Raw genomic sequence first — 56,619 nt, forward strand, 5'->3', positions numbered from 1 at the left:
TGGTGGGGGTGTTTGTGGCGCAGACGGACAGCGGTGTGCGCGTAGCCATCACCGGCGCCGCGACCAGCGTGTTCCGCCACGCGGGGCTGGAGGCGGCGCTGAGCCAGAGCTTCACGGCTGCAGCGGCAGCGGGGGTGACGATCGACGCCAGCGACCTGAACAGCGACATCCACGCCAGTGCGGCCTACCGCGCCAACCTGATCAGCGTGCAGACGCAGAGGGCCGTGCAGAAGATGCTCGGTTGAGCAGGGCGCGCAGCACCGCAGGTCGGGTGGGCCCGTCAGGGCGTCACCCGACCTATGGCCTGTGGCGCGGGTCGTGGCAACCGTCCGGACAGCACTTGCCAGAGCCCGGGCGCATTGCCGACAAGATCAATTGATAGCCAAATAGGCCTCCTGCGCGCGTCCATCAAGCGCTAGTAGCTATATAAAGAGTAGCAATGAGTTTGCCAACCACCGTCGATGCCCTGGTGCAGGCGCTGCAAAGCGTGGGTTATTTTGCCGACCGGCGCCTGGCCACGGCGGTGTTTTTGGCGCTCAAGCTGCAGCGCCCGCTGCTGCTGGAGGGCGAGCCCGGTGTGGGCAAGACGGCGCTGGCCAAGGCGCTGTCTGAGGTGCTGGCGCGCAGCCTGATCCGCCTGCAGTGCTACGACGGCCTGGAGCAGCGCGAGGCGCTGTATGAGTGGAATTACGCCGCCCAGTTGCTGCATATGCGCGCTGCGGAGGGCCAAGGAAGTGCCGACATGGCGCAGGTGGAGCGCGAGGTGTACCAGGACCGCTACCTCATCCGCCGCCCCCTGCTGCAGGCGCTGCAGGCCCCCGCGCCCGGCGCGGTGCTGCTCATCGACGAAGTGGACCGTGCCGACGAGCCCTTCGAGGCCTTCCTGCTCGAATACCTGGGCGAGTACCAGGTCAGCATCCCCGAGATCGGCACCGTGCGTGCCACGGCCACGCCCGTCACCCTGCTCACCAGCAACCGCACGCGGGATTTGCACGACGCCGTCAAACGCCGCTGCCTGTACCACTGGCTGGACTACCCGGAGCGCGAGCGCGAGCTGGCCATTGTGCGGGCCCAGGTGCCTGGTGCCAGCGCCGCGCTGGCGCAGCAGGTGGCCGAGTTTGTGGGCCGCCTGCGCAGCCAGCCGTTTGCCAACGCCTTCCAGCGTGCGCCGGGCATTGCGGAGAGCGTGGAATGGGCCAAGGCGCTGGTCGCGCTCGACACCATCGTGGTGGACCCGGAGGTGGTGTCCGACACGGCGGGCATCTTGTTCAAGCAGCGCGAAGATGTGGCGGCGCTCACGCGCGACATGGCGGTGCAGCTGCTGCAGCCCGCCGACGCTGATGCCTGATACCGATGTGCATCCAAAAATATGGAGCCGTTCACGCTGAGCTTGTCGAAGCGCCGCGTGAGGCTTCGACAAGCTCAGCCCGAACGGTTCTGATTGATCGAACGCGAATCCGTATGAAGGGGTGGCCATGGTAGAGGGCGCGATGGTCTCCCAGCTCGGCGATGCCCGCACTGGCAAGCTCGCCGACAACCTGAGCGGCTTTGGCCGCACCCTGCGCCGCGCCGGTGTGCGCGTGGACTCCGCCCGCATGGCGCTGGCCCAGCAAGCGGTGATGCTGGTGGGCCTGCAGCGCGAGGATTTTTGCGCCGCGCTGGAGGCCGTGCTGATCAGCCGCGAGCAGGACCGGCTGGTGTTCCGCGAGCTGTTCGACGCCTACTTCCGCAACCCCAACGTGGCCCAGAAGCTGCTGGCACAGATGCTGCCCAGCGCCGAATCGAAGGCCGAACCCGCCAAGCGCCGCCCGCGCGTGAGCGAGGCGCTGGCCCCGGTGCGTGCTGCCCGCAATGCACCGCCGCCGCGCGAAGAAGACAAGGTGGACTTCGACGCTGCGATGACGGCCAGCGACCTGCAGCGCCTGCGGCAGGCCGACTTCAACCAGCTCTCGGCCAGCGAGTACCTGCTGGTGGAACGCCTCGCGCGCGAGATTCCCTTGCCCCTGCCGCACTACGCCGCCCGCCGCACGCGCCCCGGGGTGCGGGGTAGCCGCCCGCACTGGCCGGGCGCCATGCACCTGGCCGCGCGCAGCGGTGGCGAGGTGCTGCGTGTGCCCCTGCTGCAGCGGCGCCAGCAACCCCTGCCGCTCTTGGTGCTGGTGGACGTGTCGGGCTCCATGGAGCGCTATGCGCGGCTGTTGCTGGCTTTTCTGCACGCCGCCACCGCGCCGCGCCATGTGGGCACCAGCGTGCGCCGCGACGTGTTTGCGTTTGGCACGGGGCTCACCGATCTCACGCCCGCCTTCCGCCTGGCCGACACCGACGCCATGCTGCAGGCGGCCACCCAGGCCATCACCGACTTTGCCGGTGGCACGCGCATGGGCAGCAGCCTGGCCCAGCTGCGCCTGCACCATGCGCGGCGCCTGGTGGGGCGGCGCACGCTGGTGCTGCTGATCAGCGATGGACTCGACACCGGCGCCCCCGAGGTGCTGGAGCACGAACTGGCCTGGCTGCGCCGCCACTGTGGCCGCCTGCTGTGGCTCAACCCCTTGCTGCGCTTTGAAGGCTATGCGCCCACGGCACGGGGGGCGGCGGCCTTGCACCGCCAGGCCCACGGCATGGTGGCCGTGCACAACCTCAGCCGCTTGCAAGACCTGGCTGCCAGCCTGGCCAGCGTGCTGCGGCAATGACCGATTTCGACAAGAACCGAACCCCACAACAAGGAACCCACCATGGAAATGCAAGCCAGCCGCACCCTTGCCGTGAGCCAGCAGCAGGCCTGGGAAGCGCTCAACGACCCCGAGGTCCTCAAGCTGTGCATCCCCGGCTGCGACAAGGTCGAGCCAACGGGGGACAACCAGTACGCCGTGGCCATGGCGCTCAAGATTGGCCCCGTGTCGGCCAAATTCGCGGGCAAGATCACACTGTCCGACATCGTGCCGCCCGAGAGCTACAACATCGCCTTTGATGGCTCGGGCGGCGTGGCGGGCTTTGGCAAGGGCAATGCCCAGGTCAAGCTGGTGCCCTTGGCGGTGGATGGGGTGGGGCAGGCCAGCTGCGAGTTGCACTACACAGTGCATGCCACCGTGGGCGGCAAGATCGCCCAGCTGGGCCAGCGGCTGATCGATGGCGCGGCCAAGACCATGGCGGAGGATTTTTTCAAGCGCTTTGACAACGAGATGCAGCGCCGCTTTCCGCGCGCTGAGTTGCCGCAGGCCGGTGCGTCGGATGCCGTGCAGGCCGAGGCCATCACACCGCCGGGTGGGGGCGGCGGCGCCATCCAGGGCGGGGGTATCCCTGCATGGGCGTGGGGTGTTGGCGCGGGGGCCCTGGTGTTGCTGGCTTGGTGGTTCAATCGCGGCTGAGTGATCCGGGTACCCAGAGGAAGCGAGTCATGGAAAATTTGGACGTTGTGGTGCTGCGCACCCTGCAGGGCTGGAGGGCAGCAGGGCGCCGCGCGCTGCTGGCCACGGTGGTGCGCACCTGGGGCTCGTCGCCCCGGCCGGTGGGTTCCATCATGGCGCTGTGTGAGGATGGCGCGGTGGTGGGCTCGGTGTCGGGCGGGTGCATCGAGGACGACCTGATCGACCGCCACACCCGCGCCTATGCGCAGGCCGCTGCGGCAACGTCCGGCGGCGCCCACAGCATCCCCAGCGGGCCCCCGTCGTTTGTCAAATACGGCATCAGCGCCGACGAAGCACACCGCTTTGGCCTGCCCTGTGGCGGCACGCTGGAGCTGCTGCTGGAGTACGACCCCGATCCCACCTTGCTGGCCGCGTTGATTGCCCAGCTGGCCGCCGGGCGCCTCATGCAGCGCACGGTGCGCCTGGCCGATGGCGCCGTGACCCTGGCGCCCACCCAGGCGCCCGAGGACCTGGCGGTGGATGCGGTGCAGCTCACCAACACCTTCGGGCCCGAGTACCGCATGCTGCTCATCGGTGCAGGGCAGCTCACCGAGTACCTGGCCACCATGGCCTTGTTCAATGGTTTTGCGGTGACGGTGTGCGACCCGCGCGAGGAATACCGGGGCAGCTGGAGCGTGGCGGGCGCCACGGTGGTGGGCGACATGCCCGACGACGTGGTGCTGGCCTTCAAGCCCGACCGCCGCAGCTGCGTGGTGGCGCTCACGCACGACCCCAAGCTCGACGACCTGGCGCTGCTGGAGGCGCTGAACACCGAGGCGTTCTATGTGGGCGGCATTGGCTCGCGCCGCAACAACGAAGCCCGCCGCGCGCGCATGATCGAGCACTTCGACCAGACCGAGGCCAGCCTGGCGCGCCTGCGCGGCCCGATTGGCATCTACATCGGCAGCAAGACACCGCCTGAGATCGCGGTGAGCGTGATGGCCGAGATCCTGGCCGTGAAGAACGGCGTGACCCTGCCGCGCGACATGGAGGTGGCCCAGGCCAAGAACGAGCGCGAACTGGCGCACAATGACCCGGGTGCGCGGGTGTGCGGCGTGGGTTGAAGCGGCGCGGCACGGCGCGAATCACGCCGCGTGGGTGGTGGGGGCCTCCTGCAGAATCACCCGGTTGCGGCCGGCCTTCTTGGCTTCGTACAGCGCCTTGTCTGCGGTTTCGATCAAATGCTGCGGCGTCATGGCCTCGCCCTGGTGGATGGCGGCGACACCGGCGCTGATGCTCACATGCGGGCCGGTGGAGCACTGGCTGTGCGGGATGGACAGCCGCGCCACCGCGCCTTGTGTGGCCGTGGCGATGTGCAGCGCACCGTGGCTGTCCGTCTCCGGCAGTACCAGCGCGAACTCCTCGCCGCCGTAGCGGGCCGCCAGGTCTGAGGGGCGTTTGCCGCTGGCCCGCAGCACCTTGGCAATGGTCTGCAGGCACTCGTCGCCCAGCTGGTGCCCATAGGTGTCGTTGTAGGCCTTGAAGTGGTCCACGTCCATCAGTACCAGCGCCAGCGGGCGGTGGTGCCGCGTGGCCAGGGCCAGTTGCTCTGCCAGGTGCAGATCGAAGGCGCGGCGGTTGGCCAGCTCGGTCAGGCCGTCCTGCATCGAAAGGCGCCACAGGCTGGCGTTGGCTGCCTCCAGCGCTGCGGTCACCTGCCGCAACTGCGCCTGGTGCCGGGCGCTTTCGCTGAGCAGCACGATGAGCAAAAAGCCCGCCGCCAGCAGGCCGTAGATGCGCCCCATGTACCAGCCCAGGTCATAACGCCCCGTGTTGAGCAAGGCGGCCATGGCAATGTCCAGCAGCCAGACACACATCACCACCTGCAGCCAGACATCAAGCAGCGCATGGGGCTTGCGGCGCCACAGCAGCACCAGCGCGGCCAGGCTGAGCAGCCAGATACTGGCCAGCACCAGCTTGCCCGTGGCCGTGGTGCGGTTGCCATCCAGAAACACCGGCAGGTGCGCGTGCCCGGCGGTGGCGAATCCGGTCCACAGAGCCACCACCAGCAGCACCACGCCCACCGTGGCCACGATGCCCCGGTGGGCGTGGCCGCGCTTCACCCATTGCGGGCCGCGTGGCTTCTGGTGTTTGATCAGGGCGTAGGCCATCACGGCCAGTGGAAAGCCCGCATGCCACAGCATGTACAGCGCGGACGAGGTCTGCGGCCGTGAGCCCAGCAGCCCCGTGGGCGCGAACAGGCCCGGAAAAATCAGCGCATAGGCCGCCGTGGCCGTGGCCGTGAACAGGTAGGCGCCCCCCAGCACCAGCAGCCCCACGGCGCCCAGGGCGCGGTACTGCCCGAACAGCAGCACGGCCGTGATCAGGTCGAAGATCACCAGGGCGGTGACGTAGATGGGGATGAAGGCCGGGAAGGGGGCAAGTGCCACGGTGGCGTAGGGCACAGCCAGCATGAACAGCACCACCGACACCAGGATGGTGGCCCCGGCGGCAAAACGTTCCCGGTGCCCTGCCGGTTCATTGGCAAGGTGGGCCTGGGCCGGCCGCTGGATCGGGTTGCTGGGCATGGTGCATCCCCCCAAAGGGTTGGGGTGGATACAAAATTTTATGCTTTTGTTACGTAAACATCTATTTGCTTACATATCTTCCGAGCCCGCCGCCCATCACCCGGCGAGGGTGGGCATGGGGCCCAGATCGTCAAAAGGCCTTCAGGCGCCCATCACCACCGGCCCACCCTTGGCAATGCCGCGCTGGTACGCCGGGCGGGCTTCCATGCGCTGCTTGTAGGCCTGCAGGTGCGGGCTGCCACTGGCGTCATTGGCGCGCGACAGCAGGGCTTCCACCGCAAAACTCATCTGGAAGTCGGCCATGGTGAGGTGTTCGCCCGTAAACCAGCGGTGGGTGGCCAGATGCGCCTCGATGAAAGCCAGCGCGCTGTCCACGTTGGGGTCGATGAGCTTCTTTTGCACCGTGCCGCACAACTGGCGCGCAATGGGCTTCACGAAGAAAGGCATGGGCTGGGTGGGGATGGTCATGAACACCAGCTTCATCACCAGCCAGTTCATGAGCGAGCCCTCGGCGTAGTGCATCCAGAAGCGGCACTGGCGGTGCTCGGGTGTGCGCAGCGCGGGCTGCAGGTGGGCCAGGTCGCCGCTGGCCTGGGGCCCGTAGGTTTCGACCAGGTATTCGATGATCGCGCCGGATTCGGCAATCACTTCGCCGCCATCGGTGATCACGGGCGATTTGCCGAGCGGGTGAATCTTCTTGAGTTCAGGCGGCGCCAGCTTGGTGGCCTTGTCGCGCTGGTAGATCTTGAGTTCGTAGGGCACTCCCAGTTCTTCCAGGAGCCAGAGAATGCGCTGCGAGCGCGAGGTTTCGAGGTGGCGGACGGTGATCATGGTGCGGTCCTGTACAGGTTGTCAGAGCTGGGTCATGAAGGCGCGTAGCTTGCCCCAGTGGTCCAGGCATTGGTTGGCGGCGAGTTCGGCGGCGGCCTTCTCCAGCTGGCGCGCTCGCACACTTTGTGTGGGGTGCCCCAGCGTCAGCAGCACGGTGGCCAGGCTGTGTGCCAGGCGGCGCAGGGCGGGCCAGTCCTGTGCGGCGCAGGCGGCATCGCCCTGCTGCACATCGGCCGGGAACTGCTGCAGGCAACTGGCGCGGTAGGCCTTGAACAGAAACTCGTCGCCCGCGAAGTGGGTGGCAATCGCTTCGGCCTCGGCCTGGGCGGCGGTGGAAAGTGCTTGAGCGGCGGGTGCCGGTGCCGGGGAGGTCGGCGCATTGGGTGCTGTGGCCATGGGCAGAGCTAGGGCGTCGCGCACACAGTTTTCCAGCTCCATCACCGAGGCGGGTTTGGACAGCATGCGCCACACCTTCATGGCGCCCAGTTGGTCGCGCACGGCAGGGGTCAAACCGGCACTGAAGACGGCCACAGGGATCGGATGGCCCGGGCCCGGCTCGTGCAGTAACCGCTGCATCAGGTCGATGCCGGACTCGCCGGGCAGCATGAGGTCGGTGATGATGAGTCGTGTGTGGCCGGCCTGCAGCACCTGCTGGGCGTCACCCACATTGGTGCATGTGATCAGCTCGATGGGCAGCTCTTCCAGCGCAAGCTCTACGAAGCGAGCGATGGAGGCATCGTCTTCGACCAGCAGAACCCGGGGCAGGGTCATGACGTCACCGGGCCCGTTGGCAGGCAGGCCGCTAGGACTGCAGGCAGCTCTGCCACCAGCCGGGGCTTGTGGATCACCTCCACTCCCTGCAGGGCAAAGGCATAGGGCTCGCGCTGCGCTTCGTCCAGCGAGGTTACGACGATGAGGTAGCTGCGCGCAAACTGCGGATGTGAGCGCAGTGTGGTGATCAGGGTGGCGCCGTCGATACCGGGCAGCAGGATGTCAACGATCAGCACCTCGGGCTGGATCTGGCCATACAGGGCCAGCCCTGTGATCCCGTCGTTGGCCACTTGCAGCGCCGCCTCTGGAAAGTGCTGTTTCACGATCAGCCCCACCAGGTTCTGGAAATGGACCGAGTCTTCAATCAGCAGGATCTGCGGCGTGCGCACCGAGGCCGGTGTGGCGGACGGGGCGCGAGACACCGGGGGGCGGGTGGCGGGAGCCAGAGGCGGCGCAGACGAGGACGGGGCGCTGTCGGCGCCCGCCAGGCCATGGGCGCTGGCCCAGCGTTCTACCGAGGTTCGCGAGATTCGCCGGTGCCCGCCGGGGGTCTTCCAGGCCTCCAGCTCGTTGCGGTCCACCATGAGTTGGACGGAGCGCACGGCCATGCCAAGGATCTTGGCCACTTCGAGCGTGGTGTAGTGGTCCGGTGCCTGGCGCTCCGTTGGGAATTTGTCAGATTGCATAGATCGCGCATTTTGGACGATTTTTTTATGTTGGAGATCTTGTATTTGATAAAAATGATTGATATGATTCAATCAATCGAAAAAAAATCACCTGGCTTGGTGGTTTTCTGCTCCTAATTGATTCATGTCCTGGAAAGGGGCTTGCCGTGAAAAAGATCTTGATCGTTGAAGACCACATGGATATCCGCAAACTGCTGAAGATGACGCTGGAGTTCGATGACTTCGAGATCCATGAAGCCGCCACCGGGGACGCGGGCTGGGCGCTGGCCCGCGAGCTGCAGCCAGACATCGTGCTGCTGGATGTGATGATGCCGGGCACCTTGAACGGCCTGGACGTGTGCCGTCGCATCAAATCCGATCCGGGGATGCGGCACACCAAGGTTGTCATGCTTACGGCGCGGGTGCAGTCCGATGACAGGGCAGCGGGGTTTGTTGCCGGTGCGGACGACTACCTGATGAAGCCTTTCAGCACCTTGCAGGTCCTGGAGACGATCTACCGCATGGAGGCGGCGTCGTGATGCTGGCCGCCCTTGCTGATGCTGAGCCGGCGCCTCAGGCTGAAGGGGGCGCGCGCTGCTTCGACGAAGCCGCCGCAGCGCAGATGGAGCGTTTTGTGGACGACTTCGGCCGCATGTATCGCGAGCGCAACGAAGCCCTGCGCGAAGTCACCCGCGCTCACCACGAAGCCTTGTTGCACCTCTCAGCGGCAGCCGATCTCAAGGACGATGACACCGGCATACACATCGTGCGCATCGGCTACCTCGCAGAAGCGCTGGCTTTGGCACTGGGGCAAACAGTGGGCTTTGCCCGCATGCTGCGCAAGGCCGCACCTATGCACGATGTCGGCAAGATCGGCACGCCCGACAGCGTGCTCAAGAAACCCGGCAAGCTGACCCCTGAGGAGCGGGAGATCATGAACGGCCATGCCGCCATGGGGGCAGAGATTCTGGGTCGCTCCCGCATTCCGGTGTTCCGCATGGCCGCAGAGGTGGCGTTGACCCACCATGAACGCTATGACGGCGCAGGGTATCCGGCAGGGCTCGCCGGGGATGCCATTCCGCTGTCAGGTCGCATCACTGCCGTGGTCGATTTTTTTGATGCGCTGACCATGGACCGCGTCTACCGCCCCGCCTTCAGCGTGGAGGAGGCGCTGGAGATGCTGAAGGCAGAGCGGGGCCGTGCCTTCGATCCGGTGGTGGTGGATGCCTTCCTGGCGCATGCCGAGGCCATCAATGCCCTGCGCTGCAGGATCACGCAGGAGTGCCCGTCGTTCGATTCGCTGATTGACTCGCCCTAGTGCAAAAACATGTGTAGAAAACCCGGAATTCAAGGAGTCCAGATGCTGATGTCTTGTGTCAATCGATGGAGTGTGGCCGCAGGGCTGTGTATGGCTGTAAGCGTCACCGGTGCCGCTGCGGGCCCGGTGCTGGATCGTGTGCAGGGCCAGGCCGTGGTCAAGGTCTGCATCTGGCCGGACTACTATGGCGTGACTTATCGCCACCCGCGCACGCAGGAGCTGGCGGGCATCGACATTGAGCTGTCGGCCGAGCTGGGGCGTGACCTCAAGGTCAAAGTTGAGTACGTAGAGTCCTCATTCGCAACGCTGATCGAAGACTTGCGTCAAGACCGCTGCGATGTTGCGATGTTTGCCGTTGGCATGCTGCCGCAGCGCATGGAAAAACTCGCTTTCACGCAGCCCTACATGCAAAGCGACATCTATGCTGTCACGACCAAAAGCAACGTGGTGGTCAAACAATGGGCCGATATCGACAAGCCTGGCGTGATGGTGGCCGTTCAGGCGGGCACCTTCATGGAGCCCATCATGGCGCAGCGCCTCAGGAGTGCAACCTTGGTGAAGATCAGCCCCCCCGCAACCCGGGAGCGTGAACTGGTCGCCGGGCGCGTGGATGTGTTCATGACCGACTACCCTTACAGCAGACGCTTGCTGGACAACGCGGACTGGGCCCGGCTGATCGAACCTGCCGAGCCTTTCTCCGTGCTCCCTTACGCTTACGCGGTGAAGCAAGGGGATGCCGCCTGGCTCGCTGCTGTGGATGCCTTTGTCTCTCGCATAAAGGCAGACGGTCGGCTGCTACGCGCAGCGGGCCACCATGGCCTCAAATCCATCGTGGTGCGCTGATGGGCCTCATGCGCCATCTGGAGCAGTTGTCTCTGAGGTCTGTTTCGTGGATCTCGCACGCAAGTACCATGGTCCTGGTGGTGGGGGCGCTCGCTGCGCTGGCGAGTCTGCTTGCGGTGGGGGCGGTGGCTGTGAACGACTTTCGAGGAGCCCGGGCCAATGACCTGTCGCATGCCACGATGCTGGCCCGCATCCTGGAGGACCAGGCCACCCGAACCTTCGAGACCGCTGAGTTGGCGCTGGAGGCGCTGGCCATCGCACCCGCGCTGGGTTCGGTGGTGGCAGACCCCCGGCGGATGGAGGAAGCTCTGACCCAGGCTTTGACGGGCTTGTCGTTTCTGCGGAGCCTGGCGGTGGTGGACACCGGTGGCCGCATTGTGGCCAGTACGCAAAAGGGGGATGCAGAAACGTTCGTGGACATGTCCCGGCTTGGAGGCAAGCCCACCCTCGGGCGCAGCGTTTTGGGAACATTAACCCCTGGGCGCGGCTTGCAGGCAATCCGTCTTCATGGAGCTGCTGCACAGGCACCGGCTGGCGTGGCGTTCGTACCGATGCTGTACAGCTACAAGAACGAAGCCGGGCACGAGTTGACATTGATCGCTTTGGTCAACCCGGATTCGCTCTCAAATTTTCAGCATCTGACGCTGGAGACAGACAGCTTCGATTCAGTGGTGACCTCTTACGGGGGGCAGGTACTTGCAACTTCCGGGCCCGCAGCCGGATACGTCGGGACCTGGGTCAACCAGCGTGTTCCCGTGTTCACGCATTACCTGCCCGGTCAAGAGCACGCGGCCTATATTGGCGCGGGCGTGTTGGGCGAGAACCAGATCGTCGGCTTTCGCGTTTCGGGTACCAAGCCACTGTTGGTGATTGTTGAAGAGTCCTCGCGCAGTGCTGTGCAGCGCTGGTTGCGGGAGGCACGTGCCTTGCTGGGCATTGGCATAGCGCTGGTTTTGCTGGTAGTCGGGTTGACCTTTGTGGTGTGGCGAAGTGTGAGAACCCGCGAGTTCGCGCGCCGTGCAGTGGATGCAGCGCATGCCCGCGTAGCCCGCAATGAGCGGGAGCTTTCAGTCCTGATGCGCAGTGTGCAGGAGTTGATCTTTCGCACCGATGCCGATGGTGTCATCACCTATGTCAATGCCCATTGGACGGCTTTTACAGGAGATGCAGCAACGCGGGCGAAGGGGCAGAATCTGCGGGACGTTGTGGCCCCATTGAGCCGAGCGGAGCTTGCCAGGGTGCTGAATCCCACTTCTGCCGATGGGGTGCGTACATGCCAGGTCGTGCTGAACGTAGGCGAGGGCAAAGAGATGATGTTGCAGCTCGCGGTGGTTCCGTTGCTTTCCGAAGGGCGTGTGACAGGCTTTGCTGGCAGCGCAGTGGATGTGACGGAGCGTTGGGTTGCGCAGCAACAGTTGCATTCTCAGTTGGCGTTCCAGGATTTGCTGCTGGAGACCAACCCGCTTCCGATCTCGGTCACCGATGAGCAGGGGCGATTCATGTTGGTCAACAAGGCCTGGGAGCAATACAAAGGGCGGCAGCGCGCAGCCGTGCTGGGTCGGGAATTCGTATCCGTCCTTCCACCCGATGAGGCCAAGGTGCACCAGTCCTCCAACGTCCAGTTGCTGCGCTGGGGTGGGCGGGCCTTGTTGGACACCAAGGTTCGCCACGGGGACGGATCGCGGCGTGAAACGCGGATCGCCAAGGCGGCGATTGAAGACGAGCATGGTCGTGTGACTGGTGTGCTCAGCATCCTGATGGACGTGAGCGAGTTCCGCGAGGCCGAGCGCGCGACCCAGGAGGCGCGTGATGCCGCCGAAGAGGCGTCGCGGGCCAAGTCGGAGTTTGTGGCCAACATGAGCCATGAACTGCGTACCCCCTTGCAGTCCGTCCTGGGTTTTGCCGAACTGGGCATGTTGCGCGGGCGTGCGCAGCCCAAGCTAGCGGGAATGTTTGAAGACATTCATCTTGCGGGCAAGCGCATGCTGACGCTGGTCAACGACCTGTTGGAGGTTTCGAAGCTGGAGAGCACGGTGGGGACCTTCCACCTGGAGCGCATCGACCTGCGTGGCGTGGTGCGCCCGGTCATCCGTGAATTGGAACCACTTCTGGAACGCAGCCATTTGATGATGGACGTGGACATGTCCGAGACGCCCTTGGTAGCCAAGGCCGACCCGCTGCGCTTTCAGCAAGTGATCCGCAATGTGGTGGCCAACGCCATCAAGTTTTCGCCACCGGGCAGCACCATCACGCTGCACGGCTTCATGGACCCCCAAGGCCAGGCGCACCTGGTGGTGCAGGACGAGGGACCCGGTATCCCGGAAGCCGAACTCGAGACTATTTTTGAGGCGTTTGTGCAGTCGAGTAAGACCAAGGACGGCTCGGGGGGAACGGGTCTGGGGCTGGCCATCTGCCGCAAGATCGTGGAGGCAATGGGAGGACAGATCTATGCCCGCAACGTGCCGGCCAGCGGTGCTGCCTTTCACGTCATCCTGCCGGCAAGGGGACAAGCGGAAACCATGCCTGCACCCCTTGGACTGGAATAGTCGGACACTGCCGCACTGCGGCAATCAGCTTGCCAACACAAGCTTTGTTGCAGAGATTGAGCCGTTGAATGCCGAACCCTTGCTGGCCCATTCCACCCCCTGGCAACCGGGCCTAGTGGCTGCACGCCGCCGGGGCCGAAAGAGTGGGGCCTGAACTATCGACGGTGTTCGACCAGGCTTCCATCCTGATCCAGCCTGCCGGTGTTTCGCCAGTGGCTGCTGGAGATGGCGCGCCAGGACATTGGGGCAATGTCTGTTTAGCTGGTTGACGCAGCATGCGCAGAACGCAAAAAAGCCCTCTTGCGAGGGCTCTTTTGCTTGTGCCACCGGCCCATGGCGATCTGGCGATCAGCCGCCCTTCTTGGAGCGCTTGCCAGGGTTCTTCTTGCTGCGGGTTGCCACACCGCGCTCCAGGCTCACGCGCTGGCCACGGCCGGGGGTGGCCAGGGTGTAGCCGGGCACGGGCGTAGGGCGGGGAGTGCGCTTGCGGTCTGCTTCGGTGACGATCTTGTTGCCCATGGTAGGTCTCAGAGTTGGTGGAAAAAAGAGCGATTTTAGGCCACAGCCGGGTTGCCGGGCGCTGAAAGGTGTTTGGCAGGTGTTTTGCAGACTCTCATGGCGGCACAAACTGCGGCCCCCGCAGCAGCCCGGTGTGTCAGCAAGTCCCTTTGTCAGGCAGGGACGGCAAGACGTGCCAGTACCTCGGTTTTGCCTTTGGTGTCCGCCCGCAGGATCAGCGCTTCGCCCGAGCTGGTGTTGGTGTTTGCCAGGTCGGACAGCACAAACATGTGGGTGAACCACACCTCGAATCGATCGGGCCGGGACGACGCTGCAACCAGCGCCGCCCGCAGTTCACGCAGGTGGGCCGCGCTGGTGGTCTCCGGGCTGCCCCGGGGTGACCCGAGCGCCGCCCAGACCTGGGGTGGGCCAAAGGCAAGGGTGGCGCTGTCCACGCAGCGGCACCAGGGGCTTGATAAAACCTTGCCCGGCTGGAGTTGCCGCTGCTGAAACCACGCCCCCACGCTGCGCGCCTGGGCGCGGCCTTCGTCGTTCAGGTTGCGCTGGGTGCTGCAGTCACCCAGGCGGAATCCGGGTGGATCGAACGTGCCGGGGGCCAGCGCGTGGCGGAACGCGGCCACCACCCCGCCCTTGCGCAACAAGGCTTCGGCATCCGGGTCTTGCGCCGCCCAGCTGCGCAGGCTGGCCAAGGCCAGCCCTGCGCCCAGCACCGCACGGCGGGCAATGCGGGGCTCAGGCGGCAGGCTGGAAGGCATAGCCATTGCCAGAAACCGCCATGCGGCCAAACGCAGGGAACGGGAAGTGGAAGCCGCCCAGCATGGCATTGCTGGCGGTGATGCGCTGGAACACATCGCGCCGCACCTTGCGCGCAGCCTCGGCGTCCATGTCAAAGGTCACAGCCCAGTCGGGATTGCGAGCGAACAGCGCAGGCACATTGGTCAGGTCTGCCACGTAGAAGAACTTCTGGCCCGACGAGGTCAGCTCAAACAGCGTGTGGCCCGGCGTGTGGCCATAGGCCGCCACGGACTTGATGCCAGGCGCCACTTCCGCATCGGCTGCAAACTGCACCAGGGTGTCGGCGGGCATGGTGGCAAAGGTGCGCCGCACGTTCTCGAACGCGCCTTTCATGCCCGCAGGCGCTGCAGCCATGCGGGCGTCGTCCATCCAGAACGCGTGTTCGGCGGCGGGCACCATCACCTTGGCCTTGGGGAACATCCACTCACCGGCCTTGTTGCGGATGCCATTGATGTGGTCGCCGTGGTAGTGGCTGATCAGCACCGTGTCGATGTCGGCCGCTTGCAGACCGGCTGCGCGCAGACTGTCGAGCAGCTTGCCCGTGGTGGCGCCGCCAAATTCCCCCAGGCCCGTGTCAATGAGGATCTTGCGCGCGCCCGCCACCACCAGAAAGGGCGTGTAGGGCACGTCGATGTAGTCGGTGGGCAGTCCTTGGGATGCCAGCATCGCACGCACCTCGGCCAGCGGCGCGTTCTTTACAAACTCCTCTCCCAGCGGGCGGCGCGTGATGCCATCGTTCAGCGCAATCACCTCCACATCGCCCACCTTCATGCGGCGAAAGCCGGGGCTGGGCAGGGTGGGGGTTCCGAAGTTGGGCGCGTTCTGTGCCCACACGGGGACAAAGGAGCCCGCTGCGTAAGCGGTGGTGGCCAGGCTTGCGCCCAGGAAGTGGCGGCGTGACAGCATAAAAACTCCCCGGTCTTGGGTTGAACTGATGAGTCGCAACTGTAGCGGTGCCCGAGAGATTGCCACGTGCCATTGCGCTAACCTGTTCGCAACGTGGGGCTTTTGCTGGTAACTGGGGTTAACCCCGTATTGGGGCCTTAGTCGATGGCGAAGGCCTCGCGCAGTGCATCGCAAAAGGCGGCGCTCCCGCTGACGGTGAGGGTGATCGTGGTCCGGGGTGGGGCAGGGCTGCCTGCCGTCGCATGCAGTTGCCCTGCGGTGTCGTCAAATCTCAGCACCAGCGGTGTGCTGACTTCCTGTGTGCCATGCAGGTCGTAGTGCCATTCGCCGCCATCTTCTGAGGGGCCACAGGCATCGGGCCAATGTTGGTGCGCCCAGGCCAGCACGGCAGCGATCTCGGCGTGCAATGCGGGAATCTGTGCGGGTTGTACGCTCGCCATGGCATCAAACGTACCCACGCCGTCTGCGTCTTCGCTGTAGTCAAAATCCAGGTAGTTCAGGTTCATATGTGTCATTCGAGGTTATGCAGGCCGTCCCTAAGTCCAGGTGCGGCCCAGTGCCTGTGCGGCTTCGCTCAAGCGGGGTACCTGCTGTAGCGCCTGCGCCAGCGGCATGCGGGCGGCAGGCGCTTGCAGGGCCACGGCGCTGCGCACCTGGCGCCGCCCCCCGGCCAGCACGGGAACGGCCACGCACACGAGGCCATCTACAAACTCTTCGGCGTCTGTGGCGTAACCCTGCCGCAGGATCTGCTCCAGCTCGGCCTCCAGGGCGGTGCGGTCGGTCAAAGTGGTGGCCGTGTGGCGGGTCAGGGGCAGCCCGTCGAGGATGGCCGCCCGGCGCGCGGCCGACAGGTGGGCCAGAAACAGCTTGCCGCTGGCCGAGCAGTGGATGGGCACGCGTGTGCCGGGCCGCAGCTCCATGCGCAGCGGAAAGGCCGACTCCACGCGGTCCAGGTAGATCACCTCGGCGCCGCTCAGTGCCGTGAGGTTGCAGCTCTCGCCGATATCGGCCACCAGCTGGCGCAGCACCGCGTGGCGCACCCCATGCTGGGTGCCTGCGCTGAGGGTGCTTTCGGCCAGGCGCAGCAGGCGGGGCGCGGGGGTGTAGCGGCGCCCATCGGGCTCGCGCGCCAGCAGGCCACCGCTTTCGAGCTGGCCCAGCATGCGGTGCACGCTGGGTTTGGGCCATCCCGATGCCTCGATGGCATCCGCCAGGCTGAACGGGCGGCCGTGGGCGCACATGATTTCCAGCAGTTCAAACAGGCGCAGGCTGGGGGATGAGTTGGTCATAAATCCCGGAATTCGAGACGAATCCATAAAACATTTCGGGATTATTGAGCATTGTGGCTAAGCTGCAAACCAACATTTCACGGGGTGCTCATGGCGGCGACTTTTCAGAACGCGGTACTCACCGGCGCTTGTGGTGGCCTGGGCCAGGCCCTGGCGCGGGAGCTGATCGGCCAGGGCGCCGCCGTGGCGCTGGTGGGGCTGAACCGGCCCGCTTTGGAGACTCTGGCCGCGCTGGCGCCAGAGCGCTGTGCTGTCTACATGCCCGATGTGGCCGACACCACGGCTATGCAGGCCATGGCTGCCGACTGGATGGGCCGTCGGGGAACGCCTGATCTTGTTATTGCCAACGCTGGGGTGGCCGGTGGTTTTGACACCGCCGAAGCTGACGATCTGGCCGTGCTGCGCCGCATGCTGGAGATCAACCTGCTGGGCGCGGCCACCACCTTTCAGCCGTTTGTGAAAGCCATGCGCGCGCAGCGGCGCGGTGCCCTGGTGGGCGTGGCCAGCATTGCAGGCTGGCGGGGCATGCCGGGCAACGGCGCCTACTGCGCGAGCAAGGGCGGGCTCATCCGCTACCTGGAAAGCCTGCGCGCCGAGCTGCGCGGTGAGTCCATCGTGGTCAGCACGGTCAGCCCTGGCTATTTGCGCACCGCACTCACGGCGGGCAACCGTTTTGCCATGCCGGGCCTGATGGAGCCCGACGCCGCCGCCCGGGCCCTGCTCGCGGGCGTTGCGCAAGGCCGCACCCACATCGTGCTGCCCGCGCGCATTGGCTGGCTGGCCCGTTTGCTCAACCTGTTGCCCGACGCGCTGCACGACCGCCTGCTGTTGGGCCAACCGCGCAAGCCGCGCGTGGGCGAGGCGGGGGCCACCGCCATCCCGGGCCTGTCGTTGCCTGCAGAGACACCAACACAGAACGAAAGCAAAAACGCATGACAACGGAGACAACACCCACCGTGGTGGACACCCGCACCCAGATCGCCTTGATTGGCGCTGGCCCCAGCGGCCTCGCGGCTGCGCGCAACCTGCAAAAGCTGGGCGTGCCCTTTCAGGGGTTTGAAGCGCACACCGAGGTCGGGGGGCTGTGGAACATCGACAACCCGCGCAGCACGGTGTATGAGTCGGCCCACCTCATCTCCAGCAAACACACGACGGAGTTCACCGAGTTCCCCATGCGCGCCGAGGTGGCCGACTACCCCAGCCACCGCGAGATGCGGCAGTACTTCATGGACTTTGCCGAACACTTTGGCCTGCGCCCGCACTACTGGTTTGGGACCCGCGTGCTGAAGGTCGAACCCTTGGGCGAGGGCGCCGCGCCGCTCTGGCGCATCACCTGGAGCCAGCACGGCGGCCCGGCTCAAACGGCAGAGTTCAAGGGCGTGGTGATTGCCAACGGTACGCTGGCCGAGCCCAACATGCCCCGTTTCGAGGGCCAGTTTGACGGCGAACTGCTGCACACCAGCGCCTACAAAAGCGCCGAGCTGTTCAAGGGCAAACGCGTGCTGGTGGTGGGCGCGGGCAACTCAGGCTGCGACATTGCGGTGGATGCAGTGCACTACGCGCGCAGCGTGGATCTGTCGGTGCGGCGGGGCTATTACTTTGTGCCCAAGTATGTGTTCGGCCAGCCCGCCGACACGCTGGGCGGCAAGTTCAAGATGCCGCCCTGGCTCAAGCAGAAAATCGACAGTGTGGTGCTGCAGTGGTTCACCGGCGACCCTGCGCGCTTTGGCCTGCCCAAGCCCGACTACAAGATGTACGAGTCGCACCCGGTGGTCAATTCGCTCGTGCTGCACCACCTGGGCCATGGCGACATCCATGTGAAGCCCGACATTGCCCGTTTTGACGGCCGCACGGTGCACTTCAAGGACGGTCGCGCGCAGGACTACGACCTGGTGCTCTGCGCCACGGGCTACACGCTGCACTACCCGTTCATCGACCACAGCCTGCTCAACTGGCAGGGCATGGCGCCGCAGCTGTACCTCAACATCCTGTCGCCCCGTTTCGACAATCTGGCCGTGATGGGGATGATCGAGGCCAGTGGCATCGGCTGGCAGGGCCGCTATGAGCAGGCGGAGCTGGTGGCGCGCTTTTTCAAGGCGCAGTCTGAAGGATCACCGCGCGCAGAGGCCCTGCGGCAGGCCAAGGCCGGGCCGCCGCCCGATCTTTCCGGCGGCTTCAAGTACCTCAAGCTCGAACGCATGGCGTACTACGTGCACAAGGACACCTACCGCAACGCGGTGCGCGCAGCGGCCGCTGCCCTCGCCTGAAAGGACCGCCATGCTGCCCGTGGACGAAATACGCCTCAACTTCAACCCCGCATCGCTCGTGGTGCTCAACGTGGTGCTGGGCTTTCTCATGTTCGGCATTGCGCTGGATACGCGCGTGGCCGATTTCAAGCGCGTGCTGCGCATGCCCGGCGCCATGGCGGTGGGCATTGCTGCGCAGTTCATCGTGCTGCCTGCGGTGACCTTTGTGCTCACGCTGCTGCTCCAGCCCGGCCCCAGCATAGCGCTGGGCATGATTCTGGTGGCGTGCTGTCCGCCGGGCAACGTGAGCAACATCCTCACGCACCGTGCCGGGGGCAATGTGGCGCTGTCGGTGTCGATGACAGCCATCTCCAACGCGCTGGCCATCGTGCTCATGCCGCTCAACTTCGCGTTCTGGGGCGGCATGCACCCCACGGCGGCGCCCCTGCTGCGCAGCATTGCGCTCGACCCGCTGGAGATGGCGGGGCACATCGTGGCCATCATCGGCATTCCGTTTGTGTTGGGCATCCTCTGTGCCGAGAAGCTGCCCCGCTTTACAAAACGGGTGAACAAGCCCGTGCGCATCCTCAGTTTTGTCTGCCTGATCGGTTTCATCATCGGTGCCGTGGCGGGCAACTGGCGCTACTTTCTGGACTATGTGGGCCTGGTGTTGCTGGCGGTGGCGCTGCACGATGCCTTGGCCTTTGGCACCGGCTATGCCTGCGCGCGCCTGAGCGGCCTGCCGGACTACGACCGGCGCGCCGTGAGCATCGAAGTGGGTATCCGCAACGCGGGGCTGGGCCTGGTGCTGATCTTCAGTTTTTTTGGCGGCCTGGGCGGCATGGCGGTGGTGGCAGGCGTGTGGGGCTTCTGGGACATCATCGCGGGCCTGGCGCTGGCGGGCTGGTGGGGGCGCAGGCCCCCTGCTGTGCCGCCCGCCGATAGCGCCGGGGAGCAGAGCGCATGAGCGGCGCGGCATGGGCAAACCGCCGCATCCTCGTCACCGGTGCCGACGGCTTTCTGGGCCGCAGCGTGGTGGCGGCGCTGGCACGCGAGCAGCCGGGCGTGATCGTGGCGGCCGATGTGCGTGAGGTGCCCGCCGAACGCCGCCTGCCCGGCGTGGCCTATCTGGTGCAGGACGTGCGCGATCCGGCTCTGGTGCAGACACTGGCCGACCACGCGATCGACAGCGTGGTGCACCTGGCGTCCATCGTCACGCCAGGCAGGGGCTCCAGCCGCGAGTTTGAATATTCGGTGGACGTGCTGGGCAGCCAGAACGTGCTGGACGCCTGTGTGGCCACCAGTGTGAAGCAGCTGGTCGTCAGCTCCAGCGGCGCGGCCTACGGTTACCACGCCGACAACCCCGCGTGGCTGCGCGAGACAGACGCGCTGCGGGGCAACGAAGTGTTTGCCTATTCGCATCACAAGCGGCTGGTGGAGGAGATGCTGGCGCAGTACCGCACGCAGCACCCGGCGCTGGCGCAGACGGTGCTGCGCATTGGCACCATCCTGGGCGAAAGGGTGGACAACCAGATCACCGCGCTGTTTGAAAAACCGCGCCTGCTGGCCATCCGGGGCAGTGCCAGCCCCTTTGTTTTCATCTGGGACGACGACGTGACCGGCGCCATCCTGCATGCGCTGCGCACGCAGCGTGCCGGTTGCTTCAACCTGGCTGGTGACGGCGCCTTGCCCCTGCGCGAGATCGCCCAGCGCCTGGGCAAACCTGTGCTGGAGCTGCCTGCCGGGGTGCTGCGCACGGCCCTGGTCGTGGGCTCCGCACTCGGTGTGAGCCGCTACGGCCCCGAGCAGCTGGACTTTTTGCGCTACCGGCCCGTGCTGCTGAACACGGCGCTCAAGGAAGTGCTGGGCTACGTGCCCGGCAAAACCAGCGCCCAAGCGTTCGAGGCTTTTGTTGCCGCACGGGCCCGGCAGGGCAGGCCCGTGGCGGTGGGTGCACCGGTGGCCGCCGCATGAGTGCGCCAGCGGCCTTGAGCCGTGGCGACCTGCTGCGCGCGCTTGCTGTGGTGGTCATCTGGGGGCTGAACTTTGTGGTGATGAAGCTGGGCTTGCAGGGGCTCAGCCCGATGCTGCTGGGCGCGCTGCGCTTTGCGGCGGCGTCGCTGCCGTTTCTGCTGTTCGTGCCGCGCCCGTCGCTGCCCTGGCGTTTTGTGGTGGGCTATGGGCTGGCGCAGGGGCTGGGGCAGTTTGGCTTTCTGTTCCTGGGCCTCCAGCTGGGCATGACGGCCGGGATGGCCTCGGTGGTCATGCAGACGCAGGCGTTTTTCACCTTGCTGCTGGCGGCCCCCCTGCTGGGCGAGCGTGCCAAGCCCTGGCAATGGGGGGGGCTCACGCTGGCGTTTGGAGGGCTCATGACCATTGGCCTGGCGCATGGCGAAGGGCCGGGGCAGATGACGCTGGCGGGGTTTGTGCTCACGCTCGGGGCGGCCTTCATGTGGGCGGTGTCCAACCTGGTGGCGCGCCGTGCGGCGCAGGCTGGGGCCTATGCGCCGTTCCCCTTCATCGTGTGGAGCAGCCTGGTGCCCATCGTGCCGTTTTTTGCCCTGGCGGTGTGGAGCGATGGGGTGGTCAGCGTGGAGGCGCAGCTGCGGGCCATCAACGGCACGGCGCTGCTGGCCGTGGGCTACCTGGCCCTCCTGGCTACCCTACTGGCTTACACGCTGTGGACGCAGCTGCTGCAACGCCATGCGGCCGGGCGGGTCACACCGTTCTCGCTGCTGGTGCCCGTGGTGGGGCTCTGGGCGGCCTATGCTTTTCTGGGCGAAACCCCCTTGCCGCTGCAATGGGCGGGTGCGGCGGCCGTGTTGTGCGGGCTGGTGGTGAACCAGGCGGGGGGATGGCTGTGGGCGCGGCGCGCCGCAGGTTCCTAGAATCCGTGCTTTCGCTATGGAGGAGGCCGGGTGACTGAGCGCATTTTTTTGCAGGTAGACGGACTGCGGTTTTCTTACCCCGAGTGTGCGGTGCTGAACGGGCTGTCGCTGGCCTGGCCCGCAGGCCTGGCGCTGGTGCGCGGCGATGAAAGCAGTGGCAAGACCACGCTGCTGCGCCTGCTGGCGGGGGAACTGACCGCGCAGGCCGGGCGCATCACGCTGCAGGGCACAAGCCCGGATGAAGCCCCCAAAGCCTATGCGCAAAAAGTGTTCTGGGCCGATCCCCGCTCGGGCGATATGGACACACTCACCGCCCGGGGCTGGCTGGACAGCCTGCCTGTCCGCTACCCGCTGTGGGATACCGCCGCACTGGACGCGCACACCGAAGGCTTCGCGCTGCACGAGCACCTGCACAAGCCGTTCTATGCGCTGTCCACCGGCAGCAAACGCAAGGTGCTCATGGCCGGGGCCCTGGCCTCGAATGCTCCCCTGACCCTGATCGACGAACCCGTGGGCGGCCTGGACAAACCCTCCATCCGCTATCTGGCGCAGGCCCTGGCGTCCCAGGCCCCCCGGTCGGACCGCCTGATCGTGGTGGCGCACTACGAAACCTTGGCGGATGTGCCCTGGGGATCGGTGGTGGACCTGGTGCGGTGCTGAGCGCTTTGGGGGCTTCTGCCTTGCAGGCTGCGGTGCGCCAGGGTCTGCCGTAGACTGGCCTGCTCTCCCCTCTCTCGATTCATCCCGCAAGGACTACTCCATGGACGCGCTGCTATTCGTTCCGGTGGCCATTGCCATCTCGCTCACCCCGGGGCCCAACAACTTTTGTGGCCTCAACAATGGCATCCGCGCTGGTGTGGGCGCAGCCATGATTGCCACCGTGGGCCGTGCGGCGGCGTTTGCCATCTTTCTCACGGTGTCGGCCGTGGGGCTCGGGGCCATGCTGCTCGCGTCTGAAGCGGCTTTTACTGCAGTGAAATGGGTGGGCGCCGCCTACTTGTTCTGGCTGGGCTGGCGCGCCTGGCGCAGCCGTGAGTTCAGTGGCCTGGCGCTGGAAGATGTGCCGGGCAGCGGCCCGCAGCAGGGCCGTTCGGCGCCGGTGAACCTGCGCGCGCTCATCGCGCAAGAGTTCTTGCTGGGCATCACCAACCCCAAGGCCATCATCCTGTTTGCGGCGATCTTCCCGCAATTCATCGATCCGGCGCAGCCCGCAGCGCGCCAGTTCCTGGTGCTGGGCTCCATCTACCTGGGCAGCGAATTCGTCTCGACCGCCGTGTACGCCAGCTTTGGCCGCCAGATCCGCCGCTTCATCCGCACCTCACGCGGTGTGGCGCGGCTCAACAAGGCCACGGGCGGTTTCTTCATGGGGGCCGGTGGCCTTCTGCTGGCCACCAACCGCTGATGGCCCGGCGCGGGGCCCCGGTAAACCCCGCCCAAAGCCCGCGTAAATCCTCGGTAAAGGGCCCCTTCCTGGTGGCAAACCTTGGGTGTGCGCTGGCTACCATACCCCCTTGCTTCTCTATTCAAATTCACGACTTTCGCAAAAAGGAGCCAGGAAAAACGCCCGCTCCAAGGCCTGGGCCGCTCCCGCATCCCTGTTTGCGTAAGTCTTGCCACCATTGCGCCTGACCATGCCCTTGATCCGTTCGTTTGCCCGTCCACAGCGGCCCGCTGTTTTGCAGTCCGGCAAGCTGCGGCTGCTCCCCGCCGTGTTGTTGGCCGCCGTGCTGGTGGCAGCCGCAGGGGGCGGTGGCTGGTGGTGGAAGCAGCGCCAGGACGCGGCCAGCGCCGCCACTGCGGGCTCCGGTGCCGCAGGCCCTGCCGGGCGCAAGCCCGCAGGGGGCCCCGGGCGCTTTGGCGGCGGCAACGTGCAGCCCGTGTCGGTAGGTACCGTGCAGCGGGGCGATGTGCGCGTGGTGGTGAGCGCCATCGGCACCATGAGCGCCCGTGCCACGGCCGTGGTGCGCGCCAAGGTGAGTGGCGAGCTGGTGGCTGTGCGCTTCAAGGAGGGTGACGAGGTGCGTGCAGGCCAGGTGCTGGCCGAAATCGACCCGCGCAGCTACCAGGCCGCGCTGTCGCAGGCGCAGGGCACGCTGCAGCGCGACCAGGCCCTGCTCAAGAACGCGCAGCTTGACCTCAAGCGCTACCAGGACCTGCTGGCGCGCGACTCCATCGCCAGCCAGCAGGTGGACACCCAGGCCGCGCTGGTGCGCCAACTGGAGGGCACCGTGGCATCCGATCAGGCCCAGGTGGACGCCGCGCGCCTGCAGCTGAGCTATACCCAGGTCACGGCGCCGTTCGCCGGGCGGCTGGGCCTGCGCCAGGCCGACAAGGGCAATGTGGTGGGGCCGAGCGATGCCAATGGCCTTGTCACCATCAACCAGGTGCGGCCGATGGACGCCGCGTTCTCCGTGCCCGAGGCGCACCTGCCGCAAATGCGCCGCCGTCTGGCCGCCGGTGAGGAACTCCCCGTGGAGCTGTGGGACCGCGACGCCCGCCGCCAACTCGCCAAGGGCCGCGTGGTGGCGCTGGACAACGCCATCGATACCGCCACGGGCACCATCAAGGTCAAGGCCGCTTTTGCCAATGACGACGGCGCGCTGTACCCCAACCAGTTCGTCAACGTGCGCCTGCAGGTCAACCTGCTTGAAGCCGTGCTGACCGTGCCTGCCACGGCCGTGCAGAACAACTACGTGTACCTGGTGCAGGAAGACAGCACCGTGACCCAGCGCCGCATCCGCGTGGGGGTGACCGATGGCGACCGCGTGAGCATCGAAGGCGAACTGCGCGAAGGCGAGCAGGTGGTCACGGACGGCATCGACCGCCTGCGCGAAGGCGCCAAGGTCGCCGTGATCGACGCCGGGGCCGTGACCCGCGCCGACCAGGCGGCCCAGGATCAGGCCGCGCAGCGCCGCGCCTTCATGGCATCGCTGCCGCCCGATGTGCGTGAAAAGCTGCAGAAGATGAGCCCCGAAGAGCGTCGCGCCTTTATGCGCGAGCGGCGGGCGCAGATGGGGGCGGGTGGTGCGGCGGGCGCAGCCGCCCCAGGCGCATCCGCAGCCTCCGGGGCCGTGGCACCAGCTGCAGCAGCTTCCACCCCTGTGCGCGCAGAGACCTTGCCCCGCGCCACCCCGCGCAACGAGGGCTCCGCGCCCGCCGCTGCGGCACCGGCCGCTGCTTCGGATCAGCCTTCGTCAGAGCCTCCACGTGGCATGCCACCCCAGGTGAAAGCGTTGCTCGACCAGATGCCCGCCGATGAGCGTGCCCGTGTGATGGCCTTGCCGCAGGACGAGCGCCGCGCCTACATCCGCGAGCGGCTGCAACCGCAACAGCCCCAGGGCGGCGCAGCCAGCCCGGCGCGCTGAGCGCAGCGGCTCCCCGGTCTCTCCCTTGCCTGTTTTGCCAGCGCCTCCGTCGCCATGAACCTGTCGCGCCTTTTTATCCTGCGTCCCATCGCCACCGCCTTGCTCATGGTGGCGATCCTGATCGCGGGGCTGATGGCCTACCGGCTGCTGCCCACTTCGGCCCTGCCCGAGGTGGACTACCCCACTATCCAGGTCACCACGCTCTACCCCGGTGCCAGCCCAGATGTGATGACTTCCAACGTCACCGCGCCGCTGGAGCGCCAGTTCGGCCAGATGCCGGGGCTGTCGCAAATGTCGTCCACCAGCTCGGGCGGGGCCTCGGTGATCACGCTGCGCTTTGCGCTCGACATGGCGCTGGATGTGGCTGAGCAACAGGTGCAGGCGGCCATCAATGCAGGCAGCAACCTGCTGCCCAGCGACCTGCCCATGCCGCCGCTGTACAGCAAGGTCAATCCGGCCGATGCGCCCATCCTCACGCTGGCCATCACCTCGCCCTCGCTGCCCGTGATCCGCGTGAACGACCTGGTGGAAAACCGCCTCGCGCCCAAGCTCTCGCAGGTGCAGGGCGTGGGCCTGGTGGCCATTGCGGGCGGGCGCCGCCCGGCCGTGCGCATCCAGGCCAACCCCACGGCGCTGGCGCAGCTGGGCCTCACGCTGGAAGACGTGCGCACTTCCATCGCGGCAGCCAACGTCAAGCAGGCCAAGGGCGGCTTTGACGGCCCGGCCCGTGCATCCACCATCGATGCCAACGACCAGCTGCAGTCGGCGGCCGAATACCGCGACCTCATCATCGCCTTCAAGAACGGCGCCCCCGTGCGCCTGAAGGACGTGGCCGACACGGTGGACGATGCCGAGAACACGCGCCTCGCCGCCTGGGCGGGCACGGCCGACACGGGCGCGAAGCCCGGCGTGATCCTGAACATCCGCCGCCAGCCCGGCGCCAACGTGATCGACACGGTGGACCGCATCAAGGCCCTGCTGCCGCAGCTGCAAAGCACCTTGCCCGCGTCGCTGGATGTGCAGGTGCTGACGGACCGCACGGTGACGGTGCGCGCCTCGGTGCGCGACATGCAGCTGGAGCTGGGCCTGGCCGTGGTGCTGGTGGTGGCGGTGATCTTTGTCTTCCTACGCAGCCCCTCGGCCACGCTGATTCCGAGCGTGGCGGTGCCGCTGTCGCTCATCGGCACCTGCGGCGTGATGTACCTCGCGGGGTTCTCCATCAACAACCTTACGCTGATGGCGCTTACCATCTCCACCGGCTTTGTGGTGGACGATGCCATCGTGATGATCGAGAACATTGCGCGCTACGTGGAGGAGGGCGAGGCGCCGCTGGCGGCGGCGCTCAAGGGCTCGCAGCAGATCGGCTTCACCATCATCTCGCTGACCATCTCGCTGATCGCGGTGCTGATCCCGCTCTTGTTCATGGGCGATGTGGTGGGGCGACTGTTCCACGAGTTCGCCATCACGCTGGCCGTGTCCATCCTGATCTCGGCCGTGGTGTCGCTCACGCTCACCCCCATGCTGTGCGCGCGCCTGCTGCGCCACACGCCCGAGGAGAGCCACGGTCGCCTGTACCAGGCCACGGGCCAGTTCTTTGACCGCACCATTGCGGGCTATGGCCGCATGCTGGCCTGGGTGCTGGACCGCCGGGGCTGGACCTGGCTGGTGTTCCTGGCCACGCTGGCGCTTACCGTGGTGCTCTACCTGTTCATTCCCAAGGGCTTCTTCCCGGTGCAGGACACCGGCACGCTGCAGGCCACCACCGAGGCCGACCAGTCGATCTCGTTTGCGGGCATGGCCGCGCGCCAGCAGGCTGTGGCCGAGCGGCTGCTCGAAGACCCGGCCGTGCGCAGCGTCTCGTCGTTCATTGGTGTGGATGGCGCGAACACCACGCTCAACACCGGCCGCCTGCTGATCGACCTGCAACCCCATGCAGAGCGCGACAAGGCCAGCGTGGTGCAGCAGCGCCTGGCCGAGCGCGTGCAGAATCTGCCGGGCATCCGCCTGTTCATCCAGCCCGTACAGGACCTGACGATTGAAGACCGGGTGGCGCGCACGCAGTACCAGTGGCTGCTGTCGTCGCCCGACATGTTGCAGCTCACCACCAGCACCACCGAGCTGCTGCGCCGCCTGCGCGCCTTGCCCGAGCTGACAGATGTGGCCAGCGACCTGCAGGACCAGGGCCGCCAGGCCTATGTGCAGATCGACCGCGCCCAGGCCAGCCGCCTGGGGGTGACCGTGGCGGGCATCGATGCAGCGCTGTACAACGCGTTTGGCCAGCGGCTGATATCGACCATCTTCACCCAGTCCAACCAGTACCGCGTGGTGCTGGAGGTGGCGCCGCAGTTCAAGGTGGGGCCCGAGGCACTGCAGAGCATCTATGTGCCCTCCAGCGCGGGGGCGCCGGTGCCGCTGTCGTCGGTGGCGCGCATCGAGGAGCGCAACATGCCGCTGGTGGTCAACCACGTGGGTCAGTTGCCTGCGGCCACGATCTCGTTCAACACCGCGCCCGGCGTGTCGCTGGGCAATGCCGTGGTTGCCATCGAGCGCGAGAAGGCGGCTGTGCAGGCCGAGGGGTTGTTGCCGCTGTCGGTGGAGACGAGCTTTCAGGGCGCGGCGCTGGCGTTCCAGGCGTCGTTGTCGAACACGCTGCTGCTGATTCTGGCGGCGGTGGTCACCATGTACATCGTGCTGGGCGTGTTGTACGAGAGCACGGTGCACCCGGTCACGATCTTGTCCACGCTGCCCTCGGCCGGTGTGGGGGCGCTGCTGGCGTTGATGGCAGCGCAGTTGGACCTGGACATCATTGCGATCATCGGCATCGTGCTGCTGATCGGCATCGTGAAGAAGAACGCGATCATGATGATCGACTTTGCGCTGGAGGCGCAGCGGGACGAGGGGCTGAGTGCGCGCGATGCGATTTATCAGGCGTGTCTGTTGCGGTTCCGGCCTATTTTGATGACGACGTTGGCGGCTTTGCTGGGGGCGTTGCCGATGATGTTGGGGACGGGGGTGGGGAGTGAGCTGCGGCACCCGTTGGGGGTGACGATGGTGGGGGGGCTGATTCTGAGCCAGTTGCTTACGCTGTTTACTACGCCGGTGATTTACCTGACGTTTGAGGGGTGGGTGCAGCGGTGGCGTGGGCGGCGGGGTGTGGGGGCGTGATGGCGATTTTGGATTGCGCTTTGTCATCTGCCGTGAGTGCTGAGCTGGTCGAGGCTGAGGCGTTCTCTCCTCCGTTCGGGCTGGGCTTGTCGAAGCCTGGGGGCTGCCTCGGAGCCGTTCGGGCTGAGCCTGTCGAAGCCTGGGCACACACCTCAACCGTTCGGGCTGAGCTTGTCGAAGCCTTGGCGTGCTGGTTTGAAAAGCATGCTCGGGTTCAGGGCGGGAGCCGGGTTGTCGCCCCGGCAGGCGACTCACTTTCTTTTGCTTCGCCAAAAGAAAGTAAGCAAAGAAAAGGCGACCCCCAGTCTGCGACCCCTGCGCTGCGCTACGGGGCAACCTGCGTCGGGGCGGCTGCGGGGTGCGCCGTGGAACTCGCTTTGCGCTGCGCGCGCCGCTCGGACAACCACGGCGAGTCAGAGCACGAGGCATGCGCGCTCCGACGCGCATGCTCACCCCGCAACCGCCCCGCCGCAGGCGCAGCCAGCAGGGGGTGGACAGCCGAACATCCGCACGGGCCATCGCTTTGCTCGGCCCCGCCTGCGCAGCGCGTGGCGCTTGCGCCCGCGAGAGAGGGCCAAGCGCAGCGATGGCCCGTGTGGATGTCCGATTCGCGGGTCCCCTTCACGATGCGCCGAGGAGCGCAGGGCGTGGGGCGGCACGGGCGTCGCAGCGCCCGTGCTTCGTGCTCTGACTCGCTGCGGTTGTCCGAGCGAAGCGCGCAGCGCGTAGCGAGTTCCGCAGCGCGCCCCACGCCCGAGCACCGCAGGTTGCCCGCAGCGAAGCGAAGGGACGCAGCGTGTAGGGTCGCCCTTTCTTTGGTGACTTTCTTTCGGCGAGACGAAAGAAAGTTACTGCGCCGCCGGGCGCACACCCCGGCCCCCGCCCCATGCACAAGCATGCTGAATGCTTCCAAAAACATAGCTGCTAAGGCAATCCCAACGCGCGCAAACACCCCAAAAAGCCTAAAAGAAGAGGCCCACCCATGAGCCTCTCCACCCCCTTCATCCACCGCCCCATCGGCACCATGCTCCTCACCCTGGGCCTGGCCCTGGCCGGTGCGGTGTCGTACTTCCTGCTGCCCGTGGCCCCGCTGCCGCAGGTGGACTACCCGACCATCTCGGTCAGTGCCAGCCTGCCCGGCGCCAGCCCCGACACCATGGCCGCCACCGTCGCCACGCCGCTGGAGCGGTCGCTGGGTGCCATCGCAGGCGTGACCGAGATCACCTCGCGCTCCATCCTGGGCAGCACCTCCATCACGCTGCAGTTCGACCTGGACCGCAACGTGGACAGCGCCGCGCGCGATGTGCAGGCCGCCATCAACGCCGCGCGCACGCTGCTGCCCACGGGCATGCCCAGCAACCCGACCTACCGCAAGGTCAACCCGGCCGATTCGCCCATCATGATCCTGGCGCTCACGTCCGACCTGCTCACACGCGGGCAGATGTACGACGCGGCTTCCACCGTGCTGGCGCAAAAACTTTCGCAGGTCGAGGGCGTGGGCCAGGCCACGGTGAGTGGCGGTGCGCTGCCCGCCGTGCGGGTGGAGCTGGACCCGGTGCGCCTGGCGGCCAACGGCATTTCGCTGGAGCAGGTGCGCAGCGCCATCGTCACCACCAACGCCAACCGGCCCCTGGGCGCGGTGGAGCGCGAGGACCACTACTGGCAGGTGGCCACCAACGACCAGGCGCGCGTGGCGGCCGACTACGCACCCCTGGTGCTGCGCTGGAAGAACGGGCAAGCCGTGCGCCTGCAGGACGTGGCCGAGGTTGTGGATTCGGTGCAGGACGTGCGCAACTTCGGTGTGGCCAATGGCAAGCCCGCCATCCTGCTGCAGGTGTACAAGCAGCCGGGTGCCAACATCCTCGAAGCGGTGGAGCGGGTGCGCTCGCTGCTGCCCGCGCTGCAGGCGTCCATCCCGGCGGCCATTGATATCGAGGTGGTGTCCGACCGCACGCCCACGCTGCGCGCCTCGGTCAAGGAGGTGGAGCGTGCGCTGTTCATCGCCGTGGCGCTCGTGGTGCTGGTGGTGTTCCTGTTTCTGCGCAACGGGCGCGCCACCCTCATCCCCAGCGTGGCGGTGCCGGTGTCGCTGGCGGGCACATTTGGCGTGATGTACCTGGCGGGCTACACGCTCGACAACCTCTCGCTCATGGCGCTCACGGTGGCCACGGGCTTTGTGGTGGACGATGCCATCGTGGTGCTCGAAAACATCATGCGCCACATGGAGCGCGGCAAGACCGCGCTGCAGGCCTCGCTCGACGGCGCGCGGGAGATCGGGTTCACCGTGGTGTCCATGAGCATCTCGCTCATTGCGGTGTTTGTGCCCATCCTGTTCATGGGTGGCATCGTGGGGCGGTTCTTCCGCGAGTTCGCCATCGTCATGTCCTCGGCCATCCTGGTGTCGATGGTGGTGTCGCTCACCACCACGCCCATGATGTGCGCGGCGCTGCTCAAGCCCCACCACCTGACCCCTGTGCGGCGCAGCGGCTGGCGGGGCGCCGTGGGCCGGTGGGTGGCGCGGGCCCAGGTGCGGGGCATGCGCCTGTACCGCCGCAGCCTGGCCTGGTGCCTGCGCCACCAGCCGGTGGCCCTGCTGGCGCTGGCCTGCGTGGTGGGGCTCAACGTGTACCTCTACACCGCCATCGACAAGGGCTTCATGCCCGAGCAGGACACGGGCCGCATCTCGGGCTTCATCCGGGCCGACCAGGCCACGTCGTACCAGGCGATGGAGCAGCGGCTGCAGCGCTTTCTGGCCATCGTGCAGGCCGACCCGGCGGTGGAGCATGTGACCGGCTTCACCGGTGGCTGGCAGCGCAACGCGGCGGCCTTGTTCATGACGCTCAAGCGCGGGCCGGGGCAGGAGAGTTCGGAGGCCGTCATTGCGCGGCTGCGCGAGCAGCTCAAGAACGAGCCCGGCGCGCGCCTGTTCATGTCGCCGCAGCGCGATGTGCGCATTGGCGGGCGGCAAAGCAGCGGCGCATCGTTCGACTACACCCTGCAGGCCGACGACATTGGCGAGCTGCGCACCTGGGAGCCGCGCATCCGCCAGGTGCTGAGCCAGCTGCCCGAGCTGGAAGACGTGAACAGCGATGTGCAGGACTACGGCCTGCAGACCTCGCTGGTGATCGACCGCGACGCCGTGGCGCGCCTGGGCCTGACCATGGCGCAGATCGATTCCACGCTCAACAACGCCTTCGGCCAGCGCCAGGTGGGCGTGATCTACAACCCGCTCAACCAGTACCGCGTGGTGATGGAGGCCGAGCCACGCTACCTGCAAAGCCCCGAGACCCTGCGCGGCTTCTTCTTCGTCAACAACCTGGGCCAGCAGATTCCGCTCACGGCGTTTGCGCGCATCACCACCACCAACACGCCGCTGTCGGTCAACCACGACCGGGGCACGCCCGCCAGCAGCATCAGCTTCAGCCTGGCGCCGGGTGTGTCGCTGTCGCAGGCCACCGAGGTGGTCAACAACGCAGTGGCCGAGCTGGGCGTGCCCGTGTCGGTGCGCGGCAGCTTCAGCGGCACGGCTGGGGCCTTCCAGTCGGCGCTGGCGGGGCAGCCGCTTTTGATTCTGGCGGCCATGGTCACCATCTACCTGGTGCTGGGCATGTTGTACGAGAGCCTGGTGCACCCGGTCACCATCCTGTCCACCCTGCCGTCGGCGGGCGTGGGGGCGCTGCTGGCGCTGATGCTGTTCAAGACCGAGTTCTCGCTCATTGCGCTCATCGGGGTGATCCTGCTGATCGGCATCGTCAAGAAGAACGCGATCCTGATGATCGACTTTGCGCTCACGCGGCAGCGCCAGCAGGGCGGGGCCCCGGTGTCGGCCGCGCAGGCCATCTACCGCGCCTGCAACCTGCGCCTGCGCCCCATCCTCATGACCACCGTGGCCGCCATCTTTGGCGCGCTGCCGCTGGCCCTGGGCCGGGGCGATGGCGCCGAGCTGCGCCAGCCGCTGGGCATTGCCATCGTGGGCGGCCTGCTGGTGAGCCAGCTGCTCACGCTCTACACCACGCCGGTGATGTATGTGGTGCTGGACCGGCTGCGCACGCGTGTGCTGCGCGCCGTGGGCCGCCGCCGCAAGCAGGCGGGCGCTGCGCCCGCTGCCCCGGTGGTCTTGCAAGGAAACGACGGATGACCATTTCTCCCACTTTTTCGCGCCGAACCGCCTGGCCGGTGGCGCTGGCCAGCGGCCTGTGGCTGGCGGGCTGCGCGCAGACGCCGCCCTATGAGCGCCCCGGTATGGACATCCCGGCGGCCTACAAGGAGCAGGCTGCCGCCCAGGCCCAGGGCATCTGGAGGCCCGCACAGCCCCAGGCCGCCCCCACCCTGCCGCCTACCTGGTGGACGGTGTATGGCGATGCCGTGCTGGACCGCCTGCAGCAGCAGGCCGATGCCAACAGCCCCACGCTGGCACAAAGCGCCGCCCGCCTGCGCGCCGCCCAGGCGGCTGTGGCCAGCAGCGGCGCCGCCGCACTGCCCACCGTGGGCGCCAATGCCAGCAGCAGCCGCGCGCGCAGCGGCACGCAACTGTCCGACGGCAGCAGCACCAGCCATTCGCTGGGCTTGTCTGCCAGCTGGGAGCTGGACCTGTGGGGCCGCGTGTCGGCCGGGGTGAGTGCCGCGCAGGCCAGTGCCCAGGCCAGTGCCGATGACCTGGCCGCTGCCCGCCTGTCGCTGCAGGCGGCCGTGGCGCAGACCTATTTTTCGCTGCGCACGGCCGAGGCCCAGGCCACGCTGCTGGCCGAGACGCTGAAGGCCTACAACAAGAGCTGGGAGCTGACGCGCAACCGCCAGGCGGCGGGCGTGGCGTCCAGCGCCGATGTGGCGCAGGCCGAGGTGCAGTACAAGACCACCCAGGTGCAGCTGCTGGAGGCACAGACCACACGCAGCCAGCTGGAGCACGCGCTGGCGGCCCTGCTGGGCCAGGCGCCTGCGGCCTTTGCGTTGGAGGCCACGGCCGCGCTGCCTGCACCGGCGGACGTGCCCCAGGCCCTGCCGTCCGATCTGCTGCAGCGCCGCCCCGACATCGCTGCCGCCGAGCGCCGCGTGGCCGCCGCCAACGCGCAGATCGGCGTGGCGCGCGCGGCGTACTTTCCTGCACTCACCCTTTCGGCGGCGGGTGGCTACCGGGGCTCGCCTCTGTCCGACCTGTTCAGTGCGCCCAACCTGTTCTGGTCGCTGGGGCCTGCGCTGGCGGCGTCGATTTTTGATGGCGGCGCACGCAGCGCAGCGGTAGAGACCGCCCGCGCCAACCACGCGCAGGTCACGGCCGCCTACCGCCAGACGGTGCTGACAGCGCTGCAGGAGGTGGAGGACAACCTCACCGCCGCTGCCGCGCTGGCGCAAGAGGAGCAACTGCAGCGCGAGGCCACCGCCGCCGCACAGCGCGCGCTCGATGTGGTGGAGAACCAGTACCGCGCGGGCACCGTGGGCTATCTGAATGTGCTGTCGGCCCAGACCACGGTGCTGTCATCGCAGCGCAGCCTGATCGACGTGAAGAGCCGCCGCCTGTCGGCCGTGAATGCGCTCCTCAAGAACGTGGCCGGGCGCTGGGAGGCGCTGCCACCTGCCTGAACTGCAGCCGCAGCTACATCGCCTTGAACAGGTGCGCGTAGAGGCGGCTCACCGGCAGCCGCTCGGGCCGCCCGCGCAGGGTGATGTGCTGCTTGCCCGCCTCGTCGCGCGTGACGGTGGCGATGTGGGTGGCGCGCACCAGGGTGCTGCGGTGCACCTGCCAGAACTCCTGCGGGTCCAGCTGCTCGATCAGCTCCTTGAGGGCGGTGCGGATCAGGTATTCGCGCTCGGCAGTCAACACCCGCACGTACTTGTCGGCGGCCTCGAAATAGACTACCTCGGCCACCGGCACCATGTGGATCTGGGTGCCGTGGCTGGCCTGGATCACGCTCAGCCGGGCGGCGGGTGGTGCAGGCAGTGAAGAAGGTGGTGGCGGTGGGGTTGTACCCACGCCCGGCGCCTGCAGCAGCGCACGCAGCTGGGCCATGGTGGCCTCCAGCGCGGGGGCGGCCGTGGCAATGGCCGGGGCTGCACTGGCGTGGCGCTGAGCCAGCAGGTCCTGCACCTTGGCCACGGTGCGCGCCAGGCGGCGGGCTTCGATGGGTTTGAGCAGGTAGTCCACCGCCTGGGCATCGAAGGCCTGCACGGCGTACTGGTCGTAGGCCGTGGCAAACACCAGGGCCGGGAAGGGCGTGTCGGCGGGCCAGGCGTCGGCCAGTTCCACAGCGGCGTCCAGGCCGGTCTGGCCGGGCATGCGGATGTCGAAGAACAGCACGTCGGGCCGCAGCGCCAGCGCCTGCTGCACGGCCGAGAGCCCGTCGCCCACGGTGGCCACCACCTCCAGCGTGGGCCAGGCGCGGGCCAGCTCCTGGCGCAGGGCGGCGGCCAGCAGGGGTTCGTCTTCGGCAATCAGGGCGCGGGGGGCGGGCGGGTTCATGGTGTGGGTGGAAATTTCAAGGGAAAAATGACGTTTGCGCGCGTCCCGCCTGTGTTTTCAGCTATCAATTCAAGAGTGCCTGCGTTGCCGTGCAAGGTGGCCAGCCGTTCGCGGGCCTGGGCCAGTCCAAAGCTCTGGCCGGGGCCGGGCGGGGGCAGCTGCTCGGGCAGGCCCACGCCGGTGTCTATCACTTCCAGCACCAGCTGGGGGCCGCTGCCGCCAGGCCGCGTGCTGGCGCGCACGGTGATGTGGCCGCCCTCCACCTGGGGCTCCAGCCCGTGGCGGATGGCGTTTTCGACCAGGGGCTGCAGCAGCAGCGGGGGCACGGGCACGCTGCGCAGGGCGTCGGGCAGGTCCAGCGTGTAGGCCAGGCGCGGGCCCATGCGCACGGCCATCAGCTCCAGGTAGTCGCGCAGGCGGTCAAACTCGTTCTCCAGCGGGTGCTGGGTGCTGCGTGATGCGCTGAGCGTGGCGCGCAGGTAGGCAATCATGCGGTCCAGCATCTCCTGCGCGCGGGCGGGGTCGGTGCCGATCAGCACGCGCAGGTTGGCCAGCGTGTTGAACAGCATGTGGGGTTCGAGCTGGGTTTCGAGCAGCTTCAGGCGTGCTTCGGTCGCGTGCATGCGCGCCTCGGCCATCTTGTCTTCCAGGTACGCCGATTTGTGCATGGCGTAGAAGTAGTAGCTGCCCACCAGCCCGGCAATGGCCGTGATGAGGATAGAGGTGCGCTGGTCGGCCCCGGACAGCGATGCGCCCGCCTGGTAGAAGTGGAAGTAGTGGACGCACAGCGCGTCGGCCAGCAGCGTGCCCGCCAGGTAGCCGATGGCGATGCCCGCTGCCACCAGCGCAATGCCCTGCCAGCCCTGCGGCCAGCCTGTCTCGGCGGCCGACGGGATGAGCTCGCGGCCCAGGTCGATGATGGCCCAGGTGAAGGTCCCGATCAGCACCGAATACACCACCGGCGGCCCGTAGGGCTTGTCGGGCATGAAGGCGTACTGGAGGGTGGCAACCACCAGCGTGAAAGCGACCACCTGCAGGTAGTGCCGCAGCTTGCTGACGCCACTGAAATCGCGGCGCAGCGTCATGGCCGGTTCTGGCGCCGTTGCAGGGCTTCGCGCTCGCGCTGCACCATGCGCTCGCGCAGGCCGCCGCCGGTGCCCAGCAAAAACACCGAGATGCCATGCAGCACCAGCCCCAGCCCCCAGCCCAGCAGCGGGTACACCGACCAGGGGCGGTTGCCAAACGCATAGCGCGACATGGCAAAAATCACTGCGTTGACCAGCACGAAGGCTACTGCGTGCACGTACCAGCCCAGCTTGGCGTTGGCGCGGCGACGGGCCAGCGTGTCCAGTTCTTCGGGGCTCAGGGGAGTTGGCATGGCGGCAAAGGTGCGTGGTGGGGCAGGGTGGTCAGAATTTTAGGTGGCTCGGCGGCTTGCTACGTCGGGCAGGCCAGCCGCGCCACCGTGGCCACGGCTTGCGCATCCAGCGTCAGCCCCATGTGGTTCACGCCCGGCACCAGGGTCACGGGCACGGGCTTGCCGGCCTGGGCAAACAGGTCGGCAAAGCGGTCGGCGTAGAACAGCTCGTCGTCCTGCCCGGCCACGATGCAGACGGTGCCCCGGGCATTGCGGATGTCGGCCAGATAGTCGTTGCGGGGCCGAAAGTTGGTGGCCACCGTGTACGAATAGTGGGGCGTGAGCAGCTCGCGCGCCACGTCGTTCAGCGCAAAACTCAGCACGGGCAGGTGGTTCCACCGGGTGATGCCGAACTGGTTGATCAGCGTGACGGCAATCATGCGCGGCAGGCCTACTGAGGCCCAGCCGCCGCTGTCCGGCCGCGATGTAGGCGCGTTGTGGTGCAGGAAAGGCGACAGCAGCACATAACGGTCAAACAGACCCTGCCGCGCGCTGCCCGCAAAACGCAGCGCAAACCCGCCGCCTGCCGAAAAGCCCATCAGCGTTTGCGGGCCCGCGTGGGGCACGGCGCGCAAAAAGTCCTCGATGTCGTCTTCCATCTGACCGATATACGCGGCCTGGCCCCGGGGGCCGGAGGCACCGTGCCCCCGCATGTCCAGGGAGGCCACGGCGTAGCCCGCTGCCGCCAGCGCCTGTGCCAGCACATGGTTGGACTGCCCGCGGGCGGAAGACCCGTGCACCAGCACCACCCGGCGCTGGGGAGCGCTGGCCGAGGCATCCGTGCCCCCTGTGCCGCCCGTGCCCCCCGTGGGGCTGTAGCCGTGCCAAGCCAGCGATGCGCCATCGCGCGCCGTGTAGCGCTGGGCCGGGGGCACATTGCTGTAGTCCACGTCCTTGAACGGGTTGTTGATGCTGGCCAGCGGTGGGATGTCCTTGGGGCCGCCCCAGGCAATGGCGGCGGCAAGACCTGCGAGGGCTGCAAGCACTGCGGTCAGGAGGGTGGCTGCGATGAACATGGCGTAACGGCGGCGGGGCTGGGGTGTGCGGGTGGGTGTCATGGAGGCGGGCAGGCCGGGATGGCCGTGGAGATGGGGAGCATACGGTGGATGGTGACCAGGGCGCCACCTGCTGAAGGTTCAGCGCTGGGGGGCTGGCAGCGGCTGCAGGTGCTGGGCAAAGAAGTCCACGATCCGGGCGTCCACCTCGGGCAGCACCTTGCGGTCAAAGCCGGGCGGGTCGCCCAGCAGCGCGGTCTGCACGTCGTTGAGCAGGTGCAGCGGCGGCATGGGGGACAACATGGCGCCGTGGCTGGCGCCCGGCAGGTGGGCCACGTGGGTGCAGCGGTCCTGGCAGGCGGCGAGCACGGCGCTGCTGTGAAAGCGCGGCACCTGGTTCACATCCATGCCCGCCGTGACCAGCCCGAGCGCAATGCGCGGGCGGGCCAGGCTGGCCATGTCGAAGTCGGCCGCAAACGGCACGCTGGCCACGGTGGCCTGCACGCGCGGGTCGTGGTGCGTGTAGGCGGTGTCGTCGCCGAAGCGGTGGCGTATCACGGCCAGCGCAAACCATTTCTTCAGGCCGTCCAGCAGATTGCCGTGCAGCCGGGTGATGAAGCCGACGCAGGAGGAAAAGTCGTCGGCGATGTGGGCCTCGCAATGCTGGCGAAAGCGCGCGGGCGACCACGCGCCGCCCGCGAAGCTCAGCGCCGTGTGGCCACCGGCAGAGCCACCAAAAACCCCCACTTTGTCCAGATCGAGCAGCGGGGCCAGGCGGGTGTCCCGGGCTACGGCGTCGATGGCGCGGGAGACCTCGGCGGGGCGGCGCTTCCAGCTTTCGGGGCCGGGCGTGGACGGGTCCTTGGCGTTGTCCCCCGCATGTTCGGGCAACGCAACCACAAAGCCTGCTGCCACCATGGCGCGTGCCAGGTCGGTGTGGACCCAAGGGTTACCGCCCGATCCGTGGGTGATGACAAGCAGGCGGCCGTTGCCCCGCACGGCAGGAGCCTGCCAGGCCAGCTGCAGCTGGAAAGGGCCCCGCTGCACGGGCTCGTCGGCACCGCTGCTGGGGTAGAACACGGTGACAGGCCCGTCTCCCTCCAAGCCCGGCAGTTCCATCAGGCCCGTGCCTGCCTGGCTGGCGGTGTGGAGGCATGCCGCGATGAGGGCGGTGATCCAGCGGTGTTTCATGGGGGCTCCTCGGTGTGTGTGCGGGTCAGGAACGGGTGCCCTGGCGGGCCATGCGGTCGCGCTCGGCCTGCACCATGCGTTCGTGCAGGCTGCTGCCGCCCGCCAAAAAAAACACCACCACGCCGTGGATGGCCAGGCCGAGGCCCCAGCCCACGGCGGGGAACACCGCCCAGTGGCGACCGCTGCTGGCAGACAGCACGACCAGCAGCAGGTTGACGGCCAGGTACGCCCCGGCATGGACGTACCAGCCCAGCTTGGCGCCTGCGCGTTTGCGGGCCAGGCGCTCTGTGGGGTCAGTGATCAGGGGGTGGTGTTGCATGGCAGAAGCCTCGGTGAAGGTGGGGGAGGGGCAGGGCGCCAAGGCTCAGGCCGAGGCGGACGAAGCCGGTGGCGTGGCGGCAAAGGAGGCGCTGCGCCGCACCAGGCGCCACAGGCGCAGGGCGCGGGCTGCAAACAGGCCGTTGAAGACGCCGTACAGCAGGGCGATCTGCAAGGCAAAGCTGCTGTCGCGGGCCAGCGCGGGCTGCAGGGCCAGCTCCACGCCGACGAAATACTTGGTCAGGAAGATGCCAAGGATCAGCCCCAGGGGCATGGCGCTGCCGGGGATGTAGAGGCTGCGCGAGGTGGCGGCGTACAGCGTGCCGCTGGGCGCCGCAGGCTGCAGCCACAGGGCCAGCCCTGCGATGGCGCAGGCGGCCACCAGCCATGCCCCTACCGAGGTGCCCACCTGGCCCGCGCTGCCAAAGGCCGACACCAGGCCATACACCGACAGGCCCGTCATGGCCAGGGGCATGGCCGTGGCCCGTGCCAGGCTGACGTTGCGGCCCACCAACTGGCTGGCGCCCAGGGCGATCAGGCCGGCAAGCAGGGCCCAGACCCAGTACGGGGTGTTCTGAATGATGGCGCCCAGCATCTGGGGTTGTTGGATGAGCAGGTTGGCGAGCATGGTGGAAGTTCCTGGCTGGAGGTGGATGGGGGAGGGGTGGTGGTATTCAGATCAGGCCCAGTGCGGACCAGACCGTGTGGCCCAGGAAGCGGCCGGGCAGCAATGTGAAGGCTCCGGCCCCCAGGCAGGCGCCGATGTAGATCCGCTGCATCATCTTGCGGTGGCCCACGATGTTGCGGCGGGCCAGGTAAACGAAGGCCATCACCAGCATGCCCAGCGTTACCGGAATGAACAGGTGGATCAGGCCAAAACTGCCCCAGCGGGGGCCGCCGCCGCCGGTGATGAAGATGGCGGACACGGCGGTGGCCACCATCACGGTGACCCAGGCATACCCGGCCGCACGGTGCAGGCGGGGGCGCTGCGTGGTGCCCTGGCGAGCCCACAGGGCAATCGGGCCGAGGGCCACGGCGGCCAGCGCAGCGGCGAGGTGGATGGCGATGACGGGGGTGATTTGCATGGTGGGGGCTCCTGGCGCGTTCGATGGGGTGGACTGTGCCGGGAGCCCCCAGAGGCAGCCAGTGCCTTGCGACGAAATGCAGCCACCGGGCCGTGAAATGCACGGGCGTGGCGTGAGTTGCGGGCCGTTTTTGCGCTGAAAGCGGCCCGCGCAGGTGACAGAAGGGCCCCGCCGCCCGCTGCGCCAGCACGCCCGGCGGATAATCCCGCTCCTATTTGCAAGGAGTGCGCGTGGACGTTGTATTGCTGGTGAAGGCCGCCATCATGGGGGTCGTCGAAGGGCTGACCGAGTTTTTGCCGATCTCTTCTACCGGGCATCTGATCCTGGCGGGCTCGCTCCTGGGGTTTGACGACGCCAAGGCCAAGGTGTTTGACATTGCGATCCAGACCGGTGCCATCTTTGCGGTGATCCTGGTGTACTGGCAGAAGATCCGCTCCACCCTGGTGGCCCTGCCCACCGAGCGCCAGGCGCAGCGGTTTGCGCTCAATGTGCTCATCGGGTTCCTGCCCGCCGTGGTGCTGGGCCTGTTGTTCGGCAAAGCCATCAAGGCGCATCTTTTCACGCCGGTGGTGGTGGGCAGCACCTTCATCATCGGGGGCTTCATCATCCTGTGGGCCGAGCGCCGCCAGCAGATTGATGGGTTCGAGCCAATTTCTGTTTCAGGAAATATCGTTGAAACTTCGAAGACTGCTAGTGCCGTACGAATCCATTCTGTAGACGATATGAGTCCTTTGGATGCGTTAAAAGTTGGTCTCGTACAGTGCCTGGCCATGATTCCCGGCACGAGCCGCAGTGGTTCCACCATCATCGGCGGCATGCTGCTGGGCCTGTCGCGGCAGGCGGCCACCGATTTTTCGTTCTTCCTGGCCATTCCCACGCTCATCGGCGCGGGTGTGTACAGCCTGTACAAGGAGCGGGCCCTGCTGTCCATGGCAGACCTGCCCATGTTCCTCACGGGGCTGGTCTTTTCCTTCCTCAGCGCCTGGCTGTGTGTGCGCTGGTTGTTGCGCTACATCAGCACCCACAGCTTCGTGCCCTTTGCCTATTACCGCATCGTGTTCGGGGTCGTTGTTTTGGTGACTGCGTGGACTGGCTGGGTGCAGTGGGCGGACTGATAATCCACTCATGCGCAGCTCTATCGGTTTGATTTTTTCGCGTTCTGGCGTTCTGGCCCTGGTGTCGGGTTTGGCCCTGTTTCCAGCCTGGGCGCAAGACGCCGCGGCCCCGGACGAGCCCGTCGGGCCCAAGCTCCACTACGCCCTGGGGGCCATTGCCAGCAACGGCCCGGACTATGCAGGCGGCGATGGCCGCAAGAGCAGCCTGCGGCCCGCCTGGGCGGTTGAATATGGGCGCTTTCGACTGAGCACATCACGCGGCAGCGCCTTCATGGGACATGGCCTGGGGACTCCGCGCGAGTCGGGCGCCAGTGCGACCCTGGCGCAAAGCGACCGTTTCAGCCTGAGTGCGGCCTTGCGCATCGACAAGGGCCGCGACGGCTCTGACGCCCCCATCCTGGTGGGCTTGCCGTCGGTGCGCTCCACACTGCGCGCGCGGCTGAGCGCTGGGTATGCCATCACCGATCGCTGGTCGGTGGGCGCAGGGGTGTCGCAGGACATTCTGGGCCGCGATGGCGGCGCCCAGCTGTCCACCAGCGTGGGCTACACCTGGCCCCTCACCGAACAGACCAAGGTGACCATTGGCGCGGGGGCCAGTTTTGGCGACCGCACCTACCTGCGGGGGCACTTTGGCGTGCCTGCGGGTGGCGCCAGCCCGCTGCCTGCGTTCGATCCGCGTGCGGGCCTCTACAGCGTGGACGGTGGGGTGGAGGTGATGTCGGCCATCAACCGCCACTGGGTGATCCTGGGTTCGGCCCGGGTGTCGCAGCTCCAGGGCGATGCGCGCCGCAGCCCCCTGACGGTGGAGCCTGTGGGCTATTCAGTGTCCGTGGGGCTGGCCTACCGCTGCTGCCGCTGAGGAACCGGGCAAAGCCCGCCGCCCCATGGGGGGAGGGTGGAACTGTTACTGAAAGTGATAAGCTGCGGCAACCCCACTGCCGCGCGTTGCAGGCCGCTGTTGGTGTCCCAGCGGCTGAGCCACACGGGCTTTAGTCTTCCTGTTGATGACCATGCCCCGATGGGCTTTCTCCGCATGATGCAAGAAGAGCCAGAGTTGTCACTGCCTTCCGCCGCTGAGCGCAAGCAAACATGGTCCAAGGCGGAGCTGCTGGACCTGATCTCCCGCAGTGCGGGTGCGACCATGGCGGTCATCGACCGCAGCCTGGCCATGATCTACGTCAACGAGGAATACGCCCGCTGGTTTGGCACCGCGCCCGAGCGCCTGGTGGGCAAAACGCTGGTGGATGTGTATGGCGAGCAGGACTGTGCCCGTTTCATGCCGTTTGTAGAACGTGTGCTGCGGGGCGAGCGGGTGCAGTACCAGCGCATGCTGCGCACACCCTATGGTTTTGACGAGTGGCGCACCATTTGCCTCACGCCCTGGCACAACAGCCAGGGGACCATCGACGGCTTCATCACCACGGCGCTGGATGTGCACGAGCTGCAGGTGACCATGAACGCGCTGCGTGCCGCCAACCAGCGGCTGTCTTCCCACATCGAAAACAGCCCGCTGGCGGTGCTGGAAATGGACCACAAGCTGCAACTGCTGCACTGCTCGCAGCGGGCGGTGCAGCTCATGGGCTGGCTGCATGTGGCGGGGCTGGAGGGGCGGCTGCTGACCGATCTGCTGGCCCCCGCTTCCATGGACGACAGCCTGCAACTGGCCTTGTCGCGCCTGAAGTCGGGTGAAGAATCGCAGAACCGCGCCGAGACCAGCTTTGTGCGCGGCGATGGCACCGAGGTGCATTGCGAGTGGTTCAACTCGGCGCTGACCGATGAAGAAGGCCAGGTCACCTCCATCATGGCGCTGGTGCAGGATGTGTCGGCCAAGATCCAGATTGCGCGCCAGCAGCACTACCTGGCCAACCACGACTCCCTCACGGGGCTGCTCAACCGCGCGGCGTTCCAGGGGCGCCTGGAGCAGTCGCTGCTGCAGGCCCGCCGCAGCGCAGGGGCGGTTGCACTGTTGTTCATCGACCTGGACGGCTTCAAGCGCGTGAACGATGCCGAAGGCCACCACGCGGGGGACGAGGTGCTGCGCATCGTGGCCCAGCGCATCGCCAGCACGGTGCGGGTGGGCGACACCCTGGCGCGCCTGGGGGGCGATGAGTTCCTGGTCATGCTGGACCAGGAGGTCACGCGCGACGTGACCGACACCATCGGCCACCGCATCATCGAGGCCCTGCACCTGCCCATGGCGGTGGACGGGCGCGATCTGTCCATCGGCGCCAGCATTGGCGTGGCGATGTACCCCCCGATGGAGGGCGACATCGACGCCCTCATGAACCGCGCGGACCAGGCCATGTATGCGGCCAAGCGCGCGGGCAAGGGGCGGCTGCATTACGCCCAGGGAGCTTGATCAAAGGCGGTGGCGGGGCTCGCCCCGCGCCTTCCTTCAGCCCTGGGGCAGCCGGATGCTCTGCTGAAAGTGGAAGAAGTTGGTGGGGTCGTACCGGGCTTTGACCTGCTGCAGCTGAGGGTAGGCAGGCCCCCAGTAGGCGTTCGCAAAATCCGGCAGGCGCGCATCCGGGTAGTTCTGGTAGACATGCCCATTGAGGAAGGGCTTGACCAGTTGCATGAAGCCCTCCAGCCAGGCTTCCATTTGTGCGCGCTCTTGCGGGTTGGTCCAGAACACATCCACCACGAGGTCGGCATCCACATGGCGGTGGATGAAGGCGCTGTCGGCCACCGGATAGCGGTTGATGGCGCCGCCGTAGGGCTCCAGGTACGCCAGGGACCAGGGGTTGGGGGAGGTCTTGAAGTAGTCGATGATGCGCTGCCAGTCGGCAGGCGAGAGCGGGGTGCTGATGTAGCCGCTGGCCTTGGTCTCGGCCACGCCGTCCGGCAGGTTGTCGGGCAGGGTGTAGGGGTGGTCTTCGAGCCAGATGTTCATCTCGGGGTAGGTGCCGGTCTTGTCCACCAGCAGCTGGGCGCTGGGGATGGCCAGCAGCGGCGCAATGGCCTGCAGGCCAGCCTCGCGGGTGCCGCAGAACATGCCCTGCACCATGTAGACCGGCACACCTTGCTGGTAGCCCAGGTTCATCATGTAGCCCAGCGCGTCGGGGGCGCCCGTCTTCATGAAGCTCTTTTGCATCAGCGTGAGCACCTGGGCGGCATGGGCCTGGTCCCAGCTGATGGCCCAGGCCCACACCTGGTCGAGCCGGTACATGCGGTAGGTCACCTGCAGAACCACGCCGAAGTTGCCGCCGGTGCCGCCCCGCAGGGCCCAGAACAGGTCGGAATGGTCCTGGGCACTGGCCGTGACGATGGTGCCGTTGGCCAGGGCCACGCGGAAGGACTCCACCAGGTCGCTCTGGATGCCAAAGGCCCGCGAGGTGTAGCCATAGCCCCCGCCCTGCACAAAGCCGCCCACACACACACTGCCGCAGGCCCCCGTGGGCACATGCCAGCCGGTGTGGTTCATGGCGCCGTTGAAATGGTCAAAGTCGGTGCCGGGCAGCACATGCACCCGTTCGCGTGCCGGGTCCAGCACCACGCCCTTCATGTCGCTCAGGTCCACCACCATGCCGCTGTTGACGGAATAGCCCGCCGTGCTGTGGCCGCCGCAGCGCACGGCCACCCACACCTTGTAGGCGCGGGCCACGGCCAGGCACTCCAGCACGTCGTTCTCGCAGGCGCAGTACACGATGATCTCGGGATAGGCCTGGAAGGCAGGGTTGGACTCTTGCCGGGCCTCGTCGTAGTCGGGGCTGGAGGGCAGGACGATGCGGCCCACCAGCCGGGCTTCCAGCGAAGCGATGGCGTCCCAGGCAAGCGCCGGGCCGGGCGCTGCAGCGGCCTGGAGGGCGGCAGCCTGTGGGGCCGCCAGCGAGCGGAAATGCGCAACGCGCGCGTCCTTGGCAATGCGGGCAGGGCTTTTGCGATGGGCCATGGCGAACGATCCTCCGTGAAAAGACGAAGTCCCGTGTGTACTGGATAGACGGCAGGTTGACCAGCCGGAAATGGCCCGCGTTGCTTTTAGGCCCCGTGCCTGGGCCAGCGGGCGCGGCGCTACTCCGCCGTGGTCAGGAGGACGACAGTGCCAGGTCGCCCGTGTTGCGCCGCAGGCAGAACTTGCCGCCCTGCTTGCCGCTGTACATGGCGGCGTCCGCCAGCTTGAGCAGGCCGATGGCGTCGTTGCCGTCGTGCGGGGCAATGGCATAGCCGATGGTCAGGCCCACCTCCACCCGCACGTTCTGCAGCGAGAACGGTGCGCGGAACGCATCCAGCAGCTTGTTGCCCAGCTCCTGCGCCTGTTGCAGGCTGTGCAGCTGCCCGGCCATCACCACAAATTCATCGCCGCCCAGGCGCGCCACCAGATCACTCTGGCGCACATGGCCTTGCAGGCGCCGGGTCACGGCGATCAGCAGCTCGTCGCCCACGTCATGGCCATGCTGGTCATTCACGGGCTTGAAGCCGTCCAGGTCCATCACATACACCGCCAGCATCCGCTCGGGGCTGCAGCGCGACAGCGCGGACGCCAGCGCGATGTTGAGCCCGCGCCGGTTGGGCAGGCCGGTCAATGGGTCGGTGTGGGCCAGGGAGCGCATCACGTCGCGCTCACGGTTGGCATCCAGCGCCTCCAGTCGCAGGGCCTTGGTGCGCAGGCCCAGCACCCGCATGAAGAGCAGCATGTCCAGCGTGGCGCCGAACTGGAAGGAGTGCATGGTCCAGAAGTTCACCGGCACCCGGCCGTTGATCACGCCGATGACGATGGCCGTGGCCACAAAATAGACCAGCCAGGCCAGCAGCAGGCTGGTGCCCACCCCGTCGCCCCGCATGGCACGGCGCGCAGCACCCGGGATGCCCATCAGCGCCGGGACCAGGCCCAGGATGCTCACGATGGCCGCTATGGCACGGGTGGAGATCACATCCAGCCCATAGGCCACGGCCAGCAGCACACACAACACGGCACCGGCCCGCATGAAGCGCATGAAACGGCCGCTGGGCTCGGGTTCTGCCAGGGCCTGCCCGATGAAGAGGAACGAGCCACAGGTGGCGAGCAAGGCCGACATCCCCCCCATGTGGACCTCGTACCAGAGGCTGTCGCTCCATAGGAACTGCCGACCCACACCGAAAAGGTGCATGGAAAACAGCAGGCTGCCGGAGGTGAGCAGCGTGTAGTAGATGAACAGAGGATCGCGCAGGCTCAGCCACTGGCCCAGGCTGTACACCAGCAGGCACAGGGCCAGGCCGGTGAGGACACCTTGCAGCATCTGCTCGTTGACGGCCTTGCTGAGCATGGCCGCAGGCTTGTAGAAAGAGATGGGCAGGATCATGGCGCCCCGGGTCTCCACACGCACCAGCAGTTCGTACGGCAGCCCGGACATCAGATTCAGCGGGATGGCGTGGGAGCGGCTTTGCAGGGGGCGCTGCGTATACGGGTGCAGGCTGCCCAGAGTGGCTTGCTGGACCAGATACCCGCTGGTCGTGAGGTAGATGTCGATGTGGTTCAGGTCGGAGTGGTTGATGTCCAGAATCCACTGGGCGTCCGAGGTCGATGCCACCTCGAACGGGATGCGCAGCCACACTGCGTCGGGCCGCACGCCCAGCGTGGCGCCCACGCTGGATGGGGGGGTGAACTTGTCGGTCAGCGGCAGCACATCCCGCACAGAAAGCTGGCGACTGGGGTCGCTCAGCAGCTTGACGGCGGGCCAGGCGTCGATGGCACGCTTTTCATCGTTGAGCTGCAAGACGGGGCTGTTGGCCCATGCCCCAGCGCAGGCCAGCAGCGCCCACAGCAGCGCCAGCCAAAGGGCGTGGTGCAGCCGCAGCCAGGGCCAGTTCGGCATGGGGCGACGGGCTGGTGTCATGGTGCCAGCGCCAGTTCGCCAGTGTTGCGCCGGATCGAGCGCTTGCCCCCTTGCTTGCCCGCGTACATGGCCGCGTCGGCCAGGCGGATCAGCCCCTGGGGGTCGTTGCTGTCCAGGGGGGCCAGGGCGTAACCGATGGTCAAGCCCACTTTCAGGCGCAGATTGCCCAGGCAAAACGGCTGATCAACGGATTGCAACAACGCACGGCCCAGATCCTCCGCCTGCTGTGGCGTTTCGAGGTGGCAGGCCATGATGATGAACTCGTCCCCCCCCAGCCGCGCGACCAGGTCGGTCTGCTGGCGGACGCTGGCTTGCAGCCGCTGGCCCACGGCCACCAGCAGGTCGTCGCCCACATCGTGGCCGTGAGAGTCATTGACGGGCTTGAAACCGTCCAGATCCATGAGGTACAACGCGACCAGGCGCTGTGGTGAACAGTGGGCCAGCGCGGCCTGCAGCGCATGCTGAAGGCCGCGCCGGTTGCTCAGGCCCGTGAGCGGATCGGTGTTGGCCAGTGAATGCATCAGGTCGCGCTCGCGCATGGCCTCTTGCGCCTGTGCCTTGGTGGCCTGGGCGCGCAGGCCCAGCACCCGAAAGAACAGCAGCATGTCCAGCGTTGCGCCAAACTGGAACGAGTGCAGCGTCCAGAAGTTCGCGGGCACCCAGCCCTGCACCAGACACACCATCACGCCAGCGGCCACGCCAAAAGCTATCCAGGCCAACAGCAGCGTCACGCCGATGGGGTCTTTTTGCCGCACGCGCGCGATGGCTGCAGGCAGGCTGATGATGGATGGCAGGGGGCCCGCCAGGCTCATGAACGCGACAGCTATGGGGACGCTCAGCCACCCGAACAGCAAGGCGCCGCACACCGCCGCCGTGATGGCTGCTCCCGCGCGCATGGTGCGTGCATAGCGGCTTTTTTGCGTGCCTTCGGCCAGCATGTGCCCCAGGAAGAGGAACGAGCCGACCAGGGCCATCAGCCCCGCCGCCGGGCCTGAATACCGGTCCATCCATGGGTTGTCAGGCCACAGATACTGCGGACCAATGCCAAAAAACTGCATCGAGAAGCCCGCACTGCCCAGCACCACCAGCGCATAAAAAGCGAACATGCGGTCGCGCTGCGTGACCCACTGGATAAGGCTGTAGGCCAGCAGGCACAAAGCCAACCCATTGATCAGGCCCTGCAGCAGCTGCTCGCCCAGGGACTGGCGCAGGTAAACGGGCATTTCGCTGACCGTGATGGGCAGGATCAGCGGACCAGTGGCCTGCACCCGTATCAACAGGTCGTAACGCTGCCCGGGCTGCAGGTCCAGCGCCATGGCAGGCGTGCGGCTGGACAGCTGTGTCTGGTTGCCGTGCTTTTTGAGGACCTGCTGGAGCACCTTGCCACCGCTCGTGAGGTACAGCTCCGCTTGCAGCGAGCTGTAGCCGATGTTGACCACCCAGGGGGTGCGCGGCGCCTCGGGCGCAACGATGGGGATGTGCAGCCACATCGCCGCCTTGTGCACCCCTATGGACCCACCCCGCTGGGCGGGCGTCTCGAATGCTCTCAGCTGGCTCAGCATGTCCTGCACCGAGAGCTGGTATGTGGGGTCTGCCTTGAGCGTGACAGCCTCCCAGGCATCCACCTGGGGTCTTTCCTGGCTCAGCACCAGGGGCGATGCCGCCTGCGCGCTCAGGGGCAGAGCCATGGGGGCGACCAGGCACAGCAGGGTGGCCGCCACGCCGCAATGCGCGTGCCAATGCCGGGCCAGCATCAGAAGGGCGCAGAGCAGCGGGTACATCGGCCTGGAGGAAACAATGGCTACGCGGGTTGCTGCGCCTGGGGGGCGCTTGTGGCCTGCGCCTTGCGCGCCAGCCCCGGGCTCCAGCTGCCATGGGTGGTCAACCGGTCTTCGATCCGGTTGAGCCAGCCGGGGGCGTGGGGGTCGTCGCTCCAGCGGTGCACCACATCGTCCACCTGGTTGAGCAGCTCGGTGGGCAGTTGCAGGGGGCGGGTCTGGCTCATCAGCACGCGGCTCATGAAGTGGTAGCCCAGGATGCGGGTGAGCGTCCGCACGATGGAAAAGCGTGGCAGCACCATCCGCAGCAGCGTATCCATGGCCCGCGCGATCAGCAACACCCCCCAGAACAGCAGCGCTGACGGCCAGGGCACCGGCTGGGTCAGGCCCAGGTCGCTGGCGGTGGCGCGCCCGCACAGGTAGCGGGTCATGAGTTCAGGGAAGGGTTTCACAATGCTCCAGGGCAGTGAGTTTTCCATGGTCTGCATCAAGGCCCGGCCCAGGGCGGGGCGTGGGTCGGGCACCACGGGTTCGGCGCGGCCCCGAGCCTGCATGCGGGCCATCAGCGCCTGGCCCTGGTCCATGGTGTCCACCATCAGGGCCCGGTCAATGCCCAGGATGTGGCCCACCACGTTCCAGGCATGCAGATAGGCCTCTTCGTCGGCCGGGCGCAAACCAATCCCCAGGCGGTGCAGGCTGCGCAAAAACACGTAGCCAAAGGTAAGCAAGGTGTAGGCCAGCTCCTCCTGGTTGCAGGGCAGGCCATCGCCCTGCAGGTTCCAGCCGCGCGCATACAGCGTCTTGAACATGGCCTGGCGCCCGCCCCCGGCGGGCAGGGCTTGGGGTGCCACCTGCCCGCTGCCCCCGGCCAGCAGCTGCTTGACGGCGTCTTGCGGGCTGCCGTGCAGGATCAGGTTGCGGATGGTGGCATGGATCAGCCGCACCTTGAGCACCTGGGCCACGCCCGCGCCACGCTGGCTCAGGCCGCCGTGCATCATCACCGGGAAGATCATCGCCGCCGTGGAGCGGATGCGGTACTCGGCGTTCTGCTCCAGCTGGCCCGAGGTGTGCAGCACGCTGGACAGGTCGGGGATCACATAACACTCGGGTAGGCTGGCGCAGAACAGCAGGATGCACGACAGCGCCCCATGCTCCATGAAGAGCTTCTCGGCGCGTTCGATCTTTTTTGCATCGGCCCAGGGCGGCAGCACCTGGGCGGTCTGCACGTAGTGGTTCAGCGCCCGGGCCATGGGGGCGTCCACCCCGTCGCCCTGGGCGGTCCAGCCCACCAGGCTCTGGTTGTCCGTCCACTCGCCGAACAGGCGGTTCACGGTGTCGATGCGCGCCCATTGCGGGGCGTCCACCGCCACATCCCCTGCGGGCCAGTCGCCCAGGATGTCGGCAATGGTCTTGTCTGCCAGCGGATCGGCGTGGTGCTGCATGCCGGCCAGTTCGGCTTCCGAGATGGGAGGGGTGTGCAATGTGTTCTGGCTCATACGGGGGCCTTGGCGGGTGCGACCCAGCGCTGGTAGCCCGCCAGCGCACACAACAGGGGGATGCCCATTGCAAACGGTGCAATCGAGCGGATTTCGACGGGGTTGCCCAGCATCATCTGAAACACCATGTTGCTCCCATACAGTGCAAGCGGCACCAGCGCATGGTGGCGCAAAAACGGGCTGCTGGGCTGCATGGCCAGTGATCGGACCGACAGGCGAAAGCCCAGAAGGATCACAAAGGAGACAAACACCCAGCCAAAGAAGCCCTGCACCGTCTCGCCAAACCAGGCGCCATCGGTTTTGGTCATGATCCAGGCCTTGAGGGTGTAGACCATGTAGGGGTCGGCGCCCAGGTCAAACGCCGTGACGATCATCGCCGCCAGAAATGACAGCATGACGGTGTTGCCCAGCCCGCGCACGCCGTCCACCGGGCTTTGCCAGACGATCAGGTTGGCAATCACATACCCCGCATAGGTCAGCGCAAACCACATCAGCGGTATCACGATGGGAACATCGCCCAGGCGCGGGCCCAGCACATCGGTGTAGGTGTAGTGGCCAAAAAACCAGCCGCGCGACGACCCCATCTGCTCGGCGAACCAGCCAAAGCTCACGGCAATCAGCACAAACTGCAGCGCGGGCCGCGCCCCCAGCAGGTGCGTGGCGCTGGCCCAGCAACAGGCAAACATCACCACCGACGCCACCACCAGGGCCATGGTCGTGTCGTTGTGGGTGCGAAACGCGAGGATGACCAGGTAAATCGCCAGGAGCAGATAGCTCAGCGCGGGCAGGCGCGAGGCGAAGGAGGGCTGTGCAGGCATGTCGGGTGTATCACGCTGTAACAATTCCCCCAGTGTAGGGGATTGCCCGGGGCGCCGTGCTCCCTGTTTGCCCTGATCAAAGGTCGCCGTTGCGACGCTGTTTCAGGCGCTGCACCGGGGACTTTGGTGATATACGGGGCCCGCACGCAGCGGACCCGGGTTTTCAGCCCTGGTCGGGCGTGAGCGAGGCCAGGTTCAGCAGCGCGGCCTCGATGGCCGCTGCCGTGGCCTGCGGCTGTTCCATGGGGAAAAGGTGGCTGCCGTCCAGCATCATGGTGCGGCCCTCGGTGACGCGCAGCGTCATCGCCATGCCCACCTGCTTCATCTCTTCCGAGTCGCGCCCGCCGATGAAGGCGGCCGGGCACTGCAGCGGGTGGGCGCTGAGCAGGCGGCCCAGGTTGTGCGGCAGGGTGTTGTAGATGGCGGTTTCCACCGCACGGTCAAAGCCCAGCACGCGTTTGCCATCCTGGTCCTGCAGGCCGTGGGTGATGTAGTCCTGCAACACCTCGGGGTGCCAGCGCGCAAAGGCCTTCTTCTTGCGGAAGTGCTCCAGCGCCTCTTCGTCGCTGGCCCAGCTGAAGCGGCGCTGGCGGCTCACCCGGCCGGGCGATATCGAGCCCACCACCTGCGCCCGCTTGGCCACGCCGACCACATTGGCCTTCCAGCCGCCGATCAGCGGCGAGTCGATCAGCAGCACGCCGCGCACCAGCTCGGGGTGGCGGGCGGCGGCCATCACGCTCAAGAAACCGCCCAACGAATGCCCCACCAGGAACACCGGCTGCCCCAGTCGTTCCACCTGCGCGGTGGCAAAGTCGGCCAGCTGCTGCACCAGGTGGGGCCAGTTGTTGGTCACCGGGTACTGCGGGTCGTGGCCATAGCGCTCCACCGCGCTGATCTGGAATCCACGGGCCTTGAGCAGCTTGAACAGCAGGCGGTAGGTACCCGCCGGGAAGCTGTTGGCGTGAGAAAAAACGATGGGGAGCATGGGCAAAGGGCGTACCGGCAGGGCTGGAGGCGGGCGGCGGCGCCCGGTGGGGCTCTTAGATAAGCCGGTCTGTGTGGGTCGTGATCTTCTTGAGCGGCTTGCTGCGCGCGGGGCTCACCATGATGGGCACCTCGGTCGCGCCGCCGCTCCAGGCCGGATCTTCGATGCTGTCGAACACCTGGCGCAGCTTCTGGCCCCAGCTGTCGTGCAGCATGCGGAAGTAGGGGTTGTTCTCGTCGATGCACACTACCTTGTCGGTGGCAAACCGGTCGGCCTCGTACACCACCAGGTCCAGCGGCAGGCCCACCGACAGGTTGGACTTGAGCGTGCTGTCCATGGACACCAGCGCGCATTTGGCGGCTTCGTCCAGCGGCGTTTCGGGGGTGAGCACGCGGTCCAGCACCGGCTTGCCGTATTTGGACTCGCCCACCTGGAAGTACGGCGTCTCCGACGTGGCCTCGATGAAGTTGCCCGCCGAGTAGACCTGGAACAGGCGCATGCCCTCGCCCTTGATCTGGCCGCCAAACACCATGGACACATTGAAGTCCACACCCGAACGCTTGAGCGCGGCGCCATCGCGCTCGTGCACATGGCGCACGGCCGAGCCCAGCACGCGGGCCGCATCGAACATGCTCTTGGCGTTCCAGATCGTGATGGCTTCGCCAGAATCACCGTCCTTGATCTGCTCGTTCTGCAGGATCTCGCGCACGGACTGCGAGATCGACAGGTTGCCCGCCGACAGCAGCACCATGAAACGGTCGCCCGCCTTTTCATAGACCATCATCTTGCGGAACGAACTGATCTGGTCCAGACCGGCGTTGGTGCGGGAATCGGACAGGAAAACCAGCCCGGCGTTGAGTTTGATGGCGACGCAGTACGTCATGAACAGGTGTGGATCCGTGGTGTGGGGAACCCGCAAGTTTAGTCGTGCGCGTGTCTGGGCCCAGGGGGCGGCTTGCCACCCGCTCCATGGCAAGGATGTTTGTTATTAAATTGATAGCAAACTTTGCTTTGTGGTTGCGCGGTAACGGGGATTTTGACCATGATTTTGGGGCCAACACGCTCCGGTCCGGCGCTGTGGGGCCTGCCGCCCTATCATCCGGCGCTGGACTTTCTGGTGGGGTGGATCATGGGGACTTTGTGGAAGCTGGCGGGCACCCGCCGTGTGTGTGCCGCCGTGCTGGGGGCCTGCCTGGCGGCGGTGCTGGTGGGCTGCGGGGGCGGCAGCGACAGCCCGACGGGTGGTGGCTCGCCCACCACGCCGCCCATCCTGCCCGAGCGTTCGGGGCGACTGGAATCCGCCCGCCTGCTCGGGTCCATCCCGGCCAGCGAGATCGCGGCCGCGCTGGCCGCCAAAGAGTCTCTGGCCCAGGACGTGGTGCCGCGCTACGGCGTCACCTCCTACCGGCTGGACTACCTCACCGCCGACGCCGATGGCCGCGAGGTGCGCGCCTCCGGCCTGGTGAGCGTGCCCATCAAGGCAGCCGGTGCCAAAAGCCCGATACTGAGCTACCAGCACGGCACCCTCTTCAAAGACGCCGAGGCCCCCAGCAACAACGCCGTGGCCTCAGAGGTGGCGGTGGTGCTGGCCTCGCTGGGCTACATCGTGCTTGCGCCCGACTACGTGGGCTTTGGCGCCTCCAAGGGCACGCCCCACCCCTACCTGCTGGCAGCGCCGTCGGCCGCCGCCACAGTCGATTTTCTGACCGCCGCCCGCACCTGGCGCAGCCAGGCCGGAGTGGTGGACAACGGGCAGCTCTTCCTCACGGGCTACTCGGAAGGCGGCTACGTCACCATGGCCGCGCACCGCGCGCTGCAGGCCAGCGGCTCGCCCCACCTGCAGCAGCTGCGCCTGGTGGTACCCGGTGCCGGGCCCTACAACGTGCAGGCCACCATGGACGGCCTGGTGGATCTGGTGCGGCAGGAGCAACCGCTGATCGGCGCCCTCATCAACCCCGGCTTTCTGCGCCACCTGGGCGGCAGCGTGCAGCGCGAGGTGCGCCGCCTGCTGCTGCGCGCCCTCATCCCGGGCGATGCCGACGTGGCCTATGACACACGCTTCATCGATCATTTCCTGGCCGACGACGTGTTGGCCCTGGCCAGCGCCAGCAGCGTCTACGACTGGAAACCGGATCTGCCCGTGCGCCTGTACCACGGCCGCGATGACCGCACCGTGCCCTACGCCAGCTCGGTCAGCACCCGGCGCGCCATGCAGGAGCGCGGCGCGGGCGACCTGGTCAGCCTGACCGAATGCCGCGCGCAGCCAGTGGCCGGGCACCTGCAATGTGTGCCGCCATTCATCACGTTCATGCTGGGGCAGCTCGCGCCGGTGGCGCAGGATTTGTGAGGCTGCAGCGGCCTCCGGAGGGCTGCGCCTGGTGGCGCCGCTTCAGGTCGCCATCTTCTTGAGTTGGTACAGCGCATCCAGGGCCTCGCGCGGGCTCAGCGCGTCGGGGTTGATGCCGGCCAGCGCGGCCTCTACCGGGCTGGCGCCCGCGCTCTCGGGCACCTCGGGGGCGGCGAACAGGTCCACCTGCAACTCGTCCTCGCCCGCGCGCTCTTCCAGCGCCGCGAGCGCATGGCGCGCGTGGTGCAGCACGGGCGATGGCATGCCCGCTAATTTTGCAACCTGGATGCCGTAGCTGCGGCTCGCCGGGCCGGGCTGGATCTCGTGCAAGAACACGATGTCCGCGCCGCTCTCGGTGGCGCTCACATGCATGTTGATCGCGTGGCGTGCCTTGGCGGGCAGCTCGGTCAGCTCGAAGTAGTGCGTGGCGAACAGCGTGAAGGCGCGCGTCTTGTCGTGCAGGTGGGTGGCAATGCCGCTGGCCAGCGCCAGGCCGTCGAAGGTGCTGGTGCCCCGGCCGATCTCGTCCATCAGCACCAGGCTGTGGGGCGTGGCGGCATGCAGGATCTGCGCGGCCTCGGTCATCTCCAGCATGAAGGTGGACTGCGCGTTGGCCAGGTCGTCGGCCGCGCCGATGCGGGTGTGAATCGCGTCGATGGGCCCCAGGCGGCAGCTGGCTGCGGGCACATGGCTGCCCATGCTGGCCAGCAGCACGATCAGCGCCACCTGCCGCATGTAGGTCGATTTACCGCCCATGTTGGGGCCGGTGATGACCTGCATGCGCGTGTTGGCGTTCAGGCGCGTGTGGTTGGCGATGAAGCTGCCGCTGGATGTCTCGGCCAGGCGGGCTTCGACCACCGGGTGGCGGCCGCCTTCGATCTCGATGCAGGGCTCGGGCACAAACTGCGGCGCGCACCAGTTCAGGGTGAGCGAGCGCTCGGCCAGCGTGCACAACACATCCAGCGTGGCCAGCGCCTGCGCCAGACGGGTGAGGGCGGGTACGTGGGGCTGGAGCTGGTCGAGGATCTGTTCGTACAGCCACTTCTCGCGTGCCAGGGCGCGCTCGTTGGCCGAGAGCGCCTTGTCCTCAAACGCCTTGAGTTCGGGCGTGATGAAACGCTCGGCGTTCTTCAGCGTCTGGCGGCGGCGGTAGTCGTCGGGCACGCGGTCCAGGTTGCTGCTGGTCACCTCGATGTAGAAGCCGTGCACCTTGTTGAACTGCACGCGCAGGTTGGCGATGCCGGTGCGGGCTTTCTCGCGCGTTTCCAGCTCCAGCAAAAAGGCGTCGCAGTTGGTCTGGATGGCGCGCAGCTCGTCCAGCTCGGTGTCAAAGCCCGTGGCGATCACGCCGCCGTCGCGCACCAGGGCGGCGGGCTCTTCGGCAATGGCAGCCTGCAGCAGCGCCGTGCAGCCTTCGGGCGGGTGCAGGTGGCCGAAAATTTGAACCAAAAAGGGCTCTGGCGCGCGTCCATTAAGCGCTCGTAGCTCTGATTTTTGTAGCGTTTTGCCCAGGCCCACCAGCTCGCGCGGGCGCACCTGGCGCAGCGCGATGCGGGCGGTGATGCGTTCCACATCGCTCACGCCCTTCAGTTCGCCGCGCAGCGTGGCCCAGGGCCCTGAGCCACCGCCTGCACCCCCCGCGCCCCGCAAAGCCGTGGTGGCCGACAGGCGCTGGCGCGCCTCGGCGCGGTCGCGGCGGGGCTCCAGCAGCCAGGTCTTGAGCAGGCGGCTGCCCATGCCGGTCATGCAGGTGTCGAGCAGCGAGAAGAGGGTGGGTGCGTCATCGCCGCGCAGGGTCTTCACCAGCTCCAGGTTGCGCCGCGTGGTGGCGGGCAGGTCGATGAGGTCGTCGTTGCGCTGCACCTGCACGCTGTGCACGTGGGTGAGCGTGCGGCCCTGCGTGTGTTCGGCGTAGGTCAGCAGCCCGGCGGCCGCCGCGTGGGCCTCGCCCAGGTCTTGTGCGCCCCAGGCCTGCAGGCTGGCGGCCCCCAGGTTTTCGAGCAGCTTGCGCTCGCCCAGTGCGCTGTCGAACTGCCAGTCGGGGCGGGGGCTCATGGGGCAGGTGAAGGCGCCGCTTTGGCGCAGCACCTGCAGTTGTTGCTCGAAGCGCTCTGTTACGCCTGCGCTGTAGATCAGCTCGCTGGGCGCCACGCGCGCCAGCCAGGCGCCGAGTTCGTCGTGCGCACATTCGGCCAGGAAGACGCGGCCCTGCGTCACGCTCAGCCACGCCAGGCCACAGCGCGCGCGGGGCGCCTGGTGCACGGCCATCAGCAGCGATTCGGATTTGTCGGACAGCAGCTCCGTATCGGTCAGCGTGCCGGGCGTGACCACGCGCACCACCTTGCGTTCCACCGGGCCCTTGGTCGCGCCGACTTCGCCCACCTGCTCGGCAATGGCCACCGACTCGCCCATCTTGATCAGGCGGGCCAGGTAATTTTCGAGTGCATGGAAGGGCACCCCTGCCATCACCACCGGCTGGCCGCCCGACTGGCCACGCTGCGTGAGCGTGATGTCGAGCAGGCGCGCGGCCTTTTCGGCGTCTTGCCAGAAGACCTCGTAGAAGTCGCCCATGCGGTAGAACAGGAGCGTTTCAGGGTACCCGGCCTTGAGGGCGAGGTACTGCTGCATCATGGGCGTGTGGTGTTCGAGCGTGTCGGACATGCAGGGGGCGGGGGGAATGAGGCGTGGACTGTAGCAGCTTGCCCATGGGGTTTCCCCTCAATGATTT

At 67.0% G+C, this 56,619-nt stretch carries 49 protein-coding genes (1 of these 49 cut by a window edge); 24 read left to right on the forward strand and 25 right to left on the reverse strand.

Annotated elements, in window-relative coordinates; genetic code table 11:
• From A1D30_RS21040 to A1D30_RS21060, 5 genes are all read left to right on the forward strand, one after another.
• On the forward strand, positions 1–245 hold the final stretch of the coding sequence (locus A1D30_RS21040; protein ID WP_063462677.1) for a xanthine dehydrogenase family protein subunit M. It extends 547 nt beyond the left edge of the window; only the last 245 of its 792 coding nucleotides appear in the window; the start codon falls outside the window, past its left edge; the stop codon is at positions 243–245.
• 194 nt (positions 246–439) lie between these two features.
• A complete protein-coding gene (locus tag A1D30_RS21045; RefSeq protein ID WP_063462678.1) occupies positions 440–1,348 on the forward strand; it encodes a MoxR family ATPase in 909 nt (302 codons plus the stop codon).
• Between the two features lie 142 nt (positions 1,349–1,490).
• Positions 1,491–2,690: a VWA domain-containing protein gene (locus tag A1D30_RS21050; protein ID WP_242421961.1), complete on the forward strand. Its 1,200-nt coding sequence runs from the start codon at positions 1,491–1,493 to the stop codon at positions 2,688–2,690.
• Positions 2,691–2,732: 42 nt separating this feature from the next.
• Positions 2,733–3,365 (forward strand): carbon monoxide dehydrogenase subunit G, encoded by a 633-nt coding sequence (locus A1D30_RS21055; RefSeq protein ID WP_063462680.1) that lies wholly within the window; start codon positions 2,733–2,735, stop codon positions 3,363–3,365.
• A 29-nt stretch (positions 3,366–3,394) separates the two neighbouring features.
• Positions 3,395–4,468 (forward strand): XdhC family protein, encoded by a 1,074-nt coding sequence (locus tag A1D30_RS21060; RefSeq protein WP_063462681.1) that lies wholly within the window; start codon positions 3,395–3,397, stop codon positions 4,466–4,468.
• A 21-nt stretch (positions 4,469–4,489) separates the two neighbouring features.
• Here A1D30_RS21060 and A1D30_RS21065 read toward each other — a convergent pair whose 3' ends face one another.
• The 4 genes from A1D30_RS21065 to A1D30_RS21080 form a co-directional block, all read right to left on the reverse strand.
• A complete protein-coding gene (locus A1D30_RS21065) occupies positions 4,490–5,932 on the reverse strand; it encodes a GGDEF domain-containing protein (RefSeq protein ID WP_063462682.1) in 1,443 nt (480 codons plus the stop codon).
• A 141-nt stretch (positions 5,933–6,073) separates the two neighbouring features.
• On the reverse strand, positions 6,074–6,763 hold the full coding sequence (locus A1D30_RS21070; protein WP_063462683.1) for a glutathione S-transferase: 690 nt from the start codon (positions 6,761–6,763) through the stop codon (positions 6,074–6,076).
• Between the two features lie 21 nt (positions 6,764–6,784).
• Entirely contained in the window at positions 6,785–7,534 is a 750-nt protein-coding gene (locus tag A1D30_RS21075; protein WP_063462684.1) for a response regulator, read from the reverse strand.
• Positions 7,531–8,220: a helix-turn-helix domain-containing protein gene (locus A1D30_RS21080; RefSeq protein ID WP_063462685.1), complete on the reverse strand. Its 690-nt coding sequence runs from the start codon at positions 8,218–8,220 to the stop codon at positions 7,531–7,533. The genes A1D30_RS21075 and A1D30_RS21080 overlap by 4 nt, the downstream gene beginning before the upstream one ends.
• Before the next feature lie 146 nt (positions 8,221–8,366).
• Between A1D30_RS21080 and A1D30_RS21085 the strand changes: the two genes are divergently transcribed.
• The 4 genes from A1D30_RS21085 (at position 8,367) to A1D30_RS21100 (ending at position 12,906) form a co-directional block, all read left to right on the forward strand.
• Complete coding sequence (locus tag A1D30_RS21085; RefSeq protein WP_063462686.1) at positions 8,367–8,738, forward strand: response regulator; 372 nt, start codon at positions 8,367–8,369, stop codon at positions 8,736–8,738.
• Complete coding sequence (locus A1D30_RS21090) at positions 8,738–9,517, forward strand: HD domain-containing phosphohydrolase (RefSeq protein WP_063462687.1); 780 nt, start codon at positions 8,738–8,740, stop codon at positions 9,515–9,517. Before A1D30_RS21085 ends, A1D30_RS21090 begins: the two co-directional genes overlap by 1 nt.
• A gap of 90 nt (positions 9,518–9,607) precedes the next feature.
• Complete coding sequence (locus A1D30_RS21095) at positions 9,608–10,360, forward strand: ABC transporter substrate-binding protein (RefSeq protein ID WP_242421962.1); 753 nt, start codon at positions 9,608–9,610, stop codon at positions 10,358–10,360.
• A 68-nt stretch (positions 10,361–10,428) separates the two neighbouring features.
• On the forward strand, positions 10,429–12,906 hold the full coding sequence (locus tag A1D30_RS21100; protein ID WP_242421963.1) for a PAS domain S-box protein: 2,478 nt from the start codon (positions 10,429–10,431) through the stop codon (positions 12,904–12,906).
• 348 nt (positions 12,907–13,254) lie between these two features.
• On the opposite strand, the gene A1D30_RS26115 is transcribed toward A1D30_RS21100, so the two are convergent.
• The 5 genes from A1D30_RS26115 to A1D30_RS21120 form a co-directional block, all read right to left on the reverse strand.
• A complete protein-coding gene (locus A1D30_RS26115; RefSeq protein WP_162995995.1) occupies positions 13,255–13,425 on the reverse strand; it encodes a hypothetical protein in 171 nt (56 codons plus the stop codon).
• Positions 13,426–13,577: 152 nt separating this feature from the next.
• A complete protein-coding gene (locus A1D30_RS21105; protein ID WP_063462689.1) occupies positions 13,578–14,180 on the reverse strand; it encodes a histidine phosphatase family protein in 603 nt (200 codons plus the stop codon).
• Positions 14,158–15,126, reverse strand: a complete 969-nt coding sequence (locus tag A1D30_RS21110) for an MBL fold metallo-hydrolase (protein ID WP_063462690.1) — start codon at positions 15,124–15,126, stop codon at positions 14,158–14,160. Before A1D30_RS21110 ends, A1D30_RS21105 begins: the two co-directional genes overlap by 23 nt.
• Before the next feature lie 137 nt (positions 15,127–15,263).
• A complete protein-coding gene (locus tag A1D30_RS21115) occupies positions 15,264–15,632 on the reverse strand; it encodes a hypothetical protein (RefSeq protein ID WP_063462691.1) in 369 nt (122 codons plus the stop codon).
• A gap of 30 nt (positions 15,633–15,662) precedes the next feature.
• Positions 15,663–16,415: an IclR family transcriptional regulator gene (locus tag A1D30_RS21120; protein WP_063462692.1), complete on the reverse strand. Its 753-nt coding sequence runs from the start codon at positions 16,413–16,415 to the stop codon at positions 15,663–15,665.
• Positions 16,416–16,505: 90 nt separating this feature from the next.
• Here A1D30_RS21120 and A1D30_RS21125 point away from each other — a divergent pair, with 90 nt between their 5' ends.
• The 11 genes from A1D30_RS21125 (at position 16,506) to A1D30_RS21175 (ending at position 33,656) form a co-directional block, all read left to right on the forward strand.
• Entirely contained in the window at positions 16,506–17,351 is an 846-nt protein-coding gene (locus tag A1D30_RS21125) for an SDR family oxidoreductase (RefSeq protein ID WP_063462693.1), read from the forward strand.
• On the forward strand, positions 17,348–18,682 hold the full coding sequence (locus A1D30_RS21130; protein WP_082836559.1) for an NAD(P)-binding domain-containing protein: 1,335 nt from the start codon (positions 17,348–17,350) through the stop codon (positions 18,680–18,682). The genes A1D30_RS21125 and A1D30_RS21130 overlap by 4 nt, the downstream gene beginning before the upstream one ends.
• A 10-nt stretch (positions 18,683–18,692) precedes the next feature.
• Positions 18,693–19,628, forward strand: a complete 936-nt coding sequence (locus A1D30_RS21135; protein WP_082836560.1) for a bile acid:sodium symporter family protein — start codon at positions 18,693–18,695, stop codon at positions 19,626–19,628.
• The gene (locus tag A1D30_RS21140; protein ID WP_063462694.1) at positions 19,625–20,635 is read left to right on the forward strand and encodes an SDR family oxidoreductase; all 1,011 of its coding nucleotides are present in this window, start codon (positions 19,625–19,627) and stop codon (positions 20,633–20,635) included. Before A1D30_RS21135 ends, A1D30_RS21140 begins: the two co-directional genes overlap by 4 nt.
• Positions 20,632–21,549 carry an EamA family transporter gene (locus A1D30_RS21145; protein WP_063462695.1) on the forward strand — a complete coding sequence of 306 codons (918 nt, stop codon included), beginning with the start codon at positions 20,632–20,634 and terminating at the stop codon, positions 21,547–21,549. Before A1D30_RS21140 ends, A1D30_RS21145 begins: the two co-directional genes overlap by 4 nt.
• Before the next feature lie 30 nt (positions 21,550–21,579).
• Entirely contained in the window at positions 21,580–22,209 is a 630-nt protein-coding gene (locus A1D30_RS21150) for an ATP-binding cassette domain-containing protein (RefSeq protein WP_063462696.1), read from the forward strand.
• Between the two features lie 100 nt (positions 22,210–22,309).
• Complete coding sequence (locus tag A1D30_RS21155) at positions 22,310–22,951, forward strand: LysE family transporter (protein ID WP_063462697.1); 642 nt, start codon at positions 22,310–22,312, stop codon at positions 22,949–22,951.
• Positions 22,952–23,180: 229 nt separating this feature from the next.
• Positions 23,181–24,914 (forward strand): MdtA/MuxA family multidrug efflux RND transporter periplasmic adaptor subunit, encoded by a 1,734-nt coding sequence (locus A1D30_RS21160; protein ID WP_082836565.1) that lies wholly within the window; start codon positions 23,181–23,183, stop codon positions 24,912–24,914.
• Between the two features lie 54 nt (positions 24,915–24,968).
• Positions 24,969–28,079 (forward strand): MdtB/MuxB family multidrug efflux RND transporter permease subunit, encoded by a 3,111-nt coding sequence (locus tag A1D30_RS21165; RefSeq protein WP_063462699.1) that lies wholly within the window; start codon positions 24,969–24,971, stop codon positions 28,077–28,079.
• A 982-nt stretch (positions 28,080–29,061) separates the two neighbouring features.
• The gene (locus tag A1D30_RS21170; RefSeq protein WP_063462700.1) at positions 29,062–32,217 is read left to right on the forward strand and encodes an efflux RND transporter permease subunit; all 3,156 of its coding nucleotides are present in this window, start codon (positions 29,062–29,064) and stop codon (positions 32,215–32,217) included.
• Entirely contained in the window at positions 32,214–33,656 is a 1,443-nt protein-coding gene (locus A1D30_RS21175; RefSeq protein WP_063462701.1) for an efflux transporter outer membrane subunit, read from the forward strand. The genes A1D30_RS21170 and A1D30_RS21175 overlap by 4 nt, the downstream gene beginning before the upstream one ends.
• Positions 33,657–33,669: 13 nt before the next feature.
• Here the strand turns inward: A1D30_RS21175 and A1D30_RS21180 are convergent, their stop codons facing one another.
• From A1D30_RS21180 to A1D30_RS21215, 8 genes are all read right to left on the reverse strand, one after another.
• A complete protein-coding gene (locus tag A1D30_RS21180; protein ID WP_063462702.1) occupies positions 33,670–34,533 on the reverse strand; it encodes a LytTR family DNA-binding domain-containing protein in 864 nt (287 codons plus the stop codon).
• On the reverse strand, positions 34,530–35,618 hold the full coding sequence (locus A1D30_RS21185; RefSeq protein ID WP_063462703.1) for a histidine kinase: 1,089 nt from the start codon (positions 35,616–35,618) through the stop codon (positions 34,530–34,532). The genes A1D30_RS21180 and A1D30_RS21185 overlap by 4 nt, the downstream gene beginning before the upstream one ends.
• Positions 35,615–35,911: a 2TM domain-containing protein gene (locus tag A1D30_RS21190; protein ID WP_063462704.1), complete on the reverse strand. Its 297-nt coding sequence runs from the start codon at positions 35,909–35,911 to the stop codon at positions 35,615–35,617. Before A1D30_RS21190 ends, A1D30_RS21185 begins: the two co-directional genes overlap by 4 nt.
• Before the next feature lie 59 nt (positions 35,912–35,970).
• Positions 35,971–37,008 carry an alpha/beta hydrolase gene (locus A1D30_RS21195; RefSeq protein ID WP_242421964.1) on the reverse strand — a complete coding sequence of 346 codons (1,038 nt, stop codon included), beginning with the start codon at positions 37,006–37,008 and terminating at the stop codon, positions 35,971–35,973.
• Between the two features lie 78 nt (positions 37,009–37,086).
• On the reverse strand, positions 37,087–38,136 hold the full coding sequence (locus A1D30_RS21200; RefSeq protein WP_063462705.1) for a hypothetical protein: 1,050 nt from the start codon (positions 38,134–38,136) through the stop codon (positions 37,087–37,089).
• 25 nt (positions 38,137–38,161) lie between these two features.
• A complete protein-coding gene (locus A1D30_RS21205) occupies positions 38,162–38,455 on the reverse strand; it encodes a 2TM domain-containing protein (protein ID WP_063462706.1) in 294 nt (97 codons plus the stop codon).
• Between the two features lie 45 nt (positions 38,456–38,500).
• Entirely contained in the window at positions 38,501–39,082 is a 582-nt protein-coding gene (locus tag A1D30_RS21210; protein ID WP_063462707.1) for a DUF6622 family protein, read from the reverse strand.
• Positions 39,083–39,128: 46 nt separating this feature from the next.
• The gene (locus A1D30_RS21215; RefSeq protein ID WP_063462708.1) at positions 39,129–39,539 is read right to left on the reverse strand and encodes a DUF2306 domain-containing protein; all 411 of its coding nucleotides are present in this window, start codon (positions 39,537–39,539) and stop codon (positions 39,129–39,131) included.
• A gap of 230 nt (positions 39,540–39,769) precedes the next feature.
• On the opposite strand from A1D30_RS21215, the gene A1D30_RS21220 reads away from it, so the two are divergent.
• The 3 genes from A1D30_RS21220 (at position 39,770) to A1D30_RS21230 (ending at position 43,013) form a co-directional block, all read left to right on the forward strand.
• Positions 39,770–40,654 (forward strand): undecaprenyl-diphosphate phosphatase, encoded by an 885-nt coding sequence (locus tag A1D30_RS21220; RefSeq protein ID WP_063462734.1) that lies wholly within the window; start codon positions 39,770–39,772, stop codon positions 40,652–40,654.
• Positions 40,655–40,664: 10 nt separating this feature from the next.
• Positions 40,665–41,513 (forward strand): MipA/OmpV family protein, encoded by an 849-nt coding sequence (locus tag A1D30_RS21225; RefSeq protein ID WP_082836561.1) that lies wholly within the window; start codon positions 40,665–40,667, stop codon positions 41,511–41,513.
• A 174-nt stretch (positions 41,514–41,687) separates the two neighbouring features.
• Positions 41,688–43,013, forward strand: a complete 1,326-nt coding sequence (locus tag A1D30_RS21230; RefSeq protein WP_063462736.1) for a diguanylate cyclase — start codon at positions 41,688–41,690, stop codon at positions 43,011–43,013.
• Between the two features lie 36 nt (positions 43,014–43,049).
• Here A1D30_RS21230 and A1D30_RS21235 read toward each other — a convergent pair whose 3' ends face one another.
• The 7 genes from A1D30_RS21235 to A1D30_RS21265 form a co-directional block, all read right to left on the reverse strand.
• Positions 43,050–44,546: an FAD-binding oxidoreductase gene (locus A1D30_RS21235; RefSeq protein ID WP_063462709.1), complete on the reverse strand. Its 1,497-nt coding sequence runs from the start codon at positions 44,544–44,546 to the stop codon at positions 43,050–43,052.
• 133 nt (positions 44,547–44,679) lie between these two features.
• Complete coding sequence (locus A1D30_RS21240; protein ID WP_082836562.1) at positions 44,680–46,467, reverse strand: diguanylate cyclase; 1,788 nt, start codon at positions 46,465–46,467, stop codon at positions 44,680–44,682.
• Positions 46,464–48,248 (reverse strand): diguanylate cyclase, encoded by a 1,785-nt coding sequence (locus A1D30_RS21245; RefSeq protein ID WP_242421965.1) that lies wholly within the window; start codon positions 48,246–48,248, stop codon positions 46,464–46,466. The genes A1D30_RS21240 and A1D30_RS21245 overlap by 4 nt, the downstream gene beginning before the upstream one ends.
• A 20-nt stretch (positions 48,249–48,268) precedes the next feature.
• The gene (locus A1D30_RS21250) at positions 48,269–49,741 is read right to left on the reverse strand and encodes an oxygenase MpaB family protein (protein ID WP_063462711.1); all 1,473 of its coding nucleotides are present in this window, start codon (positions 49,739–49,741) and stop codon (positions 48,269–48,271) included.
• The gene (locus A1D30_RS21255) at positions 49,738–50,559 is read right to left on the reverse strand and encodes a carotenoid biosynthesis protein (protein ID WP_063462712.1); all 822 of its coding nucleotides are present in this window, start codon (positions 50,557–50,559) and stop codon (positions 49,738–49,740) included. The genes A1D30_RS21250 and A1D30_RS21255 overlap by 4 nt, the downstream gene beginning before the upstream one ends.
• A gap of 163 nt (positions 50,560–50,722) precedes the next feature.
• Positions 50,723–51,544, reverse strand: coding sequence for an alpha/beta hydrolase (locus A1D30_RS21260; RefSeq protein ID WP_063462713.1), 822 nt, complete (start codon positions 51,542–51,544; stop codon positions 50,723–50,725).
• 55 nt (positions 51,545–51,599) lie between these two features.
• Positions 51,600–52,427 (reverse strand): proteasome-type protease, encoded by an 828-nt coding sequence (locus tag A1D30_RS21265; protein WP_063462714.1) that lies wholly within the window; start codon positions 52,425–52,427, stop codon positions 51,600–51,602.
• Positions 52,428–52,586: 159 nt separating this feature from the next.
• Here A1D30_RS21265 and A1D30_RS21270 point away from each other — a divergent pair, with 159 nt between their 5' ends.
• Positions 52,587–53,891: a lipase family protein gene (locus A1D30_RS21270; protein WP_242421966.1), complete on the forward strand. Its 1,305-nt coding sequence runs from the start codon at positions 52,587–52,589 to the stop codon at positions 53,889–53,891.
• Positions 53,892–53,933: 42 nt separating this feature from the next.
• Here A1D30_RS21270 and mutS read toward each other — a convergent pair whose 3' ends face one another.
• Positions 53,934–56,552: a DNA mismatch repair protein MutS gene (mutS, locus tag A1D30_RS21275; protein ID WP_063462715.1), complete on the reverse strand. Its 2,619-nt coding sequence runs from the start codon at positions 56,550–56,552 to the stop codon at positions 53,934–53,936.
• Between the last annotated feature and the right edge of the window lie 67 nt (positions 56,553–56,619).

Source organism: Acidovorax sp. GW101-3H11 (genome assembly GCF_001633105.1).
Classification (GTDB): Bacteria; Pseudomonadota; Gammaproteobacteria; order Burkholderiales; family Burkholderiaceae_C; genus Acidovorax.

What these genes read in the sequence shown, in the direction of transcription:
- A1D30_RS21125 (WP_063462693.1), top strand. Translation starts at nt 16,506, where the DNA reads ATGGCGGCGACTTTTCAGAACGCGGTACTCACCGGCGCTTGTGGTGGC.
- A1D30_RS21260 (WP_063462713.1), bottom strand. Translation starts at nt 51,544, where the DNA reads ATGCTCCCCATCGTTTTTTCTCACGCCAACAGCTTCCCGGCGGGTACC.
- A1D30_RS21205 (WP_063462706.1), bottom strand. Translation starts at nt 38,455, where the DNA reads ATGCAACACCACCCCCTGATCACTGACCCCACAGAGCGCCTGGCCCGC.
- A1D30_RS21135 (WP_082836560.1), top strand. Translation starts at nt 18,693, where the DNA reads ATGCTGCCCGTGGACGAAATACGCCTCAACTTCAACCCCGCATCGCTC.
- A1D30_RS21055 (WP_063462680.1), top strand. Translation starts at nt 2,733, where the DNA reads ATGGAAATGCAAGCCAGCCGCACCCTTGCCGTGAGCCAGCAGCAGGCC.
- A1D30_RS21215 (WP_063462708.1), bottom strand. Translation starts at nt 39,539, where the DNA reads ATGCAAATCACCCCCGTCATCGCCATCCACCTCGCCGCTGCGCTGGCC.
- A1D30_RS21075 (WP_063462684.1), bottom strand. Translation starts at nt 7,534, where the DNA reads ATGACCCTGCCCCGGGTTCTGCTGGTCGAAGACGATGCCTCCATCGCT.
- A1D30_RS21250 (WP_063462711.1), bottom strand. Translation starts at nt 49,741, where the DNA reads ATGAGCCAGAACACATTGCACACCCCTCCCATCTCGGAAGCCGAACTG.
- A1D30_RS21200 (WP_063462705.1), bottom strand. Translation starts at nt 38,136, where the DNA reads ATGAAACACCGCTGGATCACCGCCCTCATCGCGGCATGCCTCCACACC.
- A1D30_RS21175 (WP_063462701.1), top strand. Translation starts at nt 32,214, where the DNA reads ATGACCATTTCTCCCACTTTTTCGCGCCGAACCGCCTGGCCGGTGGCG.
- A1D30_RS21165 (WP_063462699.1), top strand. Translation starts at nt 24,969, where the DNA reads ATGAACCTGTCGCGCCTTTTTATCCTGCGTCCCATCGCCACCGCCTTG.
- A1D30_RS21240 (WP_082836562.1), bottom strand. Translation starts at nt 46,467, where the DNA reads ATGACACCAGCCCGTCGCCCCATGCCGAACTGGCCCTGGCTGCGGCTG.
- A1D30_RS21110 (WP_063462690.1), bottom strand. Translation starts at nt 15,126, where the DNA reads ATGCTGTCACGCCGCCACTTCCTGGGCGCAAGCCTGGCCACCACCGCT.
- A1D30_RS21065 (WP_063462682.1), bottom strand. Translation starts at nt 5,932, where the DNA reads ATGCCCAGCAACCCGATCCAGCGGCCGGCCCAGGCCCACCTTGCCAAT.
- A1D30_RS21255 (WP_063462712.1), bottom strand. Translation starts at nt 50,559, where the DNA reads ATGCCTGCACAGCCCTCCTTCGCCTCGCGCCTGCCCGCGCTGAGCTAT.
- A1D30_RS26115 (WP_162995995.1), bottom strand. Translation starts at nt 13,425, where the DNA reads ATGGGCAACAAGATCGTCACCGAAGCAGACCGCAAGCGCACTCCCCGC.
- A1D30_RS21115 (WP_063462691.1), bottom strand. Translation starts at nt 15,632, where the DNA reads ATGAACCTGAACTACCTGGATTTTGACTACAGCGAAGACGCAGACGGC.
- A1D30_RS21080 (WP_063462685.1), bottom strand. Translation starts at nt 8,220, where the DNA reads ATGCAATCTGACAAATTCCCAACGGAGCGCCAGGCACCGGACCACTAC.
- A1D30_RS21045 (WP_063462678.1), top strand. Translation starts at nt 440, where the DNA reads ATGAGTTTGCCAACCACCGTCGATGCCCTGGTGCAGGCGCTGCAAAGC.
- A1D30_RS21270 (WP_242421966.1), top strand. Translation starts at nt 52,587, where the DNA reads ATGATTTTGGGGCCAACACGCTCCGGTCCGGCGCTGTGGGGCCTGCCG.
- A1D30_RS21120 (WP_063462692.1), bottom strand. Translation starts at nt 16,415, where the DNA reads ATGACCAACTCATCCCCCAGCCTGCGCCTGTTTGAACTGCTGGAAATC.
- A1D30_RS21195 (WP_242421964.1), bottom strand. Translation starts at nt 37,008, where the DNA reads ATGACACCCACCCGCACACCCCAGCCCCGCCGCCGTTACGCCATGTTC.
- A1D30_RS21160 (WP_082836565.1), top strand. Translation starts at nt 23,181, where the DNA reads ATGCCCTTGATCCGTTCGTTTGCCCGTCCACAGCGGCCCGCTGTTTTG.
- A1D30_RS21050 (WP_242421961.1), top strand. Translation starts at nt 1,491, where the DNA reads ATGGTCTCCCAGCTCGGCGATGCCCGCACTGGCAAGCTCGCCGACAAC.
- A1D30_RS21180 (WP_063462702.1), bottom strand. Translation starts at nt 34,533, where the DNA reads ATGAACCCGCCCGCCCCCCGCGCCCTGATTGCCGAAGACGAACCCCTG.
- A1D30_RS21130 (WP_082836559.1), top strand. Translation starts at nt 17,348, where the DNA reads ATGACAACGGAGACAACACCCACCGTGGTGGACACCCGCACCCAGATC.
- mutS (WP_063462715.1), bottom strand. Translation starts at nt 56,552, where the DNA reads ATGTCCGACACGCTCGAACACCACACGCCCATGATGCAGCAGTACCTC.
- A1D30_RS21145 (WP_063462695.1), top strand. Translation starts at nt 20,632, where the DNA reads ATGAGTGCGCCAGCGGCCTTGAGCCGTGGCGACCTGCTGCGCGCGCTT.
- A1D30_RS21100 (WP_242421963.1), top strand. Translation starts at nt 10,429, where the DNA reads ATGGTCCTGGTGGTGGGGGCGCTCGCTGCGCTGGCGAGTCTGCTTGCG.
- A1D30_RS21090 (WP_063462687.1), top strand. Translation starts at nt 8,738, where the DNA reads ATGCTGGCCGCCCTTGCTGATGCTGAGCCGGCGCCTCAGGCTGAAGGG.
- A1D30_RS21245 (WP_242421965.1), bottom strand. Translation starts at nt 48,248, where the DNA reads ATGTACCCGCTGCTCTGCGCCCTTCTGATGCTGGCCCGGCATTGGCAC.
- A1D30_RS21095 (WP_242421962.1), top strand. Translation starts at nt 9,608, where the DNA reads ATGGCTGTAAGCGTCACCGGTGCCGCTGCGGGCCCGGTGCTGGATCGT.
- A1D30_RS21190 (WP_063462704.1), bottom strand. Translation starts at nt 35,911, where the DNA reads ATGCCAACTCCCCTGAGCCCCGAAGAACTGGACACGCTGGCCCGTCGC.
- A1D30_RS21235 (WP_063462709.1), bottom strand. Translation starts at nt 44,546, where the DNA reads ATGGCCCATCGCAAAAGCCCTGCCCGCATTGCCAAGGACGCGCGCGTT.
- A1D30_RS21060 (WP_063462681.1), top strand. Translation starts at nt 3,395, where the DNA reads ATGGAAAATTTGGACGTTGTGGTGCTGCGCACCCTGCAGGGCTGGAGG.
- A1D30_RS21225 (WP_082836561.1), top strand. Translation starts at nt 40,665, where the DNA reads ATGCGCAGCTCTATCGGTTTGATTTTTTCGCGTTCTGGCGTTCTGGCC.
- A1D30_RS21185 (WP_063462703.1), bottom strand. Translation starts at nt 35,618, where the DNA reads ATGACGCTGCGCCGCGATTTCAGTGGCGTCAGCAAGCTGCGGCACTAC.
- A1D30_RS21210 (WP_063462707.1), bottom strand. Translation starts at nt 39,082, where the DNA reads ATGCTCGCCAACCTGCTCATCCAACAACCCCAGATGCTGGGCGCCATC.
- A1D30_RS21230 (WP_063462736.1), top strand. Translation starts at nt 41,688, where the DNA reads ATGATGCAAGAAGAGCCAGAGTTGTCACTGCCTTCCGCCGCTGAGCGC.
- A1D30_RS21070 (WP_063462683.1), bottom strand. Translation starts at nt 6,763, where the DNA reads ATGATCACCGTCCGCCACCTCGAAACCTCGCGCTCGCAGCGCATTCTC.
- A1D30_RS21140 (WP_063462694.1), top strand. Translation starts at nt 19,625, where the DNA reads ATGAGCGGCGCGGCATGGGCAAACCGCCGCATCCTCGTCACCGGTGCC.
- A1D30_RS21170 (WP_063462700.1), top strand. Translation starts at nt 29,062, where the DNA reads ATGAGCCTCTCCACCCCCTTCATCCACCGCCCCATCGGCACCATGCTC.
- A1D30_RS21265 (WP_063462714.1), bottom strand. Translation starts at nt 52,427, where the DNA reads ATGACGTACTGCGTCGCCATCAAACTCAACGCCGGGCTGGTTTTCCTG.
- A1D30_RS21155 (WP_063462697.1), top strand. Translation starts at nt 22,310, where the DNA reads ATGGACGCGCTGCTATTCGTTCCGGTGGCCATTGCCATCTCGCTCACC.
- A1D30_RS21105 (WP_063462689.1), bottom strand. Translation starts at nt 14,180, where the DNA reads ATGCCTTCCAGCCTGCCGCCTGAGCCCCGCATTGCCCGCCGTGCGGTG.